The organism is Hoylesella loescheii DSM 19665 = JCM 12249 = ATCC 15930 (assembly GCF_000378085.1).
Lineage (GTDB): Bacteria > Bacteroidota > Bacteroidia > Bacteroidales > Bacteroidaceae > Prevotella > Prevotella loescheii.
The window spans coordinates 1-42,745 of sequence record NZ_KB899228.1; the positions used below are offsets into that span (position 1 = coordinate 1).

General features: G+C 47.1%; 29 protein-coding genes and 2 tRNA genes. 10 read left to right on the forward strand and 21 right to left on the reverse strand.

Annotation, left to right across the window (positions count from 1 at the left end; all coding sequences use genetic code 11):
• Window positions 1-606: 606 nt before the first annotated feature.
• The 15 genes from F453_RS0113015 to radA all read right to left on the reverse strand — a co-directional run bounded on the left by F453_RS0113015 (window position 607) and on the right by radA (window position 16,226).
• Window positions 607-972, reverse strand: a complete 366-nt coding sequence (locus F453_RS0113015) for a hypothetical protein (protein ID WP_018968400.1) — start codon at window positions 970-972, stop codon at window positions 607-609.
• Window positions 973-995: 23 nt separating this feature from the next.
• A complete protein-coding gene (locus F453_RS0113020; RefSeq protein ID WP_018968401.1) occupies window positions 996-1,298 on the reverse strand; it encodes a winged helix-turn-helix domain-containing protein in 303 nt (100 codons plus the stop codon).
• Between the two features lie 138 nt (window positions 1,299-1,436).
• Window positions 1,437-3,197: an aspartate--tRNA ligase gene (gene aspS, locus F453_RS0113025; protein WP_018968402.1), complete on the reverse strand. Its 1,761-nt coding sequence runs from the start codon at window positions 3,195-3,197 to the stop codon at window positions 1,437-1,439.
• 248 nt (window positions 3,198-3,445) lie between these two features.
• Window positions 3,446-3,518 (reverse strand) — tRNA-Lys (locus F453_RS0113030).
• A 21-nt stretch (window positions 3,519-3,539) separates the two neighbouring features.
• Window positions 3,540-3,612, reverse strand: a tRNA-Lys gene (locus tag F453_RS0113035).
• 331 nt (window positions 3,613-3,943) lie between these two features.
• On the reverse strand, window positions 3,944-4,789 hold the full coding sequence (locus F453_RS0113040) for an N-acetylmuramoyl-L-alanine amidase-like domain-containing protein (protein WP_018968403.1): 846 nt from the start codon (window positions 4,787-4,789) through the stop codon (window positions 3,944-3,946).
• Complete coding sequence (locus F453_RS0113045; protein ID WP_025790135.1) at window positions 4,786-5,880, reverse strand: DUF4421 domain-containing protein; 1,095 nt, start codon at window positions 5,878-5,880, stop codon at window positions 4,786-4,788. The genes F453_RS0113040 and F453_RS0113045 overlap by 4 nt, the downstream gene beginning before the upstream one ends.
• 1 nt (window position 5,881) lies before the next feature.
• Complete coding sequence (locus F453_RS0113050; protein WP_018968405.1) at window positions 5,882-6,865, reverse strand: Gfo/Idh/MocA family protein; 984 nt, start codon at window positions 6,863-6,865, stop codon at window positions 5,882-5,884.
• A 268-nt stretch (window positions 6,866-7,133) separates the two neighbouring features.
• The gene (locus tag F453_RS0113055; RefSeq protein WP_018968406.1) at window positions 7,134-7,673 is read right to left on the reverse strand and encodes an outer membrane beta-barrel protein; all 540 of its coding nucleotides are present in this window, start codon (window positions 7,671-7,673) and stop codon (window positions 7,134-7,136) included.
• 357 nt (window positions 7,674-8,030) lie between these two features.
• Window positions 8,031-9,533, reverse strand: a complete 1,503-nt coding sequence (gene pyk / locus F453_RS0113060) for a pyruvate kinase (protein WP_018968407.1) — start codon at window positions 9,531-9,533, stop codon at window positions 8,031-8,033.
• A 213-nt stretch (window positions 9,534-9,746) separates the two neighbouring features.
• Window positions 9,747-10,499, reverse strand: a complete 753-nt coding sequence (kdsB, locus tag F453_RS0113065; RefSeq protein WP_018968408.1) for a 3-deoxy-manno-octulosonate cytidylyltransferase — start codon at window positions 10,497-10,499, stop codon at window positions 9,747-9,749.
• A gap of 223 nt (window positions 10,500-10,722) precedes the next feature.
• Window positions 10,723-11,973 (reverse strand): type IX secretion system plug protein, encoded by a 1,251-nt coding sequence (locus F453_RS0113070; RefSeq protein WP_018968409.1) that lies wholly within the window; start codon window positions 11,971-11,973, stop codon window positions 10,723-10,725.
• A 170-nt stretch (window positions 11,974-12,143) separates the two neighbouring features.
• Window positions 12,144-13,397, reverse strand: a complete 1,254-nt coding sequence (locus tag F453_RS0113075) for a phosphoglycerate kinase (protein ID WP_018968410.1) — start codon at window positions 13,395-13,397, stop codon at window positions 12,144-12,146.
• 693 nt (window positions 13,398-14,090) lie between these two features.
• Window positions 14,091-14,744 carry a 7-cyano-7-deazaguanine synthase QueC gene (gene queC / locus F453_RS0113080; protein ID WP_018968411.1) on the reverse strand — a complete coding sequence of 218 codons (654 nt, stop codon included), beginning with the start codon at window positions 14,742-14,744 and terminating at the stop codon, window positions 14,091-14,093.
• A 93-nt stretch (window positions 14,745-14,837) separates the two neighbouring features.
• On the reverse strand, window positions 14,838-16,226 hold the full coding sequence (radA, locus tag F453_RS0113085) for a DNA repair protein RadA (RefSeq protein ID WP_018968412.1): 1,389 nt from the start codon (window positions 16,224-16,226) through the stop codon (window positions 14,838-14,840).
• 127 nt (window positions 16,227-16,353) lie between these two features.
• Between radA and F453_RS0113090 the strand changes: the two genes are divergently transcribed.
• The 5 genes from F453_RS0113090 to F453_RS0113115 all read left to right on the forward strand — a co-directional run bounded on the left by F453_RS0113090 (window position 16,354) and on the right by F453_RS0113115 (window position 24,641).
• Window positions 16,354-17,277 (forward strand): ABC transporter substrate-binding protein, encoded by a 924-nt coding sequence (locus tag F453_RS0113090; protein ID WP_018968413.1) that lies wholly within the window; start codon window positions 16,354-16,356, stop codon window positions 17,275-17,277.
• A 40-nt stretch (window positions 17,278-17,317) separates the two neighbouring features.
• Window positions 17,318-19,513: a tetratricopeptide repeat protein gene (locus F453_RS0113095; protein WP_018968414.1), complete on the forward strand. Its 2,196-nt coding sequence runs from the start codon at window positions 17,318-17,320 to the stop codon at window positions 19,511-19,513.
• Window position 19,514: 1 nt separating this feature from the next.
• Window positions 19,515-20,213 carry a T9SS type B sorting domain-containing protein gene (locus F453_RS0113100; protein WP_018968415.1) on the forward strand — a complete coding sequence of 233 codons (699 nt, stop codon included), beginning with the start codon at window positions 19,515-19,517 and terminating at the stop codon, window positions 20,211-20,213.
• Between the two features lie 82 nt (window positions 20,214-20,295).
• Entirely contained in the window at window positions 20,296-23,124 is a 2,829-nt protein-coding gene (gene uvrA / locus F453_RS0113105; protein WP_018968416.1) for an excinuclease ABC subunit UvrA, read from the forward strand.
• A 1,157-nt stretch (window positions 23,125-24,281) separates the two neighbouring features.
• Window positions 24,282-24,641, forward strand: coding sequence for a hypothetical protein (locus F453_RS0113115; RefSeq protein WP_025790142.1), 360 nt, complete (start codon window positions 24,282-24,284; stop codon window positions 24,639-24,641).
• Window positions 24,642-25,039: 398 nt separating this feature from the next.
• On the opposite strand, the gene F453_RS14425 is transcribed toward F453_RS0113115, so the two are convergent.
• The 6 genes from F453_RS14425 to bamG form a co-directional block, all read right to left on the reverse strand.
• The gene (locus F453_RS14425) at window positions 25,040-25,477 is read right to left on the reverse strand and encodes a DUF6078 family protein (RefSeq protein ID WP_033404343.1); all 438 of its coding nucleotides are present in this window, start codon (window positions 25,475-25,477) and stop codon (window positions 25,040-25,042) included.
• Window positions 25,478-25,992: 515 nt separating this feature from the next.
• Entirely contained in the window at window positions 25,993-26,859 is an 867-nt protein-coding gene (locus F453_RS0113125) for a hypothetical protein (protein ID WP_018968420.1), read from the reverse strand.
• Window positions 26,860-27,038: 179 nt separating this feature from the next.
• Window positions 27,039-29,180, reverse strand: coding sequence for a peptidylprolyl isomerase (locus F453_RS0113130; protein WP_018968421.1), 2,142 nt, complete (start codon window positions 29,178-29,180; stop codon window positions 27,039-27,041).
• Window positions 29,181-29,361: 181 nt separating this feature from the next.
• The gene (locus tag F453_RS0113135) at window positions 29,362-30,636 is read right to left on the reverse strand and encodes a hemolysin family protein (RefSeq protein ID WP_025790143.1); all 1,275 of its coding nucleotides are present in this window, start codon (window positions 30,634-30,636) and stop codon (window positions 29,362-29,364) included.
• Between the two features lie 67 nt (window positions 30,637-30,703).
• The gene (locus F453_RS0113140; protein ID WP_026292590.1) at window positions 30,704-31,321 is read right to left on the reverse strand and encodes an LPS export ABC transporter periplasmic protein LptC; all 618 of its coding nucleotides are present in this window, start codon (window positions 31,319-31,321) and stop codon (window positions 30,704-30,706) included.
• Window positions 31,322-31,385: 64 nt separating this feature from the next.
• Window positions 31,386-32,681, reverse strand: a complete 1,296-nt coding sequence (gene bamG, locus F453_RS0113145) for a BamG family beta-barrel-assembly machinery protein (RefSeq protein ID WP_025790145.1) — start codon at window positions 32,679-32,681, stop codon at window positions 31,386-31,388.
• Window positions 32,682-32,856: 175 nt separating this feature from the next.
• On the opposite strand from bamG, the gene F453_RS0113150 reads away from it, so the two are divergent.
• The 5 genes from F453_RS0113150 to feoB all read left to right on the forward strand — a co-directional run bounded on the left by F453_RS0113150 (window position 32,857) and on the right by feoB (window position 42,537).
• Window positions 32,857-34,047 carry an Lnb N-terminal periplasmic domain-containing protein gene (locus F453_RS0113150; RefSeq protein WP_018968425.1) on the forward strand — a complete coding sequence of 397 codons (1,191 nt, stop codon included), beginning with the start codon at window positions 32,857-32,859 and terminating at the stop codon, window positions 34,045-34,047.
• Window positions 34,044-35,459, forward strand: coding sequence for an alkaline phosphatase family protein (locus F453_RS0113155; protein WP_018968426.1), 1,416 nt, complete (start codon window positions 34,044-34,046; stop codon window positions 35,457-35,459). Before F453_RS0113150 ends, F453_RS0113155 begins: the two co-directional genes overlap by 4 nt.
• A 169-nt stretch (window positions 35,460-35,628) precedes the next feature.
• The gene (gene secA, locus F453_RS0113160) at window positions 35,629-38,952 is read left to right on the forward strand and encodes a preprotein translocase subunit SecA (protein ID WP_018968427.1); all 3,324 of its coding nucleotides are present in this window, start codon (window positions 35,629-35,631) and stop codon (window positions 38,950-38,952) included.
• Between the two features lie 93 nt (window positions 38,953-39,045).
• Window positions 39,046-39,750, forward strand: a complete 705-nt coding sequence (locus F453_RS0113165; RefSeq protein ID WP_018968428.1) for an ABC transporter ATP-binding protein — start codon at window positions 39,046-39,048, stop codon at window positions 39,748-39,750.
• A gap of 660 nt (window positions 39,751-40,410) precedes the next feature.
• Window positions 40,411-42,537 carry a ferrous iron transport protein B gene (feoB, locus tag F453_RS14430; RefSeq protein ID WP_018968429.1) on the forward strand — a complete coding sequence of 709 codons (2,127 nt, stop codon included), beginning with the start codon at window positions 40,411-40,413 and terminating at the stop codon, window positions 42,535-42,537.
• The last annotated feature ends 208 nt before the right edge of the window (window positions 42,538-42,745 follow it).

Here is a 42,745-nt window from a genome sequence, read left to right on the forward strand (position 1 = left end):
TCCTAAGGCTCATCTCACATGCGACATAGCACCTCTTGCTCTCGGGGGCTGCGAGCCCCCTGCCGCAGGGCACCCCCTCGGTGTTTTTCATGGCCTTGTTTTCATTCACGCAAAAAAGGCCAGCCCAAACTTGGACGGCCAACAAACAATGCTTAACTTTGCAAACGGATGGCAGCTGTAAACCAAATTTGGACTTTGGAGAAGGACATGACAACCTAAATACAACATAAGGATTTTTCTTGTCAACCAAAGGAGTATTTAACAACGAAAAGTGTCAACTAATCTCAGTACACTACATGTAGTGGGACTACAAACCAATTGTAGTGGGGCTACAAGCCAATTGTAGTGTGACTACAAACAAGTTGTAGTGCGGCTACAGCTCACTTGTAGCCGTATAAATAGACTAGAGCAACTCTCCAATACATAAGTTTTTAGCCAGAAAACATTAACTAACAATATGATAATCAGCAATTAACAGAAAATCATTTGCCCATTACAACGCTTGCCTAACAAATTAGCCAAGCTAAAATAGAAAAACACATTAAAGATTATCTAACGACAAAACCCCTTAGCAGTGCTCAAAACCATGGTCTAAAACACTTCTGACTAAAACAGCGAAAGCGAATTGTCGGGCACGGGTGCTTTAGGCTCTTCAACCTCCGTTGCATCTTTAAATTGAAGCATCAGTTGTTGTGTCTCTTTCAAAGTAAAATTTAAATGATAAACACCTCGAGAGGCGGTGCGCTCTATAAGCGAATGTTGTTTACGCGATTTGGCAATGAGAAAGCGCGAAACAAAGCCATACACCTCATCATAACTCACGGGATTGAAAAGCGAGTTACACGAGTTGTAAACGTGTAGGGCAATCTTTTGCACGGAGAGTCCTTCTTCTCCGGCCTCGGTTAACACCCTGAAAATCTCTTGTTCGTATTTTATGGCAGACATACAAAAACACAAAATAAGGGCCACCATATTGTTTGGTGGCCCTTATTTTGTTAAGCTAAAGTGACGAGTTTGTCTTCACCTTTAATCTTTCCTTCTTTAAAGAGCCATCCGATACCAAGCAAAACTTCTTCTTCACTCTTACCGGAAGCCTTGGCTATCTCTGCTACAGTTAGAGCCTTACCTGCTGCCGAGAGGGCTTGATAAACGTCGCCAGCCCTAAAACCTACGCTTTCAGCGTTTATCACCCAAGCGGGTTGCGTAACTTTCTTTGTTGCAGTTTTCTTTTCTGCAGGCTTTTTCGCTGTTGATTTTTTAGCCTCTACAGCGCTTTTTGTTGCTTTTTTTTCTGCCATAGTTATAAAATTGAAGTGTTTTGTACGCTAATTGAAACAATTAACACAAAATTCTCATTGGCAAAATTAGTACAATTATTTAACATGCAGCCTTTTTATGCAAGAAAAGTAAAGCCGTTTATAGCAACGAGATACGATTTATTGATTTAAATCAATCCGAAGGTTAAGTTCTTCTAACTGTTTGTCGTCAATCACCGATGGTGCATCGAGCATCACGTCGCGGCCACTGTTGTTCTTGGGGAAAGCAATGCAATCGCGAATGGAGTTGAGTCCTGCGAAGATAGAAACAAAGCGATCGAGTCCGAAAGCCAAGCCTGCGTGGGGCGGCGCACCATACTTAAAGGCATTGATAAGGAAGCCAAACTGGGCCATGGCACGCTCGGGCGTGAAGCCTAAGATGCCAAACATCTTCTCTTGCAATGCTCCATCGTGAATACGAAGACTACCTCCGCCCACCTCGATGCCATTACAAACGAAGTCGTAGGCCAAGGCGCGAACGCGCTCGGGATGCTCATCCAGCAAAGGAATATCGTCGGGATTGGGCATTGTAAAGGGATGGTGGGTGGCCATAAGGCGCTGCTCTTCGTCGCTCCATTCGAAAAGCGGGAAGTCAACAATCCACAAACATTCGAACTTATCTTTGTCGCGAAGGCCTAAGCGGTCACCCATTTCCAAGCGAAGGTTACACAGTTGTATGCGCGTTTTGTTGGCTTTGTCGCCACTCATGATAAGTATTAAGTCGCCATCTTTTGCACCCATAGCCTGTTTTAGTTGGGCAAACACCTCGGGCGAGTAAAACTTGTCGATGCTGCTCTTTACCGACCCGTCGGCCTCGAACTTCACAAATACAAGTCCCTTAGCACCTACTTGCGGACGTTTTACGAAATCTGTAAGCTCATTAAGTTGCTTACGCGAGTAGTCGGCACAGCCAGGCACACATATTCCGCCAATATACTCGGCCTCATTAAATACACTAAAGTCGCCAGTTCCTTTGAGAACGTCGGCCAACTCTACGAATTCCATACCGAAACGAAGGTCAGGTTTGTCGCTACCATATAGCTTCATGGCCTCGTGCCATGGCATTTGGCGCAGCTTGGCAGGCAGTTCCACGCCACGAAGTTCCTTAAACAGGTGGCGTGCCATATCTTCAAACAGGTTGATTACGTCGTCTTGGTCTACAAAACTCATCTCGCAGTCAATCTGTGTGAACTCTGGCTGGCGGTCGGCACGAAGATCCTCGTCCCTGAAACATTTGGCAATCTGGAAGTAACGATCAAAACCGCTCACCATTAGCAATTGTTTCAGCGTCTGTGGACTTTGTGGAAGCGCGTAAAACTGGCCTGGATTCATGCGCGAAGGCACAACAAAATCGCGTGCACCTTCGGGTGTAGAGCCTATAAGTATGGGTGTTTCCACCTCGATAAAGTCTTTGCTGTCGAGGAAATTACGTATAAGAATGGTCATTTTGTGGCGCAATTCCAAGTTCTTACGCACATTTGGCCTACGCAAGTCTAGGTAACGATACTTCATTCGGATATCGTCGCCACCGTCGGTGTTCTCTTCAATGGTGAAGGGAGGTGTTTCACTTTCGCTCAGCACATTGAGTTGCGAGGCAATAATTTCAATGTCGCCTGTGGGAAGGTTGGCGTTTTTGCTTTGGCGTTCATTAACAACGCCCGTCACTTGTATGCAAAACTCGCGCCCCAATCTATTGGCGCTGTCGCAAAGTTCCTTGTCTTCGTTCTCGTTAAACACGAGTTGGGTAATGCCATATCTATCGCGAAGGTCAACAAACGACATTCCGCCCATCTTCCTAACACGCTGAACCCACCCGGCCAACGTCACGGTTTTGCCTGCGTCGGCTAAGCGGAGTTCTCCACAAGTGCTTGTCCTATACATGTTGTTCTTTCCTTTTTAAATTATGTTTGCAAAAGTACACATATCCAACGAGAACTACAAATATTTGCGGAAGGTTCTGTTAGATTTTTGGTTGATTAGTTTATGAGGTCGGAAGTTTTCGAGTTCGTGAGTTCGAACAATGGTTAGCGAGGGGGAGAATTTAACGCGTTAACAAGGCTGAAAACCTATGCACATGATGTACAAACAAAAAAGAAGTAGCAAAGCCATTGGCCTTGCTACTTCTTTTGTACATCCTTAGGGATTCGAACCCTAGACCCACTGATTAAGAGTCAGTTGCTCTACCAACTGAGCTAAGGATGCATACCCCATGCAAACCTTTTGTACATCCTTAGGGATTCGAACCCTAGACCCACTGATTAAGAGTCAGTTGCTCTACCAACTGAGCTAAGGATGCATGTCGTTTGCATGACGAGGACACCTGTCCTTTTTTGCGAGTGCAAAGGTAATTCATTATTTCGGAACAGCCAAACAAATCAAAGACTTTTTGAGATAACAGCTAAAAAAAGATAAAAGCAAAATAAGCGTCCTGCAAATATCATCCACCAACAACTGGCCTAAGCCATAACCCCTCTCCAAGGGGAGAGAGAGTAATAGGCCTTATTGCCATTAGGCAGCCTTATCGTGGTCTAGCCACTAAGCGAAGTGGTACTAACGTTTGTCCACTCGACAGGTACCTATTCCTAGCCTCATTAACTTATGAACCCGCAAAATCATCCCCTCATCGCTTACTTCACCTTCACCACACGAATGCCTAGTTGCGATTTCTGCTTCTGCATATAGTTGCGCAGTAACGATTTGTCTTCAACTACTTTCTTTTGCAGCGACGAAGCATGGAACAAGTGCAAGCCATCTTTCTTCCAAACGGCAAAGCCTACGTGACTGGTATCTAGTCCGGCACGACTTGTTACCAATGCCAAGATGTTGCCATCCTTTACCGCCTGCTTGCATGCAGCATCGTTCAGGATACCCGCCTTGGGGATGTAGCGACATGTTTTGCCGTTAAGCTCGCTCTCCATTTGGGCAATGGGCTTGATGAAAGCAGGCGTGCGAACCAACATAGGGTACTTATCCACATGCGTACTCATAAAATTTATTTGCAAGGTTTGCACCGCAGAGAAAGGCGGATTGGGAGCTTGCGTCTCTTCAACAAAGCCCATTCGGGCATTGTCCGAAATCCATTCGGAGAAATAATGAAGGCGTGTGGGATAGCCAACTTTACCGTTTCGATAGCGAATTTTGCGCAGTTGGTCGCAAAAATCGGCAAAGGTGGCCTTGCCGTTTTGCGTGCAAAGCGTCAGCGTCAACACGTTTTCAACAAACGTGGTGCAGTCAAGCTGACGCAGATTTATCACCAAACGCTCGTCGGCATTGTTTTCCAAGGTGCTTGCCACGTAAGGAACGCCCAAGAACTTGCGGGCAAAAAACAACACCAGGTTTTGCTTGTCCTTATGGCGTTTGCCTTCTAACAATAGCTTAACCACCTTGGCACTGTCGGCCGAAGTGTACTGCGGCTTGGCCAAAAGCGGCAATGCGGCCAAGAATAATAAACATGCGAGGATTGCTTTTTTCATCGTTTTATAAAATTAAAGCCTACATATATGTTGAGGTTTCCAAACATGTTGTTGGTTGAAAACCTGTTTTTGCGATAGTTATAGGTGTGTAAGATGGTGCTTGCACCAGCATACCAGCGCGAGTTATTCCACACAATGCCAAAGCGCCCCACTCCATCTAGGGCCATGTTATACGACAAGAAGTCGCCCAACGACGTGCGACGGGTGCTTACATTACCCGTGGTGCGTTTGTAACCCAAGGCCAGCGAGAGCGAACCAGCTAACAACCAGTTTCGTGCGAACACCCAATTGTAGCCGTATCCCGCTGAAACAGACACGTCGGTGTACTTCACCTTGCCGAAGTTTACGCTGTCGTCGGTCCCGATAATGGTGGCTTCCGAGCCCAATCGATCAGTAATCAGTTGGTCTAGTTGCGCCAAATCCACATTCACCTTATGTCTCGTGTAACCCACTCCAAAGAGCATGCTGCCCGCACTGCGCCTCTGTACCGTGCTCTGACTGAACGCCGCACGATAAGAAAAGCGCCGATGATTAAGGATGTAGTAAAGGTTAAACCCGCGGATGCTTGCTTCGAATCCCCCAAAAGGGCTTCCCAGCACTGCCTCAGGATTGATTTCCTTAGCCAGCGATAAGCTTTTAATCTTGTAGTTGTTACCCGTGTTACGGTAAAAAAGGTCTATACCGATCTGGGTAGTATAGAAACTCAGGTCGAACTCTTTCTTATTGTTGCCGTTAAGGTGGCGAAGGTCTACGGTGTAGCCTAAAAACAGCCACTGCCAACCTACATACGGACCGAATTTAACAGTGGGTTCGGGTGCAAAAGTCACAGAATTGCCTTCGGCCGTTTTCAATTTGTACAGTTCGTAAGTGTAGGTATTCTGCAACATTACGGTATAAATGTACTTCTGCGGCTCGATATAAGTGGTGTCTACATCGCTGAATGAGTTCACGAAATCCTTCACACCGTCTACCATTCGCTTTACCAGCGAACACTTGACAGGTTGTGCTATGGTGGCAGAATCGGGCGTTTCGGCCCTAGCAGCCATACACAACGAGCAGAGAAAAAACGATGCAAGTAGGGTTTTCAGCATGTCAGAATTTGTTGAGTATTCGGTCCATCACCCAGTTTACAGGTGTTGCGCTCACGCTGGTACACGAGCAATGGCCAATGCCTTGTAAGTCTTCGATAACGGCCTTTATAATGGGCAGTTGTGCGTATGCAGGGTTGTCTACGTTGAAGCTTGTCGCGCCTTCGCTCGTTACAAGCTGTATAGGGTCGTTGGTGTACACCGAAAACGACAACAAACCACGTTCGCCAATCACCTCGATGCGATCTTCCTTAGCACTTTGATGCGCAACGAAACACCAACTACCACTTCCCACCACGCCACTTTCAAACTCGAAAGCAGCACTTACAGTGTCTTCAACGCCATATAGCCGTCCACGATTCGACAAATAGCCGTGTGCACGGGTGATAACACCGAAAAGTTCTTGTATCAAGTCTAACTGATGGGGGGCTAGATCATAGAAATAGCCGCCTCCCGACACGTCGGGTTGAAGCCGCCAAGGTAAATTGCTATTGGTGGAATAGTCTAAATCGCGAGGAGGAACAGCAAAACGAATTTGCACATTGGTGATTTTCCCAATGGCACCACTATCCACTATGGTCTTCACCTTTTGGAAATAAGGCAGATAACGACGATAGTAGGCCACGAAACAAGGCACACCCGTCTGTTCGCTCACCCTGTTAATGCGCACGCAGTCTTCGTAACTGGCCGCCAGAGGCTTCTCTACATACACGGGTTTTCCTGCCTTCATAGCCATGATGGCAAAGGTGGCGTGGCTCGAAGGGGGTGTGGCGATGTACACAGCGTTTACATCGGGGTCGCCGACAAGTTCGTTCGGGTCGGTGTACCATTTGCGTATGCGATGGCGTTCGGCATACGAACGCGCCTTATCTTCTGTGCGACTCATCACCGCATGCACATGCGAGCCCTCCACTTCGTTAAAGGCTGGGCCTGATTTTTTCTCGGTCACCTCGCCACAACCTATAAATCCCCAACTTATTTCTTTCATCCTTACACTTCTCTTTTTTGCAATAACGCTCGTCGCCCAATGCTCCTTATTATATAAGGACACACCTTCGACATTACAAATAAATTTCTTTGTATTGCAAATTTACGAAAAGAAATCGAACTGATAAAGGCATGCCACATAAATTCCCCACAACAAATGCGATTTCACCGCTAATTCACCAGACAGCGATTAAGGCAAACATAAATGGCGCGCCAACAATAGTCAACGCGCCATTTGCTTATAGAAACCCTATACGGGTATTTCTTTTTTAGAAGTTATAATACAAACCGAAGGTCAAATGGTTGTTATCAAACGATGCGCCCCATGCTTGGTCGTCGAGGTTTGCATCGCTATTCTTCTGATTTATCCAACCAACAAATCCAATCTTAGCTAAGAAGCTGAAGTGGTTGTTAAGGTTAATTGCCACACCTGGTTTTGCACCTATTTCCCATATATTGGTACCACCATTATAGTGAGTGTAATCAAAACCTCCATCTACAAAGAGGTTAACATACTTAGAATGTAGGAACGTGTAGCGAACGTAGGGAGCAACAGAGAAGTATCTAACAGGTTCGGTGGTTATATCCGACAATGAAACGGGATTACCTTTACCCCAACCGAGCATTGTACCAACGGCCCAATCGTCGTTGAAATTATAACCAACTTCGGGTAAAATCACGTAGGTCGTTTTGCTTTCACCGCCTTTTGCCTTGCTTACACCGATACCAAGACTTCCACCTACATAAACTTGTGCACTTGCACTAACAGCGATAAACGCTGCAACCATGGTCATCAAAATCTTTTTCATCTTGTTTCTGTTTAAATTAAACTGATGTGATTCAACACATATTATTTCTTTTCTGGGGACAAAATTATAACATTCTCAATAGCGAAGCAAAGTATACAAACTTTTTTAACTTATTCATTGCAAAGAGGCGTTAAAGTCTATGTAATTCACAAGGTTAACAAGAATTTATCTTTGACAATCTTTCACCGCCATGTTCACTATTCAAACAATGTGCACACTCTATGTAGCGAGGAACACCAAATAAAAAACAAAGGGGCAAACATGCACCAACGTACAAGTTTGCCCATTAAAAAAATATTTTAATTCACCAAATAAGCCAACTGCTAAGCGATGAACAAGCTGTCTATAAGATGAACGCTAACCTTCCCCACCCCATGTTTCCTCGGCCTCGAGTTCACCCATTTGCGACTTCGAAGGATGTTCGGGAAGGTGGAAACGATAGTTGCTGTCGGCGTTAAGTGCCATGGCCACCTTATTGATTTCAACGAAAGTGGTGCCACCACCTTCACCAAAGCTACCGCTAAGATAGGCTATCTTGTCCTCTAAGTCGATGTACCCCTTCTGCCTCAACATACGTATGGCAGCCGTAAACATGAATTGTGGTGCAAGGTGTTCTTTCTGGTGAACGGGTATAACGCCGTAACTTAGGTTGAGCCAACGTTGCAACTTTTCCTTATAGCACATGGCCAAGATGGGCGTTGCACCGCGGAACGAAGACAATATGCGTGCCGTCTCACCCGTTTCACTATCGGTAATGATACCCGCAACACCCAATCGACGCGTAGACTCGATGGCCGAGAAGGCCAAGAACTCTTTCTGACTGCAATCGTGGGCAAGCGATATCTGCAAGCCTTTTAGGCGCAGACGGTCTTTTTCGGCCTGTTCGGCAATAGCTGCCATAGTCTTCACGGCCTCAACGGGATATTTTCCCGATGCCGTTTCACCACTAAGCATCAACGCATCAGTACGATAATACACGGCGTTGGCAATGTCTGTCACCTCGGCACGCGTTGGGCGTGGGTTGTTTATCATGGTGTGCAACATCTGCGTGGCCACTATCACGGGCTTTTTCTTCAGCACACACTTATGGATAATTTGTCTTTGCAAGCCCGGAATACACTCCAAGGGAACCTCGATACCCAAATCGCCACGCGCAATCATGACGCCATACGATGCATCTATTATCTCGTCGATGTTGTCGATGCCCTCTTGGTTTTCTATTTTCGATATAATCTTGATGTCGCTGTTATGCTCGTCGAGTATCTTTTGCACGGCGAGAACATCTTCGGCCGAGCGAACGAACGAGTGGGCGATAAAGTCGATGTCTTGTTCGATGGCAAAAAGTATGTTGCTACGGTCTTTTTCGGTTAGCGCGGGCAGAGCTATATGCTCACCAGGAACGTTCACACTCTTGCGTGCACCTAGCTTACCATCATTCTGAACTTGCGTTACGAGCATTGGGCCTTGCACTTCAAGCACCTTCATGTCTAGTTCACCGTCGTCGAAGAGAATGCTGTCGCCCACCTTCACGTCGTTGGCGATGTCGGGATACGACACGTTCAGTATGTCGTGAGTTGTCTCCATTTCGGGTCGCCCGAATATTTTCACAATCTCTCCACTCTTATATTGTATGGGTTCGGCTACGCCAGTGGTTCTGATTTCAGGTCCTTTGGTGTCTATCATCAAAGCGATGTGCGACGAAACGGCACGTACGTTCCTGATGATTTCCTTCATTCCCTCTTCGGAAGCATGCGCGGTGTTCATCCGCACCACGTTCATACCCGCGAAAAAAAGCTTTCGGATGAAATCCTGATCACACCTGCGGTCGCTTATGGTGGCAACAATCTTAGTCTGTTTCATATTTTATTGAAATGTCCTTTATATATAGTGTAATAATGGGCAAGCGCGTCATGCGATGCCACGGTGTGTCGCCACACTTCCGTTAGACGTTTGCTTGCTCTCTTGCAAAGGTACTGAAAAAAATCGCGAACACCTTGACCTTTTGTAATTATTATAGTCGCGAACGAGCAAAAAACATCCGACAGCGCGTATAACGAGACTTCTTGCCTTAGCTTAACGCCCTGCGGGATGTGCTTTCAAAAACTCTTCGGCGCGCTGCAAGTCTTCGGGCGTGTCTATTCCCACGGTCTCTACCTGCGTAAGACCCACCTTAACCTGGTATCCATTTTGCAACCAGCGCAGCTGTTCAAGACTCTCGGCCTTCTCTAACGACGACTGCTGCAATGCCGTTATCGCCCTAAGCGCCTCGGGACGATAGGCATATATGCCCAAATGTTTTAGAAAAGGGTAAGCCCCAAGCCATTGCTCAGGTTCTGTACCACGAACGAAAGGAATGACCGAACGCGAAAAATACATGGCGAAACCTGCATTATTCACCACAATCTTAGGCGAATTGGGGTTGCGCACCTCGTCGATTGTCTTAAAGGGGATACCAAGTGTGGCTATCTGCACGCCCTCGGTGTCGAAGCATTGACAAATGGCGTCTATCTGCGAGCGTTGTACAAAGGGTTCGTCGCCCTGTATATTCACCACCACGTCATAGTCGCCCCCAATCTTTTGCACGGCTTCATTCACGCGGTCGGTACCGCTTTGGTGATCCGAAGATGTCATCACGGCCTTTCCGCCAAACTCCAACACCTTATTATATATACGTTCGTCGTCGGTGGCCACGTATGTTTCGTCTAACGCTTGTGCCACTTGTTCGTACACGCGTTGTATCACTGGCTTCCCTCCAAGCAATGCCAGCGGTTTGCCCGGAAAGCGCGAAGAGCCGTAACGGGCAGGGATTATTCCTATGAATTTCATTATCTGTATTGTTTTTAATGTGTGGGGGATATCAGTTGACGAGTTAACAAGGTTATGAGTTGACGAGTTAACAAGTTGACTAGGTTACAAGGTTACGAGATAACAAGGCTACATACCACTCTGCAACCATGCATTTGGCTTAACTACTTAACTCCTTTACTACTTAACGACTTAACGACTTAATCCCTTTACTACTTTACTACTTAATCCCTTTACTACTTAACTACCTCCTTATCTCTGCAAAGCCCACCAGCCTATCAGCCCTCTCGCCAAGTTTACGATAATAAACCAATGCTTGATAACGGTTTTCGGTTTGATAAAACGAACCTTCTGTGGGCACGTTCGCTATCTGCCCGTTGGGTTGTTGCCACACGTATTGGTACGAATAATAACCCTGTTTGAGCAAGAGCGACAGGCGATAACACTGCCCAGCCTCATCAAACTGCATCTTATAAGGTGCAGCAAGCTGGTCGTTTGTCCAAACTCCGTTCACGAAAACATCGCCCGACAGACGTGGCGAACGCAAGGTGAAGTGTATGTTAACATATTCAGACGTGCGGTTGTTTTCCCTATTATCGCTGTTACGAATATAAAACGCACCGTTGGCATCTTCGTCAAACACGTAGCTACCACGTGGTTCGTCGGGCCAAAGATAAGCATGGTATTCCTTACCGTCCCAATCTATCTTCTCAACACCCATGTTGGCGTGTCGCACATCCAACATCTCGAACTTGCGAAACTCGTTACCTGCCTCGAAAACAAGCTGTGGGTTGTGCGACCAACGTAGCCCGTCGCCCATCACAAACTGGGGTTTGGCGTTCACCACGGCGTTATCCCATCGGCCATTTTGCATCACCACGGTGTAAATTTGCCTTTGCACGTCGGTAACGGGCATGCCTCCGCCATACTTAACCTCCATTGCCACCTGCTGCCAACGGCTGTTAATACCCTTATCCGTATTGGCATCTACACTTAGTTTAACACCCATACGCGGTTCAATCACCATAAAACAACATTCGGCCACAACCTTATCATCGTCGTTTGCATCGTAGATGGTTACGCGGTAATTGCCACTCATCTTCAATCTACATCGCTCGTTGGGAATATGAAACCGATAATGCGTGTACAACATATTGGTATTTATCGACTGTTCCACATCTTCTATCACGTTGTCGACATTAAATCCGTCGACATAATCGCTTACGAAGAGGTCGGCAGATGTGCTCCAATCTGCGTTGCAATGCTCCACCTTATAGGCATAACGCCGATATTCGTGTGTCAAGTCATCAAAGGCGATGTTCACTGGCACACCATCTCCCAAGCCAATAATGGGCATTGAAAGCCAATTCTTGCCTGCCACCACCTGCAATGAGGCGATGTCGGAACTTAATATGCGGTTGCGCTGAGCCACGCCTGCAAGCGAAAACCACAGGCAGAGCATAAAAAAGAAAAAACGTAACGGGCGCATAAGCATGCGATAAAAAGTGTAAGGGGTTTAGGAGAAAGAAAAAATCGGCAAGCCTAACACGGGTTTAGGCTCGCCGATACATATTCATTTCTATCGTTTGAGGCGTGATCTGCAAACATTCTTTGGCGATATAACGCCACAGAGCGTGTGCTTCCAAACGCGCCTATACTGTAGGTTTATTCGCCTTTCAGCGCAGCAACGCCGGGCAGAACCTTACCTTCGATGGCTTCGAGCATGGCTCCACCACCGGTAGAAACGTAAGAAACCTTGTCGGCAAGTCCGAACTTGTTAACAGCAGCAACCGAATCGCCACCGCCTACAAGCGAGTATGCACCGTTCTCTTGCGTTGCTTGTGCCACGTACTTGGCAATCTCGCCCGTTCCGTGAGCAAAGTTTTCAAACTCGAACACACCTACGGGACCGTTCCAAAGGATGGTCTTAGAGTCGAGAATGATTTTCTTCCAGATGGCCAACGACTCTTCCGAGGCGTCCATGCCTTCCCATCCGTCGGGTATTTGGTCGATGGGCACTACCTTACGATTGGCGTTGTTGTCGAACTTATCTGCTGCAACGGTGGCCACCGACAGGCTTAGGTTAACGCCTTTTTCCTTCGCTGCGGCCATAACATTCAGTGCTTCGGGTATCAAATCGTCTTCGTGCAACGATTCGCCAATCTTTCCGCCCTGTGCCTTAACAAAGGTATAGCCCATTCCGCCACCAATGATAAGGTTGTCTACCTTGTCGAGCAAGTTTTTGATAACAGCCAATTTAGAGCTTACTTTCGAACCTCCGATAATGGCGGTGAAAGGATGTTGGGCATTCTTCATCACGTTGTCGATAGCCGTTACTTCTTTCTCCATGAGATAACCCAGCATCTTCGAGTCAGCGTCGAAGTAGTCGGCGATTACAGCTGTTGAAGCATGACGGCGGTGAGCCGTACCGAAAGCGTCGTTAACATAAACGTCGGCATACGAAGCCAGCTTCTTGGCGAAGTCTTTTTGCTTAGCCTTCATTTCCTTCTTAGCCTCATCAAAAGCGGGATCGGCCTTGTCTATGCCCACGGGCTTGCCCTCTTCTTCGGGGTAGAAGCGTAGGTTTTCGAGCAACAAAGCTTCACCCATCTTGAGGTTAGCAGCTGCTTCGGTGGCGTTGCCACAATCGTCGGCGAACTTAACGGGTACGCCCAAACGTTCTGAAACCTTATTAACAATTTGCGAAAGCGACAACTTGGGGTTCACCTTGCCTTTGGGTTTGCCCATGTGACTCATCATGATAACGGCACCACCATCGGCCAAAACCTTCTTCAAAGTAGGAAGGGCGCCACGAATACGAGTGTCGTCGGTGATGTTTCCATTCTCATCCAATGGCACGTTAAAGTCCACACGTACAATTGCCTTTTTACCAGCAAAGTTGAATTGTTCGATTTTCATCTTTATTAATGTTATGAATATTATAGTTTTATGCCTGAATTAACAAGCGCAAAGGTAATGAATTATCTTGATATAAAGCCAAAATTGACAGGAAAATAACCCTTTTGCTTACAACATGTTTCTTTCGCAGGCGTGTAAAACGGCATTTGCTATGTGTAGTTTACAAATATACGTACCGCCAATAAAAAAAACGAAACCATTTCGGCAAACCACCACTTACCACTCACCAAGAATGTCATCGCCATGCATTTTCTTACTACTGATGATGCACGAACATTGCCTTAAAGACGTGCTTTTTGATTAAATGGCGAGTTATCACTAAGAGGTACGGCTATTCCACATCATCTGGAACACGGTTCCATATCAACTGGAACATCGTTCCATGTTATCTGGAACAGCGTTACATCTTAGCTGGAACAAATCGAAAGAACACAACACAGAGTAGAAGAGATGAATTGAGGGAATTTAAAAGATGAACAAATACAATACCACTGCTCTTTATTCAGACCATGCTAACTAGGAAATGAGCTGACAACAAATCATTTAAGACCAATTTAAACATAGGCTTATCATCACCTTTCCTTAACCTACTTCCATTCATACAACAAACAAAGAGGTCCCTATCATCTGATAGTGAACTGAAAAACGTGGTGTATCTGTTTACAATGAACTAAGCAATGCCTATCTCAAGGTTTAACGTTCGTACTTCGTGTTGTCTTCAATTCCTGCCTCGCGCAAGGCCTCCTTGCGTTCAACACAAGTGCCGCATGTGCCACAATGCACATCGCCACCCTTATAACACGACCACGTTTCGGCATAGTCTATGCCCAAAGAACTACCCCTGCGAGCAATGTCGGCCTTGCTGATATTGGTATATGGGGCCACCACATGCACGTTAGCAAATGTTCCTGCTTCAACTGCGGCATCCATAGCAGCAATAAATTCGGGGCGACAATCGGGATAAATGGTGTGGTCGCCACCATGATTGGCGATAAGCACCTTCGTTAATCCATTGCTTTCGGCTATGCCTGCCGCCACCGCAAGCATTATGCCGTTGCGAAAAGGCACAACGGTCGATTTCATATTATCCTCGTCGTAGCTGCCGTCGGGAATACTCGCACCACTCTCCAACAAGCTACTCTTAAAATACTGGTGCATAAAACCGAGGGGAATTACCACGTGTGCAATGCCCAAACGTTGGCAATGCAAGGCCGCCAAGGGTAGTTCGTTGTGGTTATGATTGCTGCCATAGTCGAAAGAGATACCCAATGCTATCTCGTCTTTCTTTTCGTAAAGCAAGGTGATGCTATCCATTCCGCCGCTCACCACGATTACCGAATCTTTCATTTGCTTATTATATCTTTAAATAAAAGCTTACCAACTGCGCCTCATCGCCCTCAAAAAAGGCCATGAAAGCAAACAAAGTTTGTTGGTGAAGCGTTATCCGAACAAGATGCGCAACGCCTCTTCGACCTTGCGAACGGGGTGAAGCTTGATATTATAACGCAATGGGTCGATGCCCGAAAGGTTGTTCTTGGGTATCACCATATCGGTAAAGCCTAGCTTTTCGGCCTCGGCAATGCGCTGCTCAATGCGGTTTACGGGGCGCACTTCGCCACTAAGTCCTACTTCGCCAGCCATACACCATTCCTTATCTATTGGCGTATCGACATTGCTCGACAGCACAGCTGCGATGATACTAAGGTCCATGGCTAGGTCGGTAACACGTAATCCGCCAGCGATATTCACGAAAACGTCTTTCTGAATAAGCTTAAAACCCACACGCTTTTCCAATACGGCTAAGAGCATATTTAGTCGGCGTTGGTCGAAACCTGTGGTGCTGCGTTGCGGAGTGCCATAGGCAGCTGTTGAAACCAAGGCTTGCGTCTCCACCAAAAACGGTCGTACGCCCTCGATGGCACAACTAATGGCGATGCCCGAGAGTCCCTCGTGGTCGCGAGTGAGCAGTAGCTCACTGGGATTAGACACTGGACGGAGGCCATTTTGTTGCATTTCGTAAATGCCTAGTTCGGAAGTGGAGCCAAAACGATTTTTAATAGACCGCAATATGCGGTACATATAATGCTGATCGCCCTCGAATTGCAACACCGTATCTACAATATGCTCTAATATTTTAGGGCCTGCCAGCACCCCTTCCTTATTGATATGGCCGATGAGCAACACAGGAACAGACGACGTTTTGGCAAACCTGAGCAAGGCCGAGGCACATTCGCGCACCTGAACGATGCTTCCTGGCGAGCTGTCAATAGCTTCGCTCTCGATGGTTTGTATCGAATCGACCACGAGGAGGTCGGGTTTTACCTCGTCAACTTGCATCAAAATCTTCTCCAAAGAATTCTCGCTCAACACGATAACGTTATCCGCCACGTTCTCTTCAATGCGGTCGGCGCGCATCTTTAATTGGTGCGTGCTCTCCTCGCCACTAACATAGAGGATGCGTTTTTCGGGCATTCGTAAGATGGTTTGCAGCACAAGGGTGCTTTTGCCGATACCAGGTTCACCGCCAAGCAGCACAATGGAGCCTCGTACAAGTCCGCCACCGAGCACGCGGTTCAGTTCTTCGTCGTGCAGGTCGATGCGTGGTTCGTCTTTGGCTTGCACCTTCGAGATGGGCATGGGCGTGTTTCTTGCGGAGGAGGCATTGCCTAACCCACCCGCAGCTTGTCGTCGTGCGCCACTCGCCACAACGGGTGCGACGCGTATTTCCTTAAAGGTGTTCCATTGCCCACAACTCGGACATTTGCCAATCCATTTCACCGACTCGTGCCCGCAGTTGTCGCAAACGTATGCTGTTTTATCTTTTGCCATGGCCTACAAAATTACAAAATCTTTTTTTTCGCAACAAAATTATTGCTAAATTTGCAAGGATAAAACCCCACGAAGAAGCCGACAAGAAAACGGCAAACAAGGTATTTAACAGCAAACACCATTTACAATGACCATATTTCACACCCGAACGCTCGCCTTGGCCATGCTGGCCACGCTGCTCTTCGCTTGTAATGGCAAGGGTAATGCGCCCCAAACGCAAGGCCAACAACAAACGACGAACGACTCGACACTGAGAATTGCCGTGATGCCCACACTCGACTGCCTGCCGCTATATGTGGCAGATGCCGCGGGGTTGTTCGACGAAGCAAACCTCAAAGTTCGCCTAGTGAAGTACACGGCACAAATGGATTGCGACACAGCCATACTCAGGGGCAGGGTGCAGGGTGTGTTTACCGACTTGGTTAGGGCCGAACGCATGCGCCAAAAGGGAGCTAACCTGCACGAAGCGGGGGCTACAAACCTGCATTGGCAGCTGATAAGCAACCGCAATGCACGTATTAAGAACGTGCGCCAACTGGCAGATAAGATGGTGGGGATGACTCGTTTCTCGGGCACCGACTTCCTTACCACCGTGATTATCGACAGCAGTAAACCCAAGAACGAGGTGTTTCGAATTCAGGTTAACAATGTGTTCGTCCGCTTGAAAATGATTATGGGCTACGAGATAGACGCCGCTTTCTTATCCGAGCCACAAGCCACTGTGGCGCGAATGGCTAACAACAACGTGCTGGCCGACACCAAGGAGAAAGACCTTCGATTGGGGGTGGCCGTGTTTAGCATGGCTGCCAAAGACCAGAAAAAGGTGCGCCAAGCCCTACCCGCCTTTGTTAAAGCATACAATAGGGCATGCGACTCGCTCAACATAAATGGCATGCAGCACTATGCTGACTTGCTCAAAACCCACTTTCAGCTGAACGATGCTGCTGTAGGAGCATTGCCTAAGATTGCCTATGCTAAGATGACGCCCGTTAGAGAGAAAGACAGAAACGCCATTAAAGACTTCCAACGCAATGAATACAGACGACATTAGGAACATAAAATGGACTATGAGGTCTAGCCCTAACACCACAATGGGAAAGATTTTCACAACCCGAGAACTTGGTGAGGCGCTAAATAAGCTGCGCGAAACCATCAATAACGACGGGTTGAAGCTATATATCGACCGCCTAGAAGGCATCGAGGAAGACTATCGCTTGATGAAAGACTTCATCAGGCGTGGCTTTAACGACCCCAAACGTGAAGAAGTGTACAACGGCTTGTTGAAAAGAACATACCATTTGTACAACGACACGATTGTTGCATACGCAAAACGCAACACGTCGGGTCTGAATTACTATTCGCCTTTCGCTGTGGCCACGATGCCATTAGACGATATCAGGCAACGATTGGAAAGCTTTGTGCAAGACACCGCACTGCTATCGCTCGACCCATCGGCAACTAACGAAGAGAAGAAAAAGGCCATCTACGCAGAACATCACGAACTGACGACGGCCCTTTTCTATCACCTCATGACCGATACGCATTGGAACGAGGAGACGAAAGCATTTTACCAAGAGTTGCTTCTCTCGCCTACCATCGACAGCATGGACGCCCAATTGCTTACCAGCGCCCTACTCTTGGCCTTACTCTTGGCCTTCGATGCCCGCAAGTTTGCCACCCTACTCTACCTCTATCAATATGCCACAGACCCGCAAGTGAAGCAAAGGGCCTTGGTGGGATGGGCACTTACGCTGCCCCGAGAAGAGATTTTGTTTTATCCCGACCTGATTGAACAGCTTAATAAGACCGTTAGCTCGCAAGCCGTTCAACGCGAATTACTCGAGTTGCAATATCAAATTGTGTATTGCATAGATGCCGAAAAGGCCACGCAAGAGATTAATCGCGACATTATTCCCACCATGATGCGCGGACAAAACATCGTTATGGGAAACCAAACGGATGAACAAAAGCTGCAAGACATCATTAACCCCGATGCCGAAGAACAGGCAATGGAAGAGTTGGAAAAAAGCTATACGCGGATGATGGACATGCAGCAAAAGGGCGTGGACGTGTATTTTGGGGGCTTCTCGCAAATGAAACGCTTCCCATTCTTCAACCGCGCCAACAACTGGTTCATGCCTTTCTACACCGAACACCCTGAATTGAAACCGCTAGAAGGCTTTGACGAAAGTAGATTAGAGCAAAATATATTCGAGCACAGTTCGTTTTGCAACTCGGATAAGTATTCGCTGGCCTTGGCCATGGCCATGATTGCCAAGCAAATACCTCCCGAACTGAAAAACGCCATCAATGCCAATGGCCTCGAGATACAAGGCAATATGGTTGTAGATAAAGACAACCCTGCCTACATTAGGCGCATGTATTTGCAAGACCTGTACCGCTTTTTCTTCCTCAATAACCTGAAAGAGGTGTTCGACAATCCTTTCCAAGGAGATGGAATTGCGATGCACGGACTTTTCTTCAACAACCAATTGCTGGGCCATACGGGTGTATCGGCGCACTTCACAACCTTTGGCAAGTTTCTCTTAAGAAAAGGTCTTGGCGTCTTATTACGTCTTTTCACCAAGGGGCAAGGGTCTGATGCAACAATCGTCAGCGACGAATGGCTCTACCTCTGTGCCATGGCTGCCATGCATGCAGGCGACTACGAGAAAGCGAAAAGCTACTTCGCCAACCTGATGGAGAGCCTACCCGAAGACAAGAAGATGATTCAAGGGTATGTGGAAGCGTGTATGCTAGACAAAGATTTCGACCATGCCGAGAAGCATTTGGAACGTTTATACAAGTTGGGAAGCATCACACCCGAACAAGAATTATTTCTAGCTGAAGGCCAGATGCAAGCGGGAAAGGTGAAAAAGGCCAGCGAGATATTGTTCAAGCTGAACTACGAGCAGCCCGATAACATCCAAGCGAAACGCCTATTGGCCAAAATCGAACTATGGCTCAACAAACCCGAGTCGGCCATTGATATCTTAAACAGCATCATTAGCAATGCAGATGTAGCCACCGACGACGATTATTTCTATGCCGCAATCGCCCATTGGTTCGTCAATGATATACAGAAGGCCATTGAACTCTTTACGCATACGCTTCGAAAGTGGAAAGTACGTCCCGATGATGTACCCAAAGGACTGGCCAACGCCATACTTCGAATAGATGATCTAACGAAGAAATACAAGCGTTCGCTGATAGACATAAGGATATTGACAGACATCGTGGCCGACGAAATGAGGGCTGACGAGTCGCCAAACATAAATAACGATTAGGATGAAAGCTATCATACGTATCACGTTCACACTGCTTTTCACGGCCATGGCAACCTTCGCTTTCGCCGATGACGCACCAACCATCAGCCCCGTGGCCACCTTCTTCACCCCAAATGGTGAAGAACAAAGCAGCGACTATCAAGGTTCGGCCCCACTTAGGGCACGATTCGAAGCCAATGTAGCCAACACCAACGGTTGGGACGCTCACTACGAGTGGCGATTTTACACCGACCCGAAGCGCCAAACGCCATACCTCTCACGCTTTGAAAAGGATACCGAGGTGACGTTTATTGTGGCCGGGACCCACTATGTGGAACTTTACGCCACCTTTGTGCAAGGCAGAGACACTGTGGAATACACGCGAGAATATTGGAGAACAGCCGATCCCATACGCGTAAGCATTGCCGAAAGCAAGCTGGAGATGCCCAATGCCTTTACGCCCAACGGCGATGGCGTGAACGATGTGTATCGGGCTAAGCCTGGTTATCAGTCGCTTGTGGAGTTCAAGGCATACATCTTCAACCGCTGGGGACAAAAGATCTACGAATGGAAAGACCCCGCTGGCGGATGGGATGGCAAGTTTAACGGACAAGATGTGAAAGAGGGCGTGTACTTTGTACAGGTAAACGCCAAGGGTGCCGACGGTAAAGTGTTTAACATCAAGAAAGACGTTAACCTGCTAAGAAACTATATAGAATAATGTGCCCCTATTACATGGGGTAGCTAAGGGCGTTTAAATAAAGGCACACCGCCCAACAATAATAACAACAGGACAACAAAAAATGCAAGACGAAAAGATAAATGTGTGGGGCGCGCGAGTGCACAATCTCAAAAACGTAGATGTGGAAATACCGCGCAATAGCCTCACGGTCATCACCGGCCTCTCAGGGTCGGGCAAGTCGTCGTTGGCTTTCGACACCATCTTTGCCGAAGGTCAACGTCGCTATATGGAAACGTTCTCAACCTACGCTCGCAACTTCTTGGGTGGAATGGAACGTCCCGACGTAGACAAGATAACAGGACTAAGTCCCGTTATCAGCATCGAACAGAAAACAACCAACAAGAACCCACGCTCTACCGTAGGCACAACAACCGAGATTTACGACTATCTGCGACTGCTTTATGCACGTGCCGGCACTGCGTATAGCTACGCCACAGGCGAGAAAATGGTGAAGTACACCGAAGAAAAGGTGATACAAATGATTTTAGAACGCTATGCCGACAAGCGCATCTACATTCTGGCGCCATTGGTGCACCAACGAAAAGGGCACTATCGAGAACTGTTCGAGAGTATGCGACGCAAGGGTTACCTGTACATGCGCGTTGATGGCGAGGTAATGGAAATAACCCGCGGCATGAAGGTAGACCGCTATAAAAACCACAACATCGAAGTGGTGATAGATAAGTTGAAAGTTCAAGGCAAGGACGACGAACGCCTGAAAAAGACCATTGAGGTAGCTATGAAGCAAGGCGACGGCGTTATCATGATATTGGATAAGGACAACGACGAACTGAAAAGTTACTCCAAACGACTGATGGATCCCGTTACGGGCATCTCGTATCCCGAACCCGCACCCAACAACTTCTCGTTCAACTCGCCCGAGGGAGCATGTCCCAAGTGCAAGGGATTAGGCTATGTCAACGAGATTGATCTCCAAAAGGTAATCCCCGACACCAATAAAAGCATCCACGAAGGCGCTATCACCCCGCTGGGAAAGTATAAGAACCAAATGATTTTTTGGCAGATTGACGCCATTCTCAAGAAATACGACTGCGAATTAAAGACTGCCATCAAGGATGTTCCTACCGATGCGCTCGACGAAATACTGTATGGTTCGATGGAAAGGGTGAAGATTGCAAAGGAGTTGGTACATACTTCGAGCGACTTTTTCAGCACTTACGACGGCCTGATAAAGTATCTGAAGAGCGTAATGGACAACGACGACTCGGCCAGCAGTCAGAAATGGGCCGACCAATTCTTAGCCACGTGCCAGTGTCCAGACTGTAAAGGGCAGAAACTAAAACGCGAATCGCTGGCGTATAAAGTGTGGGACAAGAACATTGCCGAGCTGGCGAACATGGATATCAGTGACTTGAAGACGTGGCTAGATAACGTAGAGGAACACCTTGACACCAAAGGGCGCAAGATTGCGGCAGAAATTGTGAAGGAAATACGAACGCGCGTGAGCTTCCTACTCGAAGTGGGGCTAGATTATCTCACGCTTAACCGTCAGTCGGTATCGCTTTCGGGTGGCGAAAGCCAACGTATCAGACTCGCCACGCAGATTGGTTCGCAACTCGTTAACGTGCTTTACATCCTCGACGAGCCAAGTATTGGTCTGCACCAGCGTGATAACGAACGGCTGATAGCCTCTCTTAAAGAGCTGCGAGACCTTGGCAACACGGTCATCGTTGTGGAACACGACAAAGATATGATGCTAACTGCCGACTATATCATTGACATTGGCCCCAAGGCAGGCCGTAAAGGGGGCGAAGTGGTGTATCAAGGCGTGCCTAAAAACATGCTGGCGGGCGACACCATCACCGCTAATTACCTTAACGGACGCATGAAAATAGAAGTACCCAGCCACAGACGCGAGGGCAATGGCAAAAGTATTTGGATACGCGGAGCAAAAGGTAACAACCTGAAAGACGTTGATGTAGAGATACCCTTAGGCAAACTGATTGTCGTTACTGGTGTGAGCGGCTCTGGGAAGTCAACGCTCATCAACGAAACACTACAACCCATACTCTCGCAACACTTCTATCGCTCGCTGAAAAAGCCCATGCCGTTCGACAAAGTTGAGGGAATAGACAACGTAGACAAAGTGGTGAACGTAGACCAATCGCCTCTTGGGCGCACGCCACGTTCTAATCCTGCAACCTACACTGGTGTTTTCAACGACATTCGCAATCTTTTCGTAAACCTTCCCGAAGCGATGATAAGGGGTTATAAGCCTGGTCGCTTCTCATTTAACGTGAAGGGTGGCCGTTGCGAAACTTGTTCGGGCAACGGATACAAAACCATCGAGATGAACGTACTGCCCGATGTGATGGTGCCTTGCGAGGTTTGCCATGGCAAACGCTATAATCGCGAAACGCTGGAAGTGAGATATAAGGGCAAGAGCATTGCCGATGTGCTAGACATGACCATCAACCAAGCGGTGGAATTCTTCGAGAATGTGCCCAACATCTTGCAGAAAATAAAGACCATTCAAGATGTTGGCTTGGGGTATATCAAGCTGGGACAGCCTTCCACAACATTATCGGGTGGCGAGAGTCAGCGTGTAAAGCTGGCCACCGAACTAAGTAAACGCGACACAGGAAAAACCATCTACATTCTTGACGAGCCCACAACAGGACTGCATTTCGAAGACATTCGCATCCTAATGGACGTGTTACAGAAGCTGGTAGACCGTGGCAACACGGTGCTAATCATCGAACACAACCTCGATGTGATTAAGCTTGCTGACCACATCATCGACATGGGCCCCGAAGGTGGACGCAATGGCGGACTCCTTCTTTCGGCAGGAACACCTGAAGAGGTGGCCAAAAGCAAGGCTGGATTTACCCCCAAGTTCTTAAAACAAGAACTAGAAATGGGTAAATAAGCATAAAATTGCATTACATTTAAGACTATTGGGGATAAGCAAATGGCAAACAAGCATGCCGTTAGCTTATCCCCAATTCCGTTATTTACGACCAAGAAAAACATACGATACCGCATTAAACACACAAATTTGTGTCATTTTAGGTATTTTACTTCTTGCATAAAGCGTATAGTGCCCATCCAAATCTCGCTCATTATATATGAGTTCAAGATAACAAACAACTAATAACTGCCCATGTACATGTTAGTAGCATTACATCAACTACCGCGTAGCGGTTGGCCTGTTGATAGGGCAGGGTTGGGAGCCAAAGCGACCTACCCTGCCTAAGCGGTGTTCCGGACCACACAACGCCGTAGGTGTTGGTCTTTTTCTGTTGGTCAGTTTGTATAGGAATGTTGGTTGTTTGTGGGTGTTGTTTGACATGCTGGAACAGGAAATAGGCTCAATAAACAGGCAGAATGATTGGGCGATGGAGGAGAGTGTTATGCCCATTCTTCACCTAGAAGCGTGTTCAACGGAAACAGACCAAGACCTACGGCCTTGAATTTTCTCGGTACAACTTAGGCAGGGTAAGTCGCTTTGGCTCCCAACCCTGCCCTACCAACAGGCCAACCGCTACGCGGTAGTTGGCATCATATCATCTTCTTGAATCTTTGTCTTGCGTAAAACGCTTGGTGTCTCACCACGATCTCGCTTATTATATATGAGTTCGAGATAACAAACCACTCATAACTGCCCATGTACATGTTAGTGGCATTGCGTCAACTATCGTGTAGCGGTTGGCATCATAGCATCTTCTTGTATCTTTGTCTTGCGTAAAACGCTTGGTGTCCCATCACGATCTCGCTTATTATATATGAGTTCAAGATAACAAACAACTCATAACAGTTCATTTACATGTTAGTGGCGTTGCGCCAACTACCGTGTAGTGGCAGCTGGCATAACGATTGTTTTTTATCCCAAACCTGCATAGCAAGTTGTAGATGCATTAGTGGCTACGAAAAATTTTCTGCTTGTTTTTTATTGCGCAATGGATTATTTTTTCTACTTTTGCGAAAGAACATGTAATTAAACAAAACTGCTTTGGCACAAAAAATAAAACTAGACAAGGCCGAAGACAGACATAACTTAATTGTTGAACGCAAACTTATTAAAAGATGAAACACTATTTTCGCAGTTTAGTAGGTATCGCCACAGTGCTGATGCTTTCTTTATTAATGGGTTGTAGCCATCATAATGCCGAGGAAGAAGAGAATTCTTGCTGTTTAGGGCGTTATGAAGCAAAGGTTGTGGGTGTCATGGACGATGACTATGTAGCCACTGATGCCACGCTATTACCCAACGGGAAAAAACCTAGTATTTTAACTAGGGTTTATTTTAACAAATTCAATCTACCCGACGAAACTTTCGAAGAAGGAAAGATTATATGTTTTATTGTGGTAAAGACAATACCCACACACGATATAGTTACTTGGGACAAAATTTACATAAAAGCAATTGTGAGACCCTGCAAATAAACAAAATATGAAATAGATGTTACACGCGGAAGCGTTAAGTTAAACCGCTAATAGGGGAAAAGGGCGTTTACATCCTCCATGCCATACAAGAAGACCAATGCTTTAAGGCTACTCTTCAATGTTGGCATTCAAAGGTCTTATTCGCTTACTTATAAGAGATATATAATGAAGAAGCGGCTGATGCATCTCGTATCAACCGCTTCTTAGATTGCAATTAGTGTCTATCCGCTTTGGCATATAGCTCAAACGATTTCAGTACAAGACCGTTTGTAGTGTGACTACAAGTGCTTTGTACTGACACTACAAGCGCTTTGTAGTGACGCTACAATAGGCTTGTAGTGGGGCTACAACTTGTTTGTAGTCGCCGTACAAGACCATTTGTACTGACCAAATACAATTTAACCGAAATCGAAAACATTGGCATAATGATCGAAAACAAGGTTTGTGGTGTAGCCATAGCTTCGAAAGAGGTCGAGAATCCATGTTTGCTGTTCGGGGTTAAGCATCCTTTTGCCATGCATATAGCAATAGTATGTGCCGTGTCCGCCAAGAAACTCCTTGATTTGCTCTCGCAACGGGACATCGTCTTTACGTTTCACTTCACTGAAAAGCATATCAAATCCCCACGCAACGCGTATAACACGCTTTTCAAAATAGTGTTTACAAACATTTCCCTGCAATGCCGTTGGATAGACGGCAGAGCCCCACGTTTCGCTCATTGGTACCTGTTCGCCAACAAAATAACGCATACATGTTGCCTTCAAAGGGCAATTGTGGATGAAACACAAGGTCCAATCGCAAGGTACGGACCTAAAATCGAATGTTGTGTAAGACATAATGATTTAAATTAAAAAGTTGATAATATGGTTAACATACTAACGATATGAAGTGCGTATGGCAACATGCCGATGTGCCAAAGCACCGTTTTTGGTTAATATAAACATGCATTAGACGCTGGGAAGGCATAAAAAGTTTACGCGGATACGAAAAAAATTATGCTACCCAGTAAAACGTTCACTTATCAAGGTTCTGACAAGATGTGCAAAGTTTTGGTTAATAAGAACATCGCTTAAACATCTAAAGAGTATAAAATCAAGGAAGAAAAGCATGTGGAAAAAGCTATCCCCTCGCGCGCGCATGTATTATTTATGGTGTAAGCTACGTAAGATAAGCGGTGCAAAAACACTTACAACGGTTTTAAAATCCAAGGCGCATTAACACCGTTACAATGTGTATAATAATGATAAGTGCGCTTACACGCGACCTGTACACAACAAGCAAGTGTATAACGCACATATCATTTATTTCTTATTGCAATGCCCAAACTGCTTGGAGCTAAGCAAACGGCATGCTATCCCTTCTTTTTCTTCGCCCCTTTAAACCAAAGATACAGCAGTAGGATAATGAAAACAACGAGGATGGAAGATAACTCGAAGACGTAATGTTGGGGTTCTGTCCAAAACTCCTTAAAGAAATTGATACGTCCGAGTATCTCTACAGGCGTCCAAAAGACGATAACCGTGGCGATGGCCATGCGGATATTGGCTCCCCATGAAGCCAAATATAACTGGCGTTTGAACATGAAAAGCGAACCAACAAGACAACCAAGGCCAACGAGGAAGGTTACGGGGTGATGGTCGCCAAGGAAATTCTTGTCGTAACAAAACATCAAAAGCAGATAGCAACCCCACAACATCATATTCACTTCCATAAAGGTTACGATGCTGGTATGGCGCGTCATGGGTTGTGCAACGATAACTTTGCGCTGGTCGCGAAAACAAACCTTCTGTATCCACGTGATGAAATCGCAACCGTTGCGTGTGCTAAAGATGTACATAACCATCACCATCATCCACAAACCAAACGATGCGGGCATGATGAGATATTCGGGTTTGGTAACAATTTCACCATTCTCTATTTCGGGCTGAACACCATAACGGCGAGCGTAATAGAGGAAAAGGAACTCTACCCAACCTGTCCAAAAGAGCAGACCACCTAACAAGCCCCAAATGGTTTGCCGCGTATCGCCCTTGACGAACACGCCAACAATAACCATGATAAGACCTACAAGCCCCAAAAGGAAACCTGCAACGTGCATGGCAGAAGGCTCCATGGTATGCTCCATGATAATCATCAGCGCATGACCCAAGGGCATAGAAAACAGCACAACTAAGAAAGAGGCGAGCGTGCGCCAAACATACATCTCTTTTGTTTTCATTGTTTAAAAATTAAAAAATGGCTCCGAAACTTGTTCGGAGCCATTATGTTGACTGTTATTCGCTACTGTGTGTATCGCGTTGGCACACAACAGCGCGATTATCTCGCTGGGGTTAAAAGTCGTTTTTAATGTTCTAGGAACAATCGAAGCTACCTTTAACCTCTGTTTGTAGCAATGATTTAGAAGAACAAATAGCGGTTGTCTACCACCTTGCCATTGATATACAACTGGTTCATGAAGTTGCCTACATACTGCATAGCACGCTGACGGAGGCGCAGTTCTGTTTCTTTGGCGTTATATTTCACAGGGCGCATCGTGCGACCAGTTACTTGAAACATGTAAACGCCAGCGTTACCCTTAACGGGAGTCTTATCAAACGCACCCTTGGCCGTAGCAGCAACAGCACCGCTAAGTGCAGGTTCGCTTGCACCTGTTGCCGTTAGGAACACGGGTGAAGCAAAAGTAACCTGGTTAACAGGCGTTACTACGCCACCCTTAGCCTGTGCAGCAGCAATGCTGGTTACGCCATTGAGCTTGGCCAAAATCTGTTCGGCCTTCTTATCCCTTATCACTTCGGCCTTCACCATCTCCTTTACCTGTGGGTCGTTAAGGCTGCGGTAGCCAATTGGATTAATGCGATCGAGTACAACAAGCAGTAGGTGGTTGTTGTCACCACACTCATAAAGGGGCGAAACGTCACCTTCGTTAGCGTCGAAGAGCCATTTCAAGGCTTCGCGAGTGCTGCGGATGCCAGCCAAGTTGTGTTGAGCGGTGGTAACATCCTTAGCTTCCTGTACACGATAGCCACTCTTTGCGGCGTTCTTCACTACGCTTTCGGCCGTTGGGTTGGCACTAACGAAAGAGCTAAACTTATTGTAAGCTGTGCGATAGGTTTCTTTCGAGAACTCAACATTGCGCTTCACGACAGCTGCTTGGTACTTAGTTACCATGGCCTTGCGGTTAAGCACCTGCAAAATGATATTGCCCTGTGCCAGCGTAATGTTCTTAATGTCGTTAACACCCATTGTGTTGAGGCTATTGATATAGTCTTTGGTGTCTTTATCCATTGAAGGAGCCATCTGATATTGGCGCGTGGTCATCCACGTTTTCTCACCCGTTTGACCGTATTTCTTAGCCAAAGCCTCGAAGTCGGCACCGTTGTTCAGGGCGTTATAGATAGAGTCAGCCGTCTTGTGTGCAGCTTCGGGCGTTATGCCACCCACTTGAATTTGGCGATATTCCACAGAGTCGGGCAGTTGAACCTTTGCAACAAGCTTGATAAGGTTCAGTGTATTGTCTTGCGTATTCTCAACCGGACCGTACACCGAGCCAACACCCATTGAGTCGAGACGTGCTGCGATGTCGCCAGGATAAGCCTCCTTGCCTACGGGAAGACCCAAATAGCTTACCGACGAAGTGCTCTTACGCACCACGTCAGCAGGGTCGGCAGCCTCAGCAAGCTCTTTCGTATAGTCGGCGAACTGCTTTCTTAGAGCAGCCTTATCGGCAGTTGAAGCGTCTACCTGTATATCAACATACTTGATATCGCGTGTTTCAACATATTGTTTAAAGCGCGGTTTCAGTTCTTCGTATTTGGCTTTGAGGTCTGACTCGGAAACTTGCACCTTGCTATCTTCGATGCTCGAATAAGGGAAAGCGGCCAATTGTATCTGGCTTTCTTCGTTCTCTTCCTTGAAAGCCATCTTAGCTTCAACAGGGTTAGAGAGCAAACAGTGGGCCAGCAGGCTTTGATACTTCTGAGCCAGCAACTGCGTGCGCAGCTGTTTCTCGATAAACGTCCAATACTTATAGATGGATTCGTATTGTTGAGCCATCTGTGGGTTCGCTGTTTGTTGGTTCTTGTACTCGGCCAAGAACTTTTTCAGCGAGCTAGCGTCGAAGCGTCCCGTCTGTTGGTTAACAAAGGGCGTCTGCATCAGCATGGGGTTGGTACCCTGATTCAAGATGTTTTGCATCTCTTGGTCGGTAACGGTGAGGCCCAACTCTTTGGCTTCCTTTTCCACGAGCTTGTTTTGTACATAGGTATTCCAAACCATGTCCTTCACTTGGTTAAGCTGCTCGTCGTTCAGGTTATCCTGACCTTGTTGCATTTTGATAGCTTCAGCGTATTCGTCAACCATCTTTTGGAATTCCTGAACGCTGATTTTCTCGCCATACACTTCGCCAACCTGCTGTCGCTGGTTGTTGCGGGTGGCCTCGCAAGAGCGGAATGCTTCTTCGGCAATAAATGCCAACAAGCCAAGACCAATGATTCCGATGAGAATCATGCCACGGCTTCTAATTTTTCCTAATACTGCCATTATTATTTTAGTTATTTAATTTATTTATTCAAGCTTTGGTTTGGGATACCCCCCAAGCTGCTATCACGCCGCCACCGTTTGCATGACAAAAGCAATTGGCAATGGCGAATGAGCTTTTAAAATGCGCACAAAAATACGAAAAAGATATGATATTCTTTAACGTTTCGTGCAAAAAGTGGCTTTATTGGTGCACTTTTAGCTTCACGAGTTCAATTTTGTTCATCGTGTTTTTAAGAATACGGAATTGGTAAGGCCCAATGTTTACCTCTTCGTTTATCTTTGGGAAGCTTTGATAATGGTGCAAAATAAGTCCGCCGATGGTCATATAGTCATCGCTTTCGGGTAGGTCTAGGCCGAACATATTGTTCACCTTATCAATCTCCAAGCGTGCCGAGAGCACATATTCGCCCTCTGCCGTTTGTTTGGCCACATATTTCTGGTTGTCGTGTTCGTCTTCAATGTCACCGAATATCTCTTCTACGATGTCCTCAAGCGAAACAATTCCACTCGTTCCACCAAACTCGTCGACCACAACTCCTAAGCTTCGCTTCTGCATCAGGAAGGTTTGCATCAGCTTTTGGGCTGCCATTGTTTCGGGAACGAATGGCATTTTGCGGATGTGTTGCTTCCATTGCTCGGGGTTTCTAAACAGCTCGGAGGAATGGATATAACCCACAATGTGGTCGATATCTTCTTGATAGACGATGAGTTTCGAGTTTCCGCTTTCGATAAACATCTGTGTAAGCTCGTCGATGGTACAATTATTGAGGTCTACCGAATTGATTTCGGTTCGCGGCACCATACAATCGCGCACCTTGGTATCCCTAAATTCAAGGGCATTTTGAAAGATTTTCACCTCGTCGTCGATGTCGTCTTCGCTCTTGGCACTGTCTAAACTGGTTTGTACAAGGTAGTCTAGGTCGGTCTTTGAAAAGAGAATGTTCTCGTTTTCTTTCTCAATACGAACGCCAGCGATGCGCATCAGGATGCGTGCAAGGAAGGTTGAGAACCGACTGAAAGGCCAAAGCAAGAGATAACACAGGTAAGCCGGCACGGCAAAGAGGGCGAAAAGCCTGTTGGGATTGCTCTTAAAGAAGGTCTTAGGCAAGAACTCTCCCGTAAAAAGCACAATGAGCGTAGAGAGAATGGTATCGGCAGGCACCGTAAAACTGGCGTCCATGCCACGAAAGATGGTGTTATCGAAAAGTTTGGCGATAAGTATGCCATAGACAACAAGCGCAATATTGTTGCCCACAAGCATTGTGCTTACAAAGTTGTTGGGATTTTTATAGAATATGGCCTGCACCTTTTGTGAGAGGCCATTACGTTCCTTGTCCATCTCCACAAGCATGCGATTGCTGGTGATAAAGGCTATTTCCATGCCCGAGAAGAAAGCGGAAAACACCATTGTGACGAGTATTCCGAGAACAAGGCTTATACTAATAGGGTCGTCCATATAGAACTGAGAATTGTCTTTTTGTTATAGGTTGATGTGTTGAGCCGTGCGTTGGCACAAACTACAGTTACCATCCACCCGACTTACGTTGAGGCATGGCCGAAGGTCGAACGGCCTCTTTGAGGGTGTCGGGGGCCGAACTAAGGGTGTCGTTCTTGCCAGCGATGTCGGTTCGTGCAAACGAACCCTTTGAGTTAGACACGTAATACTTGGTCATACGCTCATCACTACGGAAGTAATTGCCCTCCAACTGTCGGTCGGGGGTGATCAGTCGCGAGAACTTATTGGAGTAAAGCTCGTGCCTGTTTTCATCGCGATACAGCTCTTCGCTATAAAAGCGCACACCGTCTTTGGTTTTCACGCGTACCCTTCCACGTAGTTCCCACAGGCGTTCTTGGTCGTAATAGTACGCCGTATCGCACTGTATGTAGAGTTGTACGTGGAAATTTTCGTCGAATTCTTCGAGAAACACACCCTTGTCGAAGGTCCAACGCGGTGGATTCTTCACTTGATTCACCTCGTATCGCTCGGTAACGATTCGATATTTCACGATTCCAGAATCGGAAATAAGCGTGTTAACGCCATAGGTTACCATCGTTGGCACAGAGTCTCTGGGGTTTACTGCAGGTGCAAGATGTTCAACCGCCTGCTCGCAAGCGGTTAATATCACAATGCAACTCAGCATAAACGCTAAGCCCGAAGCTCTGAACAAGGTGTACATGCGCAGGGGTTATACGATAGAAATGAGGTTATTCCAGCTTCATTTTCCTGAACCACATCTCGTTGAACGTTAGTCCGACGTTGATGCGGAACACATTTTCGGTGATGAAGTTCTTGGAAGTGGAACGTGCCCACTGTGCGCTAATGTTGAGGAACGAACGGTTGTTGTAGACGTTGATGATAGGAACGCCAAAGCCAATGCTGGCACTCATCTCCGTTGGACCATCGTTACCATACACCTTTATATAAGGAGTGGTGTACGAAACACCTGCACGATAATGCACCCGATTGAAGAATTTGCGGCTAAGCGGTGCAGGACAGAATTCGCCACCAAGGGTAAACTTATGCCTATCGGTAAGTAAATTGTCGCGCAGTGCAAAGGTAGAAACGCCCCCTTCGGTTTCAAAGCTGGGGAATTTTACACTTGCCCACTGCTGAAGTGTATAGTCGACACCTACCTTGAACTTGTCGTTGTGATTCCACATAAGGCCCACCCCAAAGCTGTTAGGTATGCTTAGGTCGAAGTCTCCACCGTATGAGGTGGTGTCCGATACGTTCGTTTGCGAGTTGGTTAATATCTTTTGAACTTCGGGTTTACCGCCTATTTTATGCGTAGGACTGAACGTTAGACCCAGTGTGATATAGTCTTTGGCCGACAATTTGGCAGTGTACTGCGCACCGAAATCCACCTTATAGTTTCTGATGTCTACCGTATACTGTTTAACAACACTGTTGGCAGAAGCGTCGCTGTAACTGTTGATAAACCTACGGTCGTAATCTCCCCACATATAAGACACGTTAGCACCCACGGCTAAGCCCTTGATGGGTTCCCAACCAACACCCAAATAAGCCTGACGAACGCCACCCGTGCCCGTATAGGTGTTAGTAAGGGTGGTCGAACCAGGTTGATTTGTCAATGCGCTAGTTGACGAATACTCGTATCCGACATTTGTGAAAGGTATCAAACCGAAGCTAAATCCTAGCTTACGGCCTACTTTAAACCCTGCCACCACATATTCTATATTGGCGTTTTTAGCGTTGCGCTTCACGCCATTTTCCTCAAAATTGGTGAGATGCAACGAGAAACCTGCGTCGAAAAGAAACGTAAGTGTATCTAGTCGGGCATAAGATGCGGGGTTAAGGTAGTTCACCTGATTGCCTTCATGGAAGCCTAACCCCAATCCGTTCATGCCTCGATTAAATCCGCTGGACTGCTCGGAAAGCACACCTAAACCAAACTGACTGTAAGGAGAATTAGTTCCACTCTGCGCAAAGGCCACCATACCGACGGCCGACGCTAAGACAATGCCAATTACTTTCTTCATTATGAGTTATATCTTTATTACGGAGCTCGTGGCCCCATGTATTCGTTTTAAACGTGGCGAAAAACATACCGACTTGCTATGGTACGCCAAATTAGGGGCAAAATTATCGAAAAAAAACGATATAATCGCATCAAATGTTCAAAAATAAGGTTATTTTTGCATCGTGAAACCAATTATGTTGCTTTTGCGGCAGCTTTTTGCCGCTGTTTTGCTCTGTGCTTTCCAACTCTCGGCACAGGCCCAAGGCACACTTGCCTTAAAGGATATGGACGCCGTGCGTATATCCCTGCTCACCTGTCAACCCCATGAAGAGGTGTATAGCATTTACGGACACACCGCCATCAGGTATCAGGACCTGGCGCGCGGAACAGACTTGGCCGTGAACTATGGCATGTTCTCGTTTCACAAACCCTATTTCGTGTTGCGTTTCGTATTCGGACTTACCGACTATGAAATGGGCATCGAACCCTTCGAAGCTTTCTGCACGCAATACGCCTCGTACGGAAGTGGCGTGTACGAGCAGGTGCTTAACCTCACGCCCGAAGAGAAACTGGCCATCGCCAAGGCTATCGACACCAACTACGAGCCACAAAATCGGGTGTATAGGTACAACTACTTCTACGATAATTGTACCACCCGGGCGCGCGACATGATTACCAACCATCTGCAAGCTCGCGTGGACTATACTCCAGAAAAAAGCCATGACACCACCTCATATCGCCAAATTGTACGCCAATGCGCCAACAACACACCTTGGATAAGGTTTGGCAACGACATGCTGCTAGGCATTAAGGCCGACCTGCCCATTGACAGGGCGCAACGCCAATTTCTGCCTGCGAACCTGATGAACGACTTCGAAAGCGCCACGCTAAACAATGGTTCTGGCTCCAAACGCAAGCTTATAGCTTCATCGGGATGGGTGGTTCAACCTGGCGTTCAAACCTCCTCGTCTTCATTTCCCCTATCGCCCACGGCCTTTATGCTCATTCTTGCGGCGATTATTCTCGGCACAACGGCCATCGAAAGCAAGCTTAACACGCGCTTCAGATGGTTTGATGCCTTTTGGCTTCTTCTGTGCGGATTGATTGGCATCATATTATTTGTGATGATTTTCTCGCAACATCCCACCGTTAGCATTAACCTCCAAATACTCTTTTTCTGTCCCTACACATTATTATATATATATAGGGCCGTGAAAAAAAGCAAGGAAACGCAGTTCTTGCGTGGCATAAAAATATGGTGCATACTCATCGTACTCTTCCTCATTGGTGGCTTTTTCCAGCATTATGCCGAAGGAGTGAGGTTTTTGGCACTATCTTTGCTTATCAGATACATGTATTTATTATATCGACATAAAAGGGCATGAACAAGTACATAACCCTCTTTGCGTTGGCCACACTTGCCAACATCGAATGCGAGGCACAGCCTAACGTGGCCGTTCCGCGCCTTGTTGTGGGCATAACCGTTGACCAACTGAACAGCGACGACATGGAACAATTCGCCGCACTTTACGGCAATGGTGGTTTCAAAAAGTTGCTCCGAGAAGGCGTGGTGTACGAAAACGCCCAATACGATTTCGCTCCCGTAAACCTGGCTTCGGCCACAACGGCCATCGTCACAGGCGCTTCGCCAGCCGATAACGGAATAACGGCCGAACGATGGATTAGTCGCGAAACGCTCCGTCCTGTGGGATGCACCTTCGACAAGAAGTTTTTCGTGTCTCCAAACAACGTCATGGCGTCTACCATCGGTGACGAGATGAAGATAGCCAGCAACGGAAACGCACTGGTGTTTTCGGTGGCTGCCAACCAAGATGCAGCCGTTTTGCAAGGCGGACATGCTGCCGACGGAGTGTTTTGGATTGACGATGCCACACGAACATGGAAAACATCGGCCTTCTATCCTCGCTCTGCACAAACATGGCTTGACACTTACCAGCGCATGCCAGGACAAGACACAGCGAAGAAAAATGACAATCAAGCCACTTGCCAATTGGCATTAGACTGCATTGGAGATCATGTTATGGGGCGCGACGCATACACCGACATGCTCTTCGTTACCCTTTCGGCCAGCAATTCAAAAGCCGAAAGCAACCCATTGCTTGCCCGAGAGGCCACTTATAGGGAACTAGACAAGACTCTTGCCGACCTTATTCTGAACATCGAACAAAAGGTGGGCAAAGAAAACGTGCTTTTTGTGCTCACCGCCACTGGACGTTCTGAGAGCAATATACAAAACTACGCCAAATACAACGTACCCACTGGCACGTTCTATATTAACCGAACGGCCAACCTCCTGAACATGTATCTCAACGCGATTTACGGCATTAACCGATTGGTAGATGGCGTCTTGAACAACGAGATATATCTCAATAAAACCATCCTAGAACAAAAACGCATCAACCTAAGCGAGGTTTTGCGCCACGCACGCGAATTTCTTGTACAGATTGCGGGTGTGAAAGAAGTGTACACAGCCGACCAACTGCTGGTAGACAATGGTGTTTCATCGAAAGTGCGCAATGCTTTCAACCATGCCGTTAGCGGAGACATCATCGTGAAAGTTGTACCAGGATGGAAGGTTTACAACGAAGAGACCAAGGAAGAACAGTTGCCCGTAACCGGCAGCCTTCCCTTCCCCATCATCATTTACGGAGCGGGCGTGAAATCCAATACCGTTTCTACGCCCGTAACTACCAATCGCATTGCGCCCACCATTGCCCGTTTTATCCGCATCAGGGCACCTAATGCCTGTGTTGTACCGCCGCTCCCACTTAAATAAATCTACGATAAAGGCGGATTGTTGGCGAATATCGTGCCAAATAAACCAATTTATTTGTAAATTTGCAAACATTTAGGCGTAATGCCAAAAACAGCGTGCGGAACGGCCCACGTTATGCTTACGTCAACGATGCAAACATTCATCACACAACACAGATAATACAACGAAAATGAATTTAAATAAAATCCTACAATCGCTCTTCGGCAACAAGTCGACGCGCGACATGAAACTCATCCAGCCGCTTGTTGAAAAAGTAAAGGCCACGTACGATGAAATAAAGGCCCTTAGCAACGATCAGCTGCGCGCCAAGACAAAAGAGATACAGACGCAAGTGCAAAACGCGGCAAAAGAACAAAAGGAAAAGATTGCCGAACTGAAAGCACAGATAGAAGAAACGCCCATCGACGAGCGCGAAACGCTGTTCAACCAGATTGACAAATTGGAGAAAGAGGCCCTCGAAATCTACGAAGTTGCCCTCAACGAGGTGATGCCTGTGGCATACGGCATTATGCACGACACGGCCAGACGCTTCACCGAGAACGAAGAAATCGTGGTTACAGCTACCGATTTCGACCGTGAATTGGCCGCAACCAAAGACTTCGTGCGTATCGAAGGCGATAACGCCATATATTCTAACCACTGGATTGCAGGTGGAAACGACACAAAGTGGGAAATGATTCACTACGATGTGCAAATCTTCGGTGGTATTGCCCTGCATCAAGGTAAGATTGCCGAGATGGCAACGGGTGAAGGAAAAACCCTCGTGGCCACGCTTCCCGTATTCCTAAACGCGCTTACAGGTAATGGCGTACACGTGGTTACGGTGAACGATTACCTTGCCAAGCGCGACTCCGAGTGGATGGGTCCGCTCTACGAGTTTAACGGCCTGTCGGTAGATTGTATTGACAAGCATCGCCCCAACTCGCCCGAACGCCGCAAGGCATACATGGCCGACATTACGTTTGGTACAAATAACGAGTTCGGTTTCGACTATCTGCGCGACAACATGTCGAATTCACCCGAAGATTTGGTGCAAAGGGCACACAACTACGCCATTGTCGATGAGGTCGACTCGGTGCTTGTCGACGATGCCCGTACACCTCTTATCATCGCAGGTCCTATCCCCAAGGGCGACGACCAGATGTTCGAAGAATACCAACCTTTGGTAGAACGCCTCGTAGACGTGCAGCGCAAGTTGGCCACACAATACCTTGCCGAGGCCAAACAGCTGATAACAGAAGGACAGGAACAGAACGACCAAAAGAAATTAGACGAGGGTTTCCTCTCGCTTTACCGCTCATTCAAGTCGCTTCCCAAGAATAAACCGCTCATTAAATACCTCTCTGAAGAAGGTATTAAGGCTGGAATGCTGAAGACCGAAGAGGTTTATATGGAGAACAACAACCGCAAGATGCCCGAAGCCGTTGCTCCGTTGTACTTCGTTGTTGATGAAAAACTGAACTCGTGCGACCTTACCGACAAGGGAACAGAATGGTTGGCCAAGCAAGTTAACGATGCCCAGCTCTTTGTTTTGCCTGATATCGCCACCCAACTCTCAGCTCTTGAAGCTGATAAGACCATGAGCAGTGAGCAAAAGATCGACCGCAAGGACGAGCTACTTAACCATTACGCCATCCAAAGTGAGCGCGTGCACACCCTTCAGCAGCTTCTTAAGGCCTATACCATGTTCAATAAAGACGACGAATACGTGGTTATAGACGGCGAAGTTAAGATTGTGGACGAGCAAACAGGTCGTATTATGGAAGGAAGACGTTGGAGCGACGGACTGCATCAGGCTGTGGAGGCCAAAGAACACGTGAAAGTGGAGGCCGCAACGCAAACGTTCGCAACCATTACGCTACAAAACTACTTCCGTATGTACCACAAACTGGCTGGTATGACTGGTACGGCATCTACCGAAGCTGGCGAATTCTGGGACATCTACAAGCTTGACGTGGTGGAAATTCCTACCAACCGCCCCATCGCACGTAACGACATGGACGACCGTGTGTACAAGACGGCAAGAGAGAAATATGCTGCCGTTATCGACGAGATTGAAGACCTGCGCAAGCAAGGTCGCCCTGTGCTCGTTGGTACAACGTCGGTTGAAATATCCGAGTTGCTTAGCAAGATGCTCAACATGCGCAAGATAGACCACGAAGTGCTTAATGCCAAGCAACACCAAAAAGAAGCTTCGATCGTGGCAAAGGCTGGACAGTCTACCAACGGACTGGGAGCCGTGACCATTGCCACAAACATGGCGGGTCGTGGTACCGACATTAAGCTGTCGCCCGAAGTGAAAGCAGCTGGTGGTTTGGCCATCATCGGTACCGAAAGACACGAAAGCCGCCGTGTAGACAGACAGTTGCGTGGACGTGCCGGACGACAAGGCGACCCCGGTTCGTCGGTATTCTACGTTTCGCTCGAAGACAAGCTGATGCGCCTTTTCGCATCTGAGCGTATTGCACGCATCATGGACCGACTTGGTTTTAAGGATGGCGAACGCATCGAAAGTCCAATGATTTCGAAGAGTATAGAGCGTGCACAGAAGAAGGTAGAGGAAAACAACTTCGGTATTCGTAAGCACTTGCTTGAATACGACGACGTGATGAACAAGCAGCGTACCGTGATTTACGAGAAACGACGCCACGCATTGCTGGGCGAACGCATTGGCATGGACATCACCAACATTATCTGGGACCGCGTTATAAACATCATACAAACCAACGATTACGAAGGTTGCAAAGAGGCATTCATTAAGATATTCGCCATGGAGTGCCCCTTCACCGAAGAAGAATTCATCAGCACGCAACGCGAAGAATTGGAAGAAAAGACTTTCCAAACAGCTATGGAAACCTTCAAGCGCAAAACCGATCGTCTGCAAGAGATGACCTACCCCACTATTAAGGAGGTGTACGAAACGCAAGGCGACCGTTTTGAACGCATTGTTGTGCCCATAACCGATGGCAAACGCATCGTACAGATTGTATGCGACCTAAAAGAGGCTTACGAAACAGAAGCCAAATCGGTGATTAAGCAGTTCGAGAAAAATGTCATGCTGCACATCATCGACGATTGTTGGAAAGAGAACCTGCGCCAGCTTGACGAACTGCGCCACAGCGTGCAAAACGCATCGTACGAGCAAAAAGACCCCCTACTGGTGTTTAAACTCGAAAGTGTGAAACTGTTCGACAACATGGTTAACGAGATGAACGACCGCATAACAAGCTTGCTGATGCGTGCACAGTTGCACGTGGAGCAAGAAGTTCGCGAGGCTGCACCCGAAGTACGCCAGCAACAACAGTACACAGAGAGTAAAGAAGACCTCGACGAAGCGACCCAAAGAGCTGCAAGACAGCAAGACACACGCGAAAGTGCTGCACCGCAAAACCGTACACCAATAATGAAAGACAAGATGCCTAGAAGGAACGACCCTTGTCCTTGCGGTAGCGGAAAGAAGTTTAAAGATTGCCACGGAAAGGGCATTGCATAACCCCAACGCAGGCCATAACTGCCCTTACGTTAAGTTCTCCTCCTCGCAGAATTTTCTGCGAGGAGGAGAATAACTTAATAAAAAAGACATCAGATGCAAGTAAACATCAACAACCTTACAAAAATATACGGGGATAAGACAGCTGTTTCTATCCCCGATTTTTGTATGTCCGACAATGAGATTGTAGGACTAGTAGGGAACAATGGTTCAGGAAAGACCACCCTTTTCAGGCTTCTTACCGACTTGGTAAAGGCCGATACGGGCGAAGTGAGCCTTAACGGCGTGAACCCCACGCAAAGCGAAGCGTGGAAACAACACACAGGCGTGTACCTGGATGAGGGCTTTCTCATCGACTATCTTACACCCGAAGAGTATTTCGACTTCGTTGCAAGCATCTCGGCAATAGACAATGAAAGCCTAGAACAAACCTTGCAGCAGTTCGAGACCTTTATGGGTGGCGAGATACTTGGGCAAAAAAAGCTTATACGCGACCTCTCGGCAGGTAACAAGCAAAAGGTAGGCATCATTGCGGCCATGCTCGCGCACCCCCAATTTCTTATACTCGACGAGCCCTTTAACTTTCTCGACCCCACCAGTCAGAACGCCTTAAAGGCCATCCTCTCCAAATTTGGGCAACGCGAAGGCACAACGGTCATCGTGTCAAGTCATAACCTACAACACACCATCGACATTTCCACACGCATAGTTTTGCTAGAAAAAGGCCTCATCATTAACGATTTCAAGACCGTAGACACAGCTGCCATACGCGAGTTAGAGGCATACTTTGCAGCCCAATAGTTCACCATTTAAGTGGCATTATTTATGCCCTAAACATATCAAAGTAGACTTCACAGCGTGGTATCTCTATTTTGTACGGGGATTCCATATTATATGGAACATCATTCCAGATAACATGGAACCTCATTCCAGATGATATGTAATAGCGGTACATATTATCTGGACCAACCTCTACCCTGTTACATACCCCTACATAAAACTATAAACCGCTGGTTTATAACACAGTCATTATTTTATAGCATTTCATTAAATGCCTCGCAGAAAGGGGGCAAACACCCCGCATCCGTTTGAGTCTTCACCGCCAAACACACCAACTCATTAATATATACGCGCGCGCGAGGAAAAACCATAAACCATGGCGCACCGGATTAGGGCATGTCAACTTTAGCACCACAACTCTGTGACAACAATACCATTCACTCCCCTCTGCCCTTGCAGAGATACTAGAGGTGAACTTGAATATTGAGAAAAAACGTCCTTTACTTCTCGCTATCTTCAAACACACCATCATTAATTATAGGTAGAAAAGAACTGTTGTCGAGCAGAGGGCAATACCTATAACTAGGTATTTTAAATCTGAAAAGCGCCCTATGGGCCACCCCTCAAACGGAAATGTTATAACTTTGTGTAAGCATAAACACATAACACGTGCAATAACAAATGAGATTATCGGAGCTGAGAACGGGAGAAAAAGCCGTTGTGGTGAAAGTTATGGGCCATGGTGGTTTTAGGAAACGCATCGTCGAAATGGGCTTTATCAAGGGCAAGACCGTCGAGGTATTGCTCAATGCGCCCCTTCAAGACCCCGTGAAATACAAGATACTTGGTTACGAAATTTCGCTCCGCCACGACGAGGCGCAAATGATTGAAGTGGTTTCGGAAGAAGAAGCCAAACTTATCGACACGCCCAACGACGAAACGAAAGACAGCGAAAGCAACCCAAACGTAAACACCGAAGCAGACTATATGCCCGCTAAGGCAACAGCCGAAAACGACAATAGCGAAGAAAAGATGCAACAAGCGGCACGCCATAAGCGGCGTGTGATAAACGTGGCACTGGTGGGAAACCCCAACTGTGGCAAGACATCGCTCTTCAACTTTGCCTCGGGAGCGCACGAAAAGGTAGGAAACTATTCGGGCGTAACCGTCGATGCCAAGGAAGGCATTGCGCGTTTCGAAGGCTATGAGTTTCATCTGGTAGACCTGCCAGGCACTTACTCGCTCTCGGCATATAGTCCAGAAGAGCTATATGTGCGTAAACAAATCATCGAAAAGACACCCGACGTGGTTATCAACGTGCTGGATGCCAGCAATTTGGAACGCAACCTTTACCTCACCACCCAACTCGTAGACATGAACTTGCGCATGGTGTGCGCCCTAAACATGTACGACGAGTTTGAAAAACGCGGTGACACGATAAACCTTCAAGCGCTAGGCAAACAGTTTGGCGTACCCATGATACCCACCGTCTTTAAGACGGGGCGTGGCGTTCAGTTGCTTTTCCATGTCATCATCAACATGTACGAGGGCATGGACTTTATCGACAAAGACGGCAACATCAACCCTGAAGTGGCCGCCGACCTGCAAAAGTGGCACGAGGAATATAAGAGCGACGTACCCACCGAGCATCAAGAAGACTTCGCCACAGCCGACGCCCGACCACACAATAAGGTTTCGCGACATATTCATATCAATCATGGACCAAGACTGGAACTATGTATCAGTCGGCTAAAACTGCAAATTGAGCAGAATCCGGAGGTAAGACACAAGTTCCATACACGATATTTGGCCATCAAGTTGTTGGAGAACGACGCTGAAACCGAACGCGAAATTGCCTCCTTAAGCAACGCCAAGGAGATATTGGCCACACGCGATAAGGAGGCGCAAAGCATACAAACACAACTTAACCAGGATTGCGAAACGGCCATCATGGATGCCAAATATGCCTTCATTCACGGCGTTTTGGCCAAGGCTGGCTACAAGGAAGGTAAAGCAAACGACACTTACAAGCTTACGCATAAGCTCGATGCCATCATCACACATAAGTTTTGGGGCTTCCCCATCTTCTTCTTCCTGCTCTATGTGATGTTCCAAGTAACGTTCACCGTGGGTCAATATCCCATGGATTGGATAGACCAAGGCATTAACTGGCTGGGTGGCTGGGTTAGCGAGAACCTACACGACGGACCTGTAAAAGACCTATTGGCCGAAGGAATCATTGCTGGTGTGGGCGCGGTGATCGTATTTTTACCGCAAATTCTCATCCTCTACTTCTTCATCTCGTTCATGGAAGACAGCGGCTATATGGCTCGTGCAGCCTTCATCATGGATAAGCTGATGCACAAGATGGGTTTGCACGGCAAATCGTTCATACCTCTTATTATGGGTTTTGGCTGTAACGTGCCAGCGGTAATGGCTACACGCACCATCGAAAGTCGTCGAAGCCGACTGATAACCATGCTCATCCTGCCCATGATGAGTTGTTCGGCGCGTCTGCCCATTTACATCATGATTACAGGAACCTTCTTCGCCTTGAAGTATCGCTCGGCAATTATGATTTCGCTTTACGTAGTGGGCATACTCATGGCCGTGATAATGAGTAAGATTTTCAGTCGTTTCTTGGTGAAAGGCGAGGATACCCCCTTCGTGATGGAACTGCCACCATACCGCTTCCCCACAAAAAAGGCCATCGCCCGGCATACTTGGGAGAAAGGCAAACAATATTTACAGAAGATGGGCGGTATTATTTGTAGTGTACTGAGATTAGTTGACACTTTTCGTTGTTAAATACTCCTTTGGTTGACAAGAAAAATCCTTATGTTGTATTTAGGTTGTCATGTCCTTCTCCAAAGTCCAAATTTGGTTTACAACAGCCATCCGTTTGCAAAGTTAAGCATTGTTTGTTGTCTGTCCAAGTTTGGGCTGGCCTTTTTTGCGTGAATGAAAACAAGGCCATGAAAAACACCGAGGGGGGTGCCCTGCGGCAGGGGGCTCG

Bases quoted from the DNA above. Each gene is read 5' to 3' on its own strand.
- F453_RS0113135 (WP_025790143.1), bottom strand. From the start codon at position 30,636: ATGGACGACCCTATTAGTATAAGCCTTGTTCTCGGAATACTCGTCACA.
- F453_RS0113095 (WP_018968414.1), top strand. From the start codon at position 17,318: ATGGGAAAGATTTTCACAACCCGAGAACTTGGTGAGGCGCTAAATAAG.
- F453_RS0113075 (WP_018968410.1), bottom strand. From the start codon at position 13,397: ATGAAAATCGAACAATTCAACTTTGCTGGTAAAAAGGCAATTGTACGT.
- feoB (WP_018968429.1), top strand. From the start codon at position 40,411: ATGAGATTATCGGAGCTGAGAACGGGAGAAAAAGCCGTTGTGGTGAAA.
- F453_RS0113150 (WP_018968425.1), top strand. From the start codon at position 32,857: ATGTTGCTTTTGCGGCAGCTTTTTGCCGCTGTTTTGCTCTGTGCTTTC.
- radA (WP_018968412.1), bottom strand. From the start codon at position 16,226: ATGGCAAAAGATAAAACAGCATACGTTTGCGACAACTGCGGGCACGAG.
- F453_RS0113055 (WP_018968406.1), bottom strand. From the start codon at position 7,673: ATGAAAAAGATTTTGATGACCATGGTTGCAGCGTTTATCGCTGTTAGT.
- F453_RS0113100 (WP_018968415.1), top strand. From the start codon at position 19,515: ATGAAAGCTATCATACGTATCACGTTCACACTGCTTTTCACGGCCATG.
- F453_RS0113125 (WP_018968420.1), bottom strand. From the start codon at position 26,859: ATGAAAACAAAAGAGATGTATGTTTGGCGCACGCTCGCCTCTTTCTTA.
- F453_RS0113130 (WP_018968421.1), bottom strand. From the start codon at position 29,180: ATGGCAGTATTAGGAAAAATTAGAAGCCGTGGCATGATTCTCATCGGA.
- aspS (WP_018968402.1), bottom strand. From the start codon at position 3,197: ATGTATAGGACAAGCACTTGTGGAGAACTCCGCTTAGCCGACGCAGGC.
- kdsB (WP_018968408.1), bottom strand. From the start codon at position 10,499: ATGAAATTCATAGGAATAATCCCTGCCCGTTACGGCTCTTCGCGCTTT.
- F453_RS0113070 (WP_018968409.1), bottom strand. From the start codon at position 11,973: ATGCTTATGCGCCCGTTACGTTTTTTCTTTTTTATGCTCTGCCTGTGG.
- F453_RS0113165 (WP_018968428.1), top strand. From the start codon at position 39,046: ATGCAAGTAAACATCAACAACCTTACAAAAATATACGGGGATAAGACA.
- F453_RS0113140 (WP_026292590.1), bottom strand. From the start codon at position 31,321: ATGCTGAGTTGCATTGTGATATTAACCGCTTGCGAGCAGGCGGTTGAA.
- F453_RS0113015 (WP_018968400.1), bottom strand. From the start codon at position 972: ATGGTGGCCCTTATTTTGTGTTTTTGTATGTCTGCCATAAAATACGAA.
- uvrA (WP_018968416.1), top strand. From the start codon at position 20,296: ATGCAAGACGAAAAGATAAATGTGTGGGGCGCGCGAGTGCACAATCTC.
- bamG (WP_025790145.1), bottom strand. From the start codon at position 32,681: ATGAAGAAAGTAATTGGCATTGTCTTAGCGTCGGCCGTCGGTATGGTG.
- F453_RS0113040 (WP_018968403.1), bottom strand. From the start codon at position 4,789: ATGAAAAAAGCAATCCTCGCATGTTTATTATTCTTGGCCGCATTGCCG.
- F453_RS0113050 (WP_018968405.1), bottom strand. From the start codon at position 6,865: ATGAAAGAAATAAGTTGGGGATTTATAGGTTGTGGCGAGGTGACCGAG.
- secA (WP_018968427.1), top strand. From the start codon at position 35,629: ATGAATTTAAATAAAATCCTACAATCGCTCTTCGGCAACAAGTCGACG.
- F453_RS0113045 (WP_025790135.1), bottom strand. From the start codon at position 5,880: ATGCTGAAAACCCTACTTGCATCGTTTTTTCTCTGCTCGTTGTGTATG.
- F453_RS0113090 (WP_018968413.1), top strand. From the start codon at position 16,354: ATGACCATATTTCACACCCGAACGCTCGCCTTGGCCATGCTGGCCACG.
- F453_RS0113155 (WP_018968426.1), top strand. From the start codon at position 34,044: ATGAACAAGTACATAACCCTCTTTGCGTTGGCCACACTTGCCAACATC.
- queC (WP_018968411.1), bottom strand. From the start codon at position 14,744: ATGAAAGATTCGGTAATCGTGGTGAGCGGCGGAATGGATAGCATCACC.
- F453_RS0113115 (WP_025790142.1), top strand. From the start codon at position 24,282: ATGAAACACTATTTTCGCAGTTTAGTAGGTATCGCCACAGTGCTGATG.
- F453_RS14425 (WP_033404343.1), bottom strand. From the start codon at position 25,477: ATGTCTTACACAACATTCGATTTTAGGTCCGTACCTTGCGATTGGACC.
- pyk (WP_018968407.1), bottom strand. From the start codon at position 9,533: ATGAAACAGACTAAGATTGTTGCCACCATAAGCGACCGCAGGTGTGAT.
- F453_RS0113020 (WP_018968401.1), bottom strand. From the start codon at position 1,298: ATGGCAGAAAAAAAAGCAACAAAAAGCGCTGTAGAGGCTAAAAAATCA.